The following is a 57,671-nucleotide window of genomic DNA, read 5'->3' as shown; positions in this document are numbered from 1 at the left end:
CCGATTCGTTGTTGAATGAGTTGCTGGAAGAGGCTTTCCGTGCGCCCACAATGGGGAACATGCAGCTCTATAGTGTCATTGTAACCCGTGATTCGGCACGCAAGGAACGGATTGCTCCGTTTCATTTCAACCAGCCGATGGTGACTTCGGCGCCGGTCGTGCTTACCTTCTGCGCCGATTTCAACCGCTTCTGCCAGTGGTGTCGCCAGCGGAACGCCAATCCCGGATACGATAATTTCCTTTCGTTCCTGAACGCGGCAAGCGATACGCTTCTGGTTACCCAGAATTTCTGTACACTGGCCGAGGCAGCCGGATTGGGCACCTGCTACCTGGGTACCACCCTATATTCTGCCGGCGGTCTGATCGAGGCTTTGGAATTGCCGAAGCTGGTTGTACCGATTGCGACCATTACCGTAGGTTATCCCGATGAATGTCCGGCCCAACCGGAGAGACTTCCCATCGAGGGCTTGATTCACCAGGAGACTTATCGGGCATACGGAGAACAGGATATCGACCGGATTTATGCGGAGAAGGAGGCCATGCCCGAGAACCGGCATTTCGTGGAGGTGAATCGTACGGAGAATCTGGCTCAGGTATTCACCGACTACCGCTATACGAAGGCCGCAAACGAAGAGATTTCGAAGGTCTTGCTGGAGACTTTGCGCCAACAGGGATTCCTGGACTGAGGCCGGAACAATAGTAAAAAGCCCGGACTGAACAACGCGTGTTTCAGTCCGGGCTTTTTGCTTACGGAACATTTCCGTTATTTGGTCCGAAGGGTCGCTTCGATTTCTTCGATTTCGTTCTTGAAGGCCTTGTCTACCTCTACCTGGTCTTTCACCATCTTGCAGGCATGGAGTACGGTAGCATGGTCTTTGTTTCCGATGAGCTGGCCGATTTTCGACGAAGAAGTATCGGTATGCTTCTTGGCCAGATACATGGCTACCTGTCTTACCTGTACCACTTCGCGCTTGCGGGTCTTGGTGTGGATGGCGGACGTATCGATCTTGTAGTGGCTGCATACCTTTTCGATGATGTCGTTTACGGTAATCGGTTTGACTTCCGCGCATTTCACCGCTTTCTTCACGATGCGTTGAGCCAGTTCCAGGTCGATTTCGCGCTTGAACAGAATGGATTGAGCCAACAGGGAGTTCACGATACCTTCCAATTCACGCACGCTTTCGTTCACGTTCTCGGCAATGTAGCAGATAACCGATTCCGGAATGACCAGTCCGTCCTTCTTGATCTTGTTCCGCAGGATATTCTTTCTCAGTTCGATATCCGGCTTTTCCAGCTCGGCCACCAGTCCCCATTTGAAACGGGTGAGCAGACGTTCCTCCATACCCTGTAGCATGACCGGAGCGCGGTCGGAGGTCAGGATGAGCTGCTTGCCGTTCTGATGCAGGTGGTTGAAGATGTGGAAGAAAGTATTCTGGGTCTTCGTCACCCCGGCAAATTCCTGAATATCATCGATAATCAGTACATCGATGGTCTGGTAGAAGCTGATGAAGTCGTTGAAATGGTTGGTACGCACGGAGTCTGTGTACTGCACCTGGAAAAGGTGTGCAGATACGTACAATACACGTTTCTCCGGATAAAGTTCCTTGATACGTGTACCGATGGCATTGATCAGGTGGGTTTTCCCCACGCCTGAAGGGCCGTATAGAAACAACGGGTTAAACGTACGGGCCGGGTTCTGTGCGACCGTTTCGGCTACCGTGCGTGAAAATTCGTTGCTGTTTCCCTTGATGAAGTTCTCGAAGTTGTAGTTCGGATTCAGATGCGGGTCCAAATCCTGAGGTACGGCTGCTTGTAGCGGGTTAGGTGCCTTGTTGGCATTATGTATAGGCTGCTGGGGCAAAGCGGTCGACCGTTTTGTCCCTTCAATATTCATGGTGATATGGTTTGTCTTATCCGTCAGGATGGAGTACATCAGCTCTGTCCCTTCACCGATTTCTTTATACAAGGCCGCACGAAGCAATCCCACGTACTTTTCTTCCAGGTATTCATAGAAGAAAGGACTTGGGACCCCAATCGTAAGTGCCTTGTTCTCGTACTTGAGTGGTACGATAGGCTCAAACCATGTATTGTATGCTGTCGTGTTCACGTTGTCTTTAATGAACGAGAGACAACGATTCCACACTGCTACAGCCTGGTTGTTTTCAATCATACGTGCGTTGTTATTTTTAACTGCAAAAACTTCTACTTTGCAAATTTCGTAAGGATATTTTAGAAAAACAAATCTGTTTTTGCTTGCTTTTTTTACCTTTTGTTTAAGATATTGATAATTAACTGTTTACAAAATAGTGTAGTTGGACCTTCAAACAGGATATCTTGCACTTTTCAACGTATTGTACATCAATATTTTAATCGTTGGTTTTCTTGCCTTTTATCCGTGTGCGCTTTTAGTTTTATCTATTGATTATCAAGCGTTTGTTTTTAAGCTATCCGGAAGTCCGGATAGCTTTTGTTATTTAGACTATTTCTATATAGCGCTTATTTGTCTTTCTTTCCGAAGAGTGAGAAGTGTACGTAACGTTTCGGATGTGCCTGCAGGTCTTCCAGCAGACTGGCGGCATTGCCGGCCGTAGCGCTCAGGTTGTTATACAATGACGAGTCGTTGAGCAGCAGACCCAGCGAGTTGTCTTTCCGGTTGAGCTTGTCGGTAAGCAGGCGTACGTTCTGAAGGGTAGAATCCACTTTGATGAATGTAGATGCGTAATCAATATTCTTCAGGTTGCCGCTGATTTGTTTCAAGTCTTCGGTGATGGTGGTGATGTTGCCGGTCAGTGCCGGAACGTCTTTCGACATCAGGGTGTTCAGCTGCTTGCTGGTCGCGTTCAGCGAGGCGGTCAGCTGTTCGGCGTTATGCAGGGTATTCTTCAGAGCCGGGTCGGCCAGCAGCTGGTTGAGTGAGCTCAGGATGGAGTCCAGTTTCGGCATCATCTGTTCCACTTTCGGCAGGAGTTCCTTTTCGGCTACTCCCATGATACCCGGATTGGCGCGTCCCTGGATGGTATCGCCTGCGGCATAATAGGTCGTACTGTTGAAATCCAGTACCAGGTTGATTTTTACGGTACCCAGCATTTCGGTCACCAGGTCTGCGTAACTTCCTTTCGGAATACGCATCTTTTCGTCCATGTCGATGCCTACCACCACATGGCCGGGTTTCTGGTAATTGTATTGGATGTCTCTTACCAGACCGACCTTCAGTCCGTTGGCAAAAACCGGACTTGAGTTGGCCAGTCCGTTGATGTCTGTAAACTCTACGTAGTAGTAACTTTCAGGCTTTAACATGTTTACGCCTTTCAGGTAGTTGATACCGAAGAAAAGTACCAGCAATGCACCGATACCGGCCAAACCTATTTTTACTTCTTTTCTCATTTTGTTATTTGTAGTTTCTATTTATTTTCTTCTGTTCCGTTTGAATTCGCGGATGGCTTCGTTGATGTTCATCTTCTGTCCGTCCTTGAAGGCGATGATGAACGCGTCCTTGAATTTGGCATCCACTTTGGTACGTTTCAGGCGGAGAATCCGGTTGTAGTCGGTATCTTCGCCGTAGGTGTATTTCACCAGCCCGTTCTCCTTATAATAAGATACCGGAGTCAGCCCTTTCAGTTGCCTGCTTCCTTTCGGAAGTACCCGCGACGAGGTGGTAATCTGAATCTTGAATACCGGGCGCGAAGCTTCCTGTTTCGACGCGTGTCTGGCCGGTTGCACCTCGGAGCCGTTTGCTTGCGGGGCGCGTGTGTCGGCTGGGGCGGCCGGTGCTTCGGGTATCGCTTCCCGCGAAGCGGAGTCTGTTTCGTCTGCCGGAATGTTGGTCACCGGCGTCGTTTCCCGGTTGCCGCCGGAGCGGACGTTCCTTTGCTGGTTCCGGTAGTTGGCGATAGCCGTATAGATGCTCCGTGCCATGGTGGCGCTTCCGTTTTCCGAAATCAGGAAAGAGGCTTCGGTCGGATTGGTGATGTATCCCAGTTCCACCAGGATGCTGGGCATCGAGGTTTCGCGCAATACCAGGAATCCGGCCTGGTGTACCCCCTTGTCCTGCCGGCCGTTGTTCCGGAACTGGCGTTGTACCAGTTGGGCCAGGCTGACACTCTGGGCCATGTACTTGTCCTGCAGGAATTCGAAGATGATGTAGCTTTCGGCCGAGTTCGGGTTGAATCCGGCGTATTGCTGCTTGTAGTCATCTTCAATCAGAATCACTGAGTTTTCCTTTTGGGCGACTTCCAGGTTCTCTTGTGTACGGTGCAGACCGAGGGTGTAGGTTTCCGCGCCGCTTACCCGGCTGTTCCGTGAAGCCAGCGAGTTGGTATGGATGGATACGAACAGGTCGGCTTTGACGTTGTTGGCTATTTCAGCTCTCCGGTGTAACGGGATGAATACATCGCGGTCGCGCGTATAGACCACCCGCACATCCGGCAGGTTCTGTTCTACCAGCCTGCCCAGTTTCAGGGCTACTTTCAGGTTGATGTTCTTCTCCTTGACGTTTCTGCCGATGGCACCCGGGTCATGACCTCCGTGTCCGGCGTCGATGACCAGCGTAAAACGGTTGTCGTTCCCGGCAGATGCGGGAGCCTGGAAGAACAAGGCCAGAAGAAAGGCCCCGATGATAGGATATAGTATGTTGAATCTTGTAGTCTTCATAACCAAACTTCCTGCAAAGGTAATAGAATTTTTTGTTTCTCTCCTTCCTTCCCGTCCAAAAGATGCAGATTATTCGATATAAAACCCATAAAAACAGGGGAATTTCCTATCTTTCGCCGAATCTGTCCGCGTGGAAGCCGGTGTTTTGCCGGCTTCGGAATCCCTCCGGCGGGAACGGACGGACATGCGGCGAAAAACGAACGGACGTTTTCACGAAGACCTGCGGACGTTTACAGGAAAACGAACGGACGTTTACAGGAAAACGAACGGACGTTTACAGGAAAACGAACGGACGTTTACAGGAAAACGAACGGACGTTTACAGGAGAACGAACGGACGTTTGGGAGGAAGGTACTTCGCCCGAAGCTCTGTTAATTTAGCTTAAACCTGTAAGGAAGAAACCTGACGGGCCGCAGAATCTCTTATCTTTGTTACACTCATAAAAAATCAGAAGATATGACATTGATAGATGGAAAGGCTATTTCCGAACAGGTGAAGCAGGAAATAGCGGCCGAAGTGGCTGAGATTGTAGCGAAAGGAGGCAAGCGTCCTCATCTGGCGGCGATTCTGGTCGGACACGATGGAGGAAGCGAGACCTATGTGGCCAATAAGGTGAAGGCTTGCGAGGTTTGCGGTTTCAAGTCGACGCTCATCCGTTACGAGGCGGATGTGACGGAAGAGGAACTGCTGGCCAAGGTGCGTGAACTGAATCAGGATGACGATGTAGACGGATTCATCGTCCAGCTGCCGCTCCCGAAGCACATTTCCGAGCAGAAGGTCATCGAGACCATCGATTACCGCAAGGATGTGGACGGTTTCCATCCCATCAACGTAGGTCGGATGGCCATCGGCTTGCCTTGTTATGTGTCGGCTACTCCGAACGGAATTCTGGAATTGCTGAAGCGTTATCAGATTGAGACCCAGGGAAAGAAATGTGTCGTGCTGGGACGTAGCAACATCGTGGGCAAACCCATGGCGATGCTCATGATGCAGAAGGCTTATCCGGGCGACGCTACCGTGACGGTCTGCCATAGCCGGAGCAAGAACCTGGTGGAGGAATGCCGTGAGGCCGACATCATCATCGCGGCGCTGGGACAACCGAACTTTGTGAAGGCCGATATGGTGAAGGAAGGGGCCGTCGTGATTGACGTAGGTACGACCCGTGTACCGGATGCTACCCGTAAGTCCGGCTTCAAGCTGACCGGCGATGTGAAGTTCGACGAAGTGGCTCCGAAATGTTCCTTCATAACCCCGGTACCGGGTGGAGTAGGCCCGATGACGATTGTATCCTTGATGAAGAATACTTTACTGGCCGGTAAGAAGGCCATTTACGGATAAAGGATGAATGCTTTTTCCCTGAAACGGATAGGGTTGCTGATGGCCTGTTGGCTTTCGGCAACCCTTTTTCGTGCCCAGACGGCCGATTCCATCCGACTCCTGTTCGTGGGCGACCTGATGCAGCATCAGGCTCAGATGGACGCGGCGAAGCGTCCGGACGGCACTTACGACTATACCTCTTATTTCAGGCAGGTACGTCCGGAGTTCGACCGGGCGGACTTGCTGGTGGGGAATCTGGAGGTGACGCTCGGCGGGAAGCCTTACCGGGGGTATCCGGCGTTCAGCGCGCCCGACGAGTTCCTGTACGAATTGAAGCGGGTGGGTTTTGATGTGCTGCTTACGGCCAACAACCATTGCCTCGACAGGGGACGTAAGGGGCTGGAGCGGACCGTCCGGATGCTGGATTCGCTGGAGATTCCTCATGCCGGCACATACAGGGAGGTGGAGGAACGTTCCCGGCGTTATCCGTTGCTGGTTACGGTGAAGGGCTTCCGGATTGTCCTGCTGAACTATACGTACGGCACGAACGGGATTCCGGTCACGCCGCCCAACTACGTGAACGGGATTGACCGCGCCCAGATTCGGGAGGATATTCTGAAAGCCCGGAGGATGAAACCCGATGTCATCATCGCCTGTATGCATTGGGGAATTGAATACCAGTCGCTCCCCCGCCGGCAGGAGCGGGAGTTGGCCCGGTGGATGATAGGGCTGGGGGTGGACCACGTCATCGGTTCGCATCCCCATGTGGTGCAACCGCTCGAAGTCCTGACCGATTCGGTGACTCCGGGGCGTCACCTGGTGGCCTATTCGTTGGGGAATTTCGTGTCGAACATGCACCCTACCGGTACGGACGGAGGGATGATGGTTTCGCTCACTCTCCGGCGGGTGGAGGGGAGGACCCGTCTGGCCGATTGCGGCTATGCGTTCGTGTGGACTTCCCGGCCGGTTCTGTCCCGGAAACCCGGTTACGAGCTGTATCCGTTGAATATAGCTGATAATCTGCTGAATGTGAACGAGAAAGAACGGATGTCCCGCTTCGCCCGGCAGGTACGTTCGTTGATGGAGCGGGAGACGAAAGGAATAAAAGAATACTTTTTTTGAAGTTTTTTCGGCGAAAGTCTTGTAGATTCAGAAAAAAGTCCTACCTTTGCAACGCTTTTGAAAGGAAAGCCAACATGGTGACTATAGTTCAGTTGGTTAGAGCGTCAGATTGTGGTTCTGAATGTCGTGGGTTCGAGTCCCACTAGTCACCCTCTCTTTTCTTGATGAAGTATTTTTTAGATTACCAACATGGTGACTATAGTTCAGTTGGTTAGAGCGTCAGATTGTGGTTCTGAATGTCGTGGGTTCGAGTCCCACTAGTCACCCTATCAAACTCCTGATTCTTCAGGAGTTTTTTTGTGTCCTTCCGCTTTTATTCTTCGGTTTTATTTGTACTTTTTAAAAGATTTTTAATATCTTTGTAGAAAAGGAATAGGAGGGAGCATGAAACTACGTACCGTCGCCAAATTTGCCGTAATTCTTTCTACCTTGTTGTTTTGTGTAGGAGTAGGCGTATATAGCTTTGTCCAATTGAAGTTGGCCGACAAGACCCAGACCGTGGACCTGCTGGAGTTGGTTCCTGCCGACTCACGTGGCCTGCTGGAGACGGACAATGTGGATTTCTTCATCAGTGAGCTTCCGCGGATGGCCTACGCGGCCCAATTCGATACCTTGCATCAGTCTAACCTGATAGAGACCATCTTTTATGAACTTACCCAATATACTTCTCATGCGGCACACGGGTTGAGCAACCAGGTCAACCAGCTGATGCTCAGTTTCCATTTTCCGGGCAATCCGCGCGACATGGTCGCTTATTTCCGGATGAGCAAGGAGGGGAAGGACCTGTTCAAGGAAGTGCTCCGCGAGAAATACGGTGACCGGTTCACCCCGAAGAAGGAAATCTACCGGGGAAAGGAAATCCAGGTATATCCGTTGGATGCCGAGGATTTCCTGTCGCTATACGGAGGGAAAGGTTTTCTGGTAGCCAGCCATGAGAAGCGGCTGATAGAGCAGGTCATCGACGCGCAACTGGACAAGCGTTCCCTGAGCCGGGATACGGTATTGGCGTCGTTGCGTCACAACAAGTCTTCCCGTTTCATGACCTTCTACGGACGGACGGCCTCGGTGCCCTTGTTGACGGGCAAACGGGATTATTGCTGGAGCGAGTTCGACCTCCACATGAACAGCGAAGTCATCTACCTGAATGGTTCCATGGCCGCTCCCGAAGCCTGTATGCCTGTCATGGCCGAACGTCTGGGCGGTATACCGCAGGTAGCGAAGGACAGCCTGCTCATCCTTTCGGGAACCGCACGTATCGATTCCTGCATCAACCGGGCTTCGGTGGCTCAGGGAGACACCCTCTTCAATCAGTGTATCGCCAATCTCTCGCCTTCGGCCTCGTACATCATGGTGGCCGACATGCAGGAGGTGGTCCGCAACAAAGAATTCTTCAAGCCTTATCTGCCGCCGTTCATCAATGAATGGGCCGAGATGTTCGACCCCTTCATCCTTTCCGTGCAGGTGACGGAAGTGGACGGACGTTTCTCTCACATCTTTGTCCTGACCTACCGGGAGTGACGGGTCATCTCAACTTGTACTTGTTGTAGTCCGGACCGGCCTTGAACTGGAAGTAGAACAGGGAAATGACGGTCAGCGCCGCGCCGAACAGGTAGGAGATGCGGAACGAGGCGATCTCGGCGATGTAGCCTCCGGTGAGCATCCCGATTCCGATACCCAGGTCCCACGAGGTCAGGTACGTGCTGGTAGCTGTTCCGCGCTGGTTGTTCGGTGCCAGATTGACGAAGAGCGTGTTGTAGGCCGGAAACATGGTACCGAACCCGATTCCCAATAGCAGGGAGATGGCAAAGAACAGCACGGTGGTGAAAGTCACGTTCCAGTCTACCAGCCATCCGCACGCGGTAAGGCTGAAATAGCAGAGGCACACCAGGTACAGACCGGCCTGAATCACTCCGGTCACCATTCCCTTATCTACCAGTTTACCGCTGAACAACCGGCTGATGGCCATTCCTATGGCCATGAGGGTGAAGAAGAAGCCGGTTTCGGCCGTCAGTCCGATCTGCTTGGCGTACATGGCCACGTAGTTGGTGGTCATCCCGTAGGGGATGGACATAAGCAGCAGGCAGATGCCGGCCGGAATCCCTTTCAGCAGGATGAAGCGGTCCAGCGAGATGGGTTCCCGCTTTACGGGCGGGCGATAGCTGGTCTTCACCAGGCAGGCAGCCAGGAATCCCAGGATACACGAAGCCAGTGAGTAAGAGAAGATGGTGATGTAGGATACCCCGGCGCTATGCAGGAACAGGCCGAACATCGGTCCGATGGACATGGCGATGTTGTTCGACAATCCGTAATATCCCAGTCCTTCGCCGCGTCGGGAAGAAGGCATGATGTCGATGGCTACCGTGTTTCCTCCCACCGTCACCATTCCGAACGAAATGCCGTGGACGATGCGGAGCAGGATGAACAGGGTAAGCAGTCCGGCCACCATGTAGCCGGCAAAGACCAGGGTGAAGATGAAATAGGCGAACAGGTACAAAGGCTTGCGGGAGAACGTGTCCAGCAGGTAGCCCGAGAACGGACGGATACAGAGGGCCGCGATGGTATAGCAGCTCAGTACCACGCCGATGGTGGTGTTCGATACCTGGAATTCTTCAAGTAGATAGAACGGAAGTACGGGGGTGAGCAGCCAGAATCCGAAATAGAGCAGGAAGTTGGCCGCCAGGATAAAGCAATAGCTGGGAGTAACAAGTTTGTCCTTCTTCATAGCCTGATAAAAAATGAATCATCCCGACCTCGCTCGGCCGGAATGATTCTCTTAGCGTATTTTATTAAGTGCATATAAATGCCGAATATGTTGGGGTTTCCTAGTTGGCCGCTTCGAACTCTTCCAGGAAACGGGTATCATTCTCTGAGAACATACGCAGGTCTTTCACCTTGTATTTCAGGTTGGTGATACGTTCTACACCCATACCGAAGGCATATCCGGTATAGATTTTGCTGTCGATGCCGTTGGCTTCCAGTACGGCAGGGTCTACCATACCGCAACCCAGGATTTCCACCCATCCGGTGTATTTGCAGAACGGGCAACCTTCGCCGCCGCAGATGTCGCAGCTGATGTCCATTTCGGCGCTCGGCTCGGTGAACGGGAAATAAGACGGACGCAGACGGATCTTGGTCTCCGGACCGAACATTTCCTGAGCGAACTGGAGCAGCACCTGTTTCAGGTCGGTGAACGATACGTTCTTGTCGACATACAGGCCTTCCACCTGGTGGAAGAAGCAGTGCGCGCGGTAGCTGATGGCTTCGTTACGGTATACACGTCCCGGGCAGATGACGCGGATAGGAGGCTGTGACACTTCCATCACACGGCTCTGTACCGATGAAGTATGTGTACGGAGCAGGATGTCCGGGTGGCTTTCGATGAAGAAGGTATCCTGCATGTCGCGTGCCGGATGGTCTTCGGGGAAGTTCATGGACGAGAACACGTGCCAGTCGTCTTCCACTTCCGGTCCTTCGGCGATGGTGAATCCCAGACGGCTGAAGATGTCGATGATTTCGTTGCGGACGATAGACAACGGATGACGGGTACCCAGTTCGATGGGGTATGCAGTACGGGTCAGGTCCAGTTCGGCCGCTCCGTTATCCTGGTTCTCGAACGTTTCCTTCAGGGCGTTGATACGTTCCTGCGCAAGGTTCTTCAGTTCGTTCAGTTTCATACCCACTTCCTTCTTCTGTTCGGCGGGTACGTTGCGGAAATCCGCCATCAACGCGTTGATAGCTCCTTTTTTACTCAGGTACTTGATGCGGAGGGCTTCCAGCTCTTCCGCGTTGGCGGCCGTCATGGCTCCCACTTCCTGAAGTAATTCTTCTATTTTTGCTAACATATTTCTTCGGTTATTATTTTTCGTGAGGGCAAAGTTAAGGATTTTCACCGAAATAATCCTGTTTTTTCGTCCAATAAATGAGATTTCTCTTGCTAAAAGTGAGAAGGGATTGAAAAAAAGGATAATTTTGCATCCGATTTTTCGATGAATGCAATGAAAAAACTAATCTTTGGATGTTGTCTGTTGTTGCTCATGATTTCCTGTAAAGGAGGAAAAAAGCAGATAGACCCCTTCGAGACATTGACTGGACAGATTGATTCCCTGAAATCGGATTCGGTGCAGGCCGATACTTCGTTGGTGATAGAGGATGTGATTCCTCCTTCGGCCGATGAAAGCTTTGCCGATTTCTTCTATAATTTTGCTTCCGATGCCAAGTTCCAGCTTTCCCGCATCCTTTTCCCTGTATCTACGTATAAGGGCGACAAGATTGTGCGTGTGCCGAAAGACGAATGGACCCACGACTATCTGTTCAGCCGTGAACCGGCCTATACGGTGCTGTTCGATAAGGAAGAAGACATGGAACTGGAGAAAGATACCAGTATGCAGAGTGTGCAGGTAGATATGATTGACCTGAGGAAAAGCCTGATACGGAGGTATTATTTCCAGCGCAAGGGACAGTCCTGGTTCCTCGAGGCCATCAACCTGCAAAAGCTGGCGCACGAGACGGACGGGGAAGAGGATTTCATGCAGTTCTACGAACGCTTCTCTTCCGATTCCATCTTCCAGGGCGAACGTCTGGCCGAGCCGCTGGGATTTGTGACCGCCGACCCGGAAGATGAGTTCCAGATTCTGGAGACCACCCTCGAACCGGGACAATGGTTCGCTTTCCGTCCGCCGATGATGCCCGGAAAACTCACGAACGTACATTACGGGCAGAAGGAAGAACTCAACATCGATACGAAAGTGGTCGAGTTCAAGGGATTCGGCAACGGGTTCAGCAACACGCTCTATTTCGAGCGCCGGAACGGTATCTGGAAACTGATGAAATTTGAAGATTTGAGCGATTGATATTCCTTTTATGAAGACATATACCCATTATCCCCTGTTGGCGCACAATACCTTCGGAATGGACGTGAAGGCGGCCCGTTTCGTGGAATACGCTTCGGAAGAAGAGTTGTGCGGCTTTCTGAATGACACGAAGGAGGCGTTGCATCCTTTCCTCCATATCGGCGGCGGAAGCAACCTCTTGTTTAAAGGTGATTACGACGGACTCATCCTGCACTCCGGCATCCGGGGCATGGAGACCGTGGACGAGACGGACGACTCGGTGGAAATCCGTGTGGGAGCCGGCGAGGTGTGGGACGATTTTGTGGCCTATACCGTGGCGCACGGCTGGTACGGGGCCGAGAACCTGTCGCTCATTCCGGGCGAAGTGGGGGCTTCGGCGGTGCAGAACATCGGTGCCTACGGCGTAGAGGTGAAGGACCTGATTGTGGACGTAGAGACCATCGAGGTCGCTACCGGACAGAAGCGGTGCTTCACGAATGCCGAATGCCGGTATGCTTACCGCTCCAGCGTTTTCAAGCAGGAGCTGAAAGGGAAATACATCGTTACTTACGTGACTTATCGGCTGGGCAAGTGCCCTGTTTTCCACCTGGATTACGGGAATATCCGTGCCGAACTGGAGCGCCGCGGGTGCGGAGTGACGCTGGCGTCGGTGCGCGAGGTGGTGACCGCCATCCGCGAATCGAAGCTTCCCGACCCGAAGGTGCTGGGCAATGCCGGAAGCTTCTTTATGAACCCCATCGTGCCGCGTGCCCAGTTCGAACGCTTGCTGGCGGAATATCCCGACATGCCTCATTATCCGGTGGATGAAGACCGGGTGAAGATTCCGGCAGGCTGGATGATAGACCGTTGCGGCTGGAAAGGTAAGGCGCTTGGACGTGCCGCCGTGCACGAGAAACAGGCGTTGGTTCTGGTCAATCTGGGGGGCGCCACCGGCGAGGAAGTCATGCGTCTGGCCGCCGAGGTGGTACGTTCGGTGCGCGAGACGTTCGGTATCGACATCCATCCCGAAGTGAATTACATCTAACACGAAGGAGATATTCATCATGAAGATTACGATATTAGGTAGCGGAACCTCCACCGGAGTCCCTCAGGTGGGATGTACCTGTCCGGTCTGTACGAGCAGGGATCCGCGCGACAACCGTCTGCGTTGTTCGGGGCTGGTCGAAGTGGACGGGGTGCGGATTCTGATTGATTGCGGTCCGGATTTCCGCGAGCAGATGATTCGTCTGAACGATTTCAAGCCCATCGATGCCGTACTGGTCTCACACGAGCATTACGACCACGTAGGCGGTCTGGACGATTTGCGTCCGTATTGCCAGTTCCGCGATGTCCCCGTGTATGCCGAAGGGTATACGGCCGATCGCCTGCGTACACGCATCCCTTATTGCTTTACCGAACACCTGTATCCGGGTGTCCCTCATATTCCGTTGGAAACCGTTCAGGACGGTGTGCCGTTTACAGTAAGCAGCCTGGGCGGGAATACCGTCGAGGTGGTGCCGTTCCGGGTGATGCACGGCAAGCTGCCCATCCTGGGCTTCCGTATCGGCCGGATGGCGTGGATAACGGATATGCTCACCATGCCGGAGTCATCCTACGAGGTGTTGAAGGGGCTGGATTGTCTGGTGATGAATGCTTTGCGTATCGAACCTCACTGGACGCATCAGAGCCTTTCCGAAGCCTTGGAGCAGGCCGCCCGTATCGGCGCGCGGCAGACCTGGTTCATTCACATGAGCCATCAGATGGGGCTTCATGCCGAGGTGGACGCCATGCTTCCCGAAGGAATCCATCTGGCTTACGACGGCCTCTGCGTCACTCTCTGATTGTCGCGGTCTTCCGGTTCTCAGGGTGGTATTGAATTTACAGATAATCCTTACAAATATGTAGGGACGCACGGTCTGTGCGTCCGCTTCCTTTTCCGACTCTCCTAATCGGTGACGTTTTAATCCGGTTGGTCGTTTAAGAGCCGTCTGATTTATGTAGATAAACGGTTTTCCGGACGCACGAGCCGTGCGTCCCTACTTGGGACAGGCGGTATTTTATGGGCAGGAAGGGCTTGTGTATCGCTACATTTTTCCCGGTACGGCCTTGAGCGATTCCTTGCACAAGCCGTTCAGTCCGCATTGCGCGCATTTCGGGTTCCGGGCGGTGCAGACGTAGCGTCCGTGCAGGATGAGCCAGTGGTGGGCGGTAGGCACGATTTCCTTGGGTAAATACTTCATCAGGTACTTTTCGGTGGCGAGCGGTGTGGTGCAGCTCATCGGTACCAGTCCGATGCGGTGGCTCACCCGGAAGACGTGGGTGTCTACGGCCATGGCCGCCTTGTTGAACACCACGCTCTGGATGACGTTGGCGGTTTTCCGTCCCACCCCCGGCAGCTTCACCAGTTCCTCCAGCGTATCGGGCACCTCGCTGTGGAAATCCCTCACCAGCATCTGCGCCATCCCCACCAGGTGTTTCGCCTTATTGTTCGGGTAGCTCACGCTACGGATGTATTCGAAAATCACTTCCGGCGTACTGGCCGCCAGCGCTTCGGGAGTAGGGAAATCGCGGAACAGGGGAGGGGTGATCAGATTCACCCGCTTGTCCGTACACTGGGCGCTCAGGATGACGGCTATCAGCAGTTCGAAGGGGTTGCTATAGTGTAGTTCGGTTTCGGCTACCGGCATTGCCTGGCCGAAGTAGGCGATGACTTTCTCGTACAGTTCTTTCTTTCTCATAACGGGCAGAGGTTTTTAATACCATTTCTTGTGCTTGAAGTAATAATAGATACCGACGGCCAGCGCAATCATCAGTATCCAGGCGCAAAGATAACCATATTTCCAATTCAGTTCGGGCATGAAGCTGAAATTCATTCCCCAGATGCCGGCCAGGAAGGTAAGCGGGATGAAGATGGTAGACACCACGGTGAGCTGTTTCATGATGCTGTTCATGCGCCGGTCGTTGCTGGAGATGTAGAGGTCTATCAGGGCGCTGATGGTGTCGCGGCAACCTTCCAGCGCCTGCAGGGCGAATTGCAGGTGGTCGTTCACATCGTTGAAGAACGGGCGGTTGTTCTTGTGCAGGAGTGTGTTCTCGGTATGGAAGAGCTTGTTTATCTGTTCCTTCAGGGGCAGGATACATTTCCGGATGAGGCGGTGGTTCCGTCGGTGGGCCTGTATCTCCTCGATGCCCGGGGCGTCATAGGAGTCCGGCGAGAGAAACCGTTCTTCCAGGTCTTCCAGCTCGTCCTCCATCGTGGTGAGGATGGACATGAAGCCGGCCATGGCGCTGTTCAGGATGACGCTCAGCAGGTAGTCCGTCTGCCGGTTCCGTATCTTCAGTACATTCTTGTCAAGGGCCGATAGGATTTCGTTGAAGAAATCGGTTTCGCGTTCGGTGAAGGTTATCAGGAAACTGTCTCCCTGTACGATGCCCAGTTGCTGGGGCGTATACGCTCCGTCTTTCTCCCGCGAAAGCAGTTTGAGGATGATCACGTTGTAACGGTCATGCTCTTCTATCTTGGTCAGGTGGTTGGCATTCAGGATGTCCTGTGTGGTCAGGAAATCGATGTCGAAATGCTCGCATACCTGCCGGATGGTGGCGGCGTTCTGTAGTCCGTACACTTGCACCCAGTTTACGCGGTCGCCCACCAGCGATTGTTTCAGTTCGTCGAAGGAGTCCGTCGTGCTCTTCTCCACCAGCGCCGCGTTGTAGCTGCACAGATGCAGGTGGGTAGGTGTCTCGCTCGCTCCGTTGTAGTTCAGCTGTTCGCTCAGCAGATTGTTCTTTGCCATAGTTTCATACCCTTTGTGGCACAAATATAGCCGATTCTCCGATAACGGACAAACGGCCGCCCCGTTTTCGTTTGTCCTGCAGGTTCCAGACCTTCTGCCCCGGAATGTTTTTTGAACCTGACGCGGATTTTTTTTAATCCCTTCCCAAGGATTTTTCTACCGCAAATGTACAGCGGTTCTTTCAGACAGTATATCGGTTATTGTAAGTACTGATTGTATTCCTTGTTTGGAGGGAGATTTTATTGCTGTTTTTTCACCGTTCCGGCAACTGAAATACTGCTGTCAATCTGAAACGATGGCTTCATGATTTGTCAGAAATGCATGGATTCAGTATGGTTTTCAGAAGGTAGAAAAATGCGTTTTTCGGGAAGAATCCGTGTATTTTTATGGGGATTTTCAGTCGAAAATAACCGTATATACGGTGTTTTTCGGTCGTGAAGTGGGGTGTTTGGGGGAGTTTTGTAAGGGAATTGTGTCTTTCGGCTTATCACATATTTCCTTCACTTTTTTTGTGAAGGACCGGAATTATTTGTATTTTTATGTGATAGATTTGTCAAATCATTATAAATAATTGGTTATGGTAGAATTACCGGGAGTTGACCCTAAGATGATCGCGAATAATATTGAACCGACATTTGCCACGCATCCCGGTTCGATACTGAAGGATGAAATCGAATACAGAGGTATCACGCAACAGAAGCTTGCCCAACAGATGGGGGTATCTTACTCGGCTTTGAACGAAATCCTGAACGGACATCGTCCGCTTACGGAAAAGACAGCCCTGTTGTTCGAGGCAGTTCTAGGCATTGATGCGGAGCCGCTTTTGGCGCTTCAGACGGAATATAATCTGAGGAGTATCCGCAAAGACAAGACCTTTATGGACAGGTTGTCGGAATTGCGTAAAATTGCCGCCGCGCTTTGATAGCGGTGGGAAGTTCGGTCAATCAGTTTCCTTTAGATTCTGTATTCCCCCCTCTGTGAACCATCGTATTATGTATTCGGGTGGCAAACAACGCCCCTACAGGAGGATGGAAAATCCGTTCGTCTGCTTTTCTGTTTGCTTTTGATTTCGGTAATCTGAAATTTATTCGTATCTTTGCGCCCGATTTCAAGAGAACATTCACATGCGATGCCGTGAATAGCGGCCGTGTATTCTAGAACACCACGTAAAAAACAGGAGCGATGAAGAAAGAAAACCTCGTATCGGTACCTTTCATGGTCTTGGGTATCGTGTTTTGCGTCTGCCTGGTGGCAGCCAATCTGTTAGAGACCAAAGTGGTCCAACTCGGCCCGATAGCCGTGACCGCCGGACTGATTGTTTTCCCCGTATCTTACATTATCAACGATTGCATTGCCGAAGTGTGGGGCTTCCGCAAGGCCCGACTCATCATCTGGATGGGCTTCCTGATGAATTTCTTCGTGGTGGCCCTCGGACAGATAGCCATCGCGATACCTGCCGCGCCGTTCTGGGAAGGCGAGGAGGCGTTCGACTTCGTGTTCGGCATGGCACCCCGTATCGCCGCCGCCAGTCTGACGGCTTTCCTGGTGGGGTCGTTCATCAACGCATACGTGATGAGCCGCATGAAGGTGGCTTCGCAAGGACGCCATTTCTCGGCCCGTGCCATCCTTTCTACCGTGGCGGGCGAGAGCGCCGATTCACTTATCTTTTTCCCGCTGGCTTTCGGCGGACTGATGCCCGTGAATGAGCTGATGAAGATGATGGTGGTGCAGGTGGTGCTGAAGACCGCCTACGAGATTGTCATCCTGCCGGTGACTATCCGGGTGGTGAACTACATCAAGCGCGTGGACGAGAGTGACGTGTACGACGAGCATATTTCTTACAATGTATTGAAAATAAAGGAGATTTGATGATGATGATGAACAATCAGGCGGCATTGGTCGTATTCAGTGGCGGACAGGATTCCACCACTTGCCTTTACTGGGCGAAAAAGCATTTCAAAGAGGTCTATGCCTTGAGTTTCGTGTATGGGCAGAAACACGTGAAGGAAGTGGAACTGGCCCGTGAAATCGCCCGCAAGGCGGAAGTACATTTCGATGTGATGGACGTTTCGTTCATCGGAAGACTGGGAAGCAACTCGTTGACGGACACTTCCATCCACATGGACGAGGAGAAGCCGGACGGTTCGTTCCCGAATACTTTCGTGCCGGGACGTAACCTTTTCTTCCTGAGCATCGCCGCGGTATATGCCCGCGAGCGGGGCATCGCGCACATGGTGACCGGGGTGTCGCAAACCGATTTCAGCGGTTATCCGGATTGCCGCGACTCGTTCATCAAGTCATTGAACGTGACCCTGAATCTGGCCATGGACGAGCAGTTCGTCATCCATACGCCGCTGATGTGGATTGACAAGGCGCAGACCTGGGCGTTGGCCGACGAGCTGGGGGTGCTGGACATCGTGCGTCGCGATACGCTGACCTGCTACAACGGAGTGCAGGGCGACGGATGCGGACATTGCCCGGCCTGCAAATTACGCCGTGAGGGACTGGAAAAGTATCTGGCATCGAAGGAAAAGACCCTGGAAAGCCTGAAGGAAGCCGACGTGGAATAAACACTTATTACCCTCGAATTGTATGGGGATTATCCGTAGGGGGCATCCGCCCGGAAACCACAAGCGAATCCGGTTCAGGTTTTGTACGTAAGTGAAACACTTGATTCCGTTAGATTGTATGGGTATAGTCTGTAGAGGCGGGGGCAGCCCGCCCGAAAACCGCAAGCGGACATACTCTCACCCTTTGGCTTCCCGAATAATTCCGGCCTTAGTTTTGAGGCGAAAAAGCGGAGAAACGGAGCCCGGCGACCAGAAGCGCAGGCTGTCTGAGCGAAGCGAGTTCCTGCGCTTCCGACGGGAAACGGTTCGTAGCCGCCTCCAAACGGAAGCCGGTGGTTTTTCTTTTTGTTATCTTTTTCTTTTTGCCATCAAAAAGAAAAAGTAAATACATTCAAAAATAAAAGTAAAAAGAAATATATGGAAAGAAAAGACGAATTGACGATACTGGGAAAGACCACCGCCTACAAGCAGGACTATGCCCCCGAAGTGCTGGAAGCTTTCGTAAACAAGCATCCGGAGAACGACTACTGGGTACGTTTCAACTGCCCGGAATTCACGAGCCTGTGCCCCATCACCGGCCAGCCCGATTTCGCGGAAATCCGCATCAGTTACCTGCCGGATGTGAAGATGGTAGAAAGCAAGAGTCTCAAGCTCTACCTGTTCAGCTTCCGTAACCACGGCGATTTCCACGAAGATTGCGTGAACATCATCATGAAGGACCTGATTAAGCTGATGGACCCGAAATACATCGAAGTGACGGGTATCTTCACGCCACGTGGAGGTATCTCCATCTATCCGTATTGCAACTACGGGCGTCCGGGTACCAAGTACGAGGAACTGGCCGAATACCGCCTGCGCAACCACGACTTGACTATCTGATTCCCCTTCCTGGAACGGGTTGGAACTGAAAGGAATGTCAGTTCAGTTCCAGCCCGAATGTCTCTTTCAGCTTCAGGAGCTTCGGATTCTTCTGGCTCATCATCTTGAAGCGTTCTACATGGCTATAGGCACGGACATTCTCGTTCTCCTGGCTCACGCGTACCGTCATGCGGATGGTACGGTTGTGTAGCTGCTGGCAGAGGTGGCCGACAATCTGAGGCGCCAGTTGCTCCATGTATTTCTGTACCATCTCGTTATCTACCACGACTTCGAACGTGCGCTGGTCTTTTAGCAGATGAGGCTGCATGTTCATCATACGTCCGGCATTCGCCGCTTCTTCCTTGGGCAGGCGGGCGGCAAACTCTCTCCAATAATAATTCAGGTCCTTTTCGTTGAAGATATGGTCTTCCCACGTCGTGCTGGCGGCCGTAGTCTGGGCTTGTTGCACGGGTTGTGGAGCCGTTTCCTGCTTCTGAGGACGACGGATGGATACGCTATAGGAGCCTGCTTTCACCACCGGAATCTTCTTTTCTCCCTGTGTCTGAGGCAGGGGATTGGCGTGTACCGCGGGGCGGTTTCCCGGAGCGGGAGCTGTCTGGGATGCCGAAGCCTGTGGAGCGGCCGGTTGCGGCTGGGGTGTATAGGCCGGAGCACTTTCCTGCACTTGAGTAGTGCCGGTAGTGGGAGCCGTCGGCTGGGCCGGAGCGGCCGGCTGGTTCGTGAAGGTGGGTTTTAACTGCTTGCTAGGGCCTTGCCCCCCCACGGGGTCATCGTCGGCGGTCAGTTGGGCCAGCTGAATCAGTGTCAGCTCGATGAGCAGGCGTTTGTTTTTGCTTACCCGGTAGTTCAGGTCGCAATCGTTACAGAGTTTCATGGCCTTGTAAAGGAAGGTCGGGGTACATTGTCGCGCCTGTGTCTGGTAGCGTTCGCGGATGGAGGCACCTACTTCCAGCAGGCAGAGGGTAGACGGGTCCCGACTTACCAGCAGGTCGCGGAAGTGCGAACTGAGTCCGGTGATGAAATGGTTGCCGTCGAATCCCTTGTGCAGGACTTCGTTGAAGATAAGGAGGCAGTCCTGAACCTTGTTCTGCAGGAAACAATCGGTCAGGCGGAAATAATATTCGTAATCCAGTACATTCAGGTTATTGATGACGCCCTGGTAGGTGATGTGTCCGTTGGTGAAGCTCACTACCTGGTCGAAGATGGAGAGGGCGTCACGCATACCTCCGTCGGCCTTCTGAGCGATGACGTTCAGGGCTTCGGGTTCGGCTTCGATGCCTTCCTGCGCCGCCACGTGTTCCAGGTGCTCCACCATGTCATTGATGCTGATGCGGCTGAAGTCGTATATCTGGCAACGGCTCAGGATGGTGGGCAGAATCTTGTGTTTCTCGGTGGTAGCCAGGATGAAGATGGCATGCTGGGGCGGCTCTTCGAGGGTTTTCAGGAACGCGTTGAAGGCCGATGTGGAAAGCATGTGCACCTCGTCGATGATGTACACCTTGTACTTGCCTATCTGGGGCGGTATACGTACCTGTTCGATAAGCTGGCGGATATCTTCTACCGAGTTGTTGGAAGCCGCGTCCAGTTCGTGGATGTTGTAGGAGCGTTGTTCGTTGAACGCCTGGCAGGATTCGCATTCGTTGCAGGCCTCTCCGTTTTCTTTCGGGTGCAGGCAATTGATGGTCTTGGCGAAGATACGGGCACAGGTAGTCTTTCCCACACCGCGTGGACCGCAGAACAGGTAGGCGTGAGCCAGCTTGTTGGTAGCGATGGCATTCTTCAGGGTGGTGGTCAAGGCACGTTGGCCCACTACCGTATCAAACGTTGCCGGGCGGTATTTCCGCGCCGATACGATGTAATTCTCCATAAACGGCTTTCTGATTTTAGGATTCCATGCAAATGTACATAAAATCTGCCTTACCTCGGGGGACTTGAGGGGAAATTTTGTTTTTCTTGTCCGGGGGAGTGGTTGAATTTGATGACCTGATGGAGAAGAAAAGATAAGGGAAAAGTATTGAACCGATAGAATTGTAGTACCTTTGCGACAGGACATAAAAAAACCCGGATTCATCACCAGTAACTGAAAGCTGGGAGAGGAACGCTCGGGACTGTAATGCAAAAATATGAAAAATATGGGATATGACAAATCTTTCTTCGAAAAAGTTTTCTCCTTTATGCCCAAAAAAGATCGGCAAAGGAAAAATGTTTCAGCTCCTTTGAATACGTTCCGTACATTCCGAAACAGGGTGTTTCATAATGAATCCATTTGTTGGAATCTGAATCGTGTAGAGGAAATTCATAAAGAGATGATTGTGGTTATGGGATGGATGAATAAAGATGTTCCTGAATGGCTTCGTCTGACTGATCGGTTTGAAACGGTAAGTAACAACATACGAGACAGATTGGGTTGGAAATGATAAGATAGGATGCGGTTCGGCAATAAAAAAATAAACAAGCTTCTTTTTTGTATTGCACTCACCTTTCACTATCTTTGCCCCGATAAAATGCTGCTGGTGTTATGAGAAAAATTGCGAAAGTGTGGCTGTATATCCGCCGCCATAAATACCTGGTTACTCTTGGTGTGTTTCTGCTTGTTATCGGTGTGATAGACGATAACAGCCTGATTCATCGTTTCCAGAACCGTCGTGAGATTCATGAACTGAACAAGGAGATTGAACGCTACCGGAAACAGTATGAGGAAGATAGCAAGACGCTGAAGGAAATTACCTCCAACCCGAAAGAGCTGGAGAAGGTGGCCCGCGAGAAATATCTGATGAAGCAGGAGAATGAAGATATCTATATTTTTGAAGAAGATTTGAAGAAATGAGTACAAAGACCGTGAATGTACTGGCGATGGCCGGTGCCGTCCTCTTGTTTGTGGGACTGGTTCTCCAGTTCGGAAAGCTGGTGTATGCTCCGTATATCTACCTGGTGGGGGCGGTGATGTTTGCCTATACGCAGGTGGTGTCGGGTTATAAGGGGTCCAGTTTCGTCATCCGGCGTCTGCGCCGCCAGCAGCTGATGGGTGCCTTGATACTGGTACTTACGGGGGTAGCCATGCTGGTGTGGCACCGTAACGAATGGATTGTGGGGTTGACCATCGCCGCCGTGCTGGAACTTTATACGGCTTTCCGCATACCTCAGGAAGAGGCGAAGGAGCAGAAGCGATAGTATAGCGGACGGTTCATTGTATAGGATATATCCGAAAAAAAGAGGGTGTGTCAAAACTCATTTTTTGAAAATGTGAACTTATAATTTGAAATTTGAGCATCCTAAAAGACTAAAGAAAGGGCCGTATCATTACTCTATACAGAGTTTGATACGACCCTTTTAAATATTATAGTTACAATCTGTAACTTTGAGGAGTAGTCATTTTAGTTTTGACACACCCTCTTGTTGTTTTTATCCGGTAATCGGAGGTTTAGCGGATGATTGTCATTTCGTCAATCAGGTGCTTGGCTCCCGCGTACTTGTCGATGACGAAGAGGATGTAACGGATATCTACACAGGCCGCACGTTGCAACTGGGGATTGTAGGCGATGTCGCCGGTCAGCCCTTCGTAGTTGCGGTCGAATCCGGTACCGATGAGCTCGCCTTTGCCGTTGAAGACCGGTGAGCCGGAATTACCGCCGGTGTTGTCGGTTCCGGTAGCGAAGCAGACCGGCATCCGTCCGTCGGGCATGGCATACGGTCCGAAATCCTTTTTCTCATACAATTCCTTCAGCTTGGCAGGTACTACGAACTCCGGATTTTCCGGGTCTTCCTTTTCCATGACCCCTTTCAGGGTGGTGTAATACAAGTATTCCTTGCCGTCCACCGGTTCGTAGGAACCGATTTTCCCGTAGGTGAGGCGCAGGGTAGAGTTGGCGTCCGGATAGATGGGTTCACCGTTCTTCTGCTTCAAGGCCAACATGCCGGCTACCCAGGTCTTGTGTGCCAGGTTGTAGGCATCGGTTTCGGCTTTCATGGCGTCGCCGGTAGCCTTGTAACCTTCTTCTACGGATTTCGCATATTGCACCATCAAGTCTTTTTCCAGTGCTTCGGCGGTCGGATTGTTCAGGAAGGCTTCCAGCGCCTCGGCGTTGCGGAAGATGGAGCGGTCGAAACAAGCGTCGATGAAGGCGTCGGTATCTCCACCGAATTCCCGGTCGATGGTCTGGAAAATACGGATGCGTTGGGCCGATGGAATCAGACGGGCATAAACGGCCAGCAGGGCTTTCGAAACCTTCCGGTCGACGGCCGAGCTATAGTCCTTGTTGAAATACTTCGTTCCGGCTTCCTTCAGCCCGGTAACCGCTTCTGCTACCTCCTTTTTCTTGCCGCTCTTCAGAGCTTCGAGCAAGCTCTCGGTATCCGGAATTTTCGAGAACTCGGTACCCAGCATCAGGGCTTCGTAGATAGCCTGCTGGTGGTAGACGGCATCCCGGCGTTTGGCCACGATGGAGCGGATGGTTTCGTAAGCCTGCTGATAGGCATTGTTACCGGTTTCCTTGCCGTAGGCCAGCAAGGCTTCCTGCTGTGCCTTCTTCTTGTCGAGTACTTTCAGACGGACAAGTCCCTCGTTCATGCCGATGGCGTTCTTCCAGTAGTTGGCCGATGAGGCGTATTTGGCGGCATACTGGATGCGGGTCTTGGCGTCCTTGGCCATTTCTTCGCCCATCACTTTCAGGCGGACACCGCGCACGGTATCGCGCATGAAGTTGGTGGTCTGCATCCGTTCTTCCACTTCGTCACTGATCATGTACCGCCAGTTGCGTCCGGGGAATCCCATGACGAACGTGAAATCGCCTTCCTTCACCCCGTTCAGGTTGATGGGGATGTGGCGTTTCACCTTCAACGGTGTGTTGAGCGCGCTATAGTTGGCCGGTTTCCCGTCGGGAGCGGCATAGATACGGAACATCGAGAAGTCGCCGCAATGACGGGGCCACATCCAGTTGTCGGTATCGGCGCCGAACTTGCCGATGGATGAAGGAGGTGCTCCTACCATGCGGATGTCCTTGTAGACGGTCTTCACGAAGAGGTAATATTTGTTGGCTCCGTAGAAAGGTTTCAGTTCGAGTACATGGAACTCGTCGGTCTTGATTTTCTCTTTCTTGGCGAAGCTGGCGGCCACTTTCTCCAGGTAGGAAGGAGAGAGGTAGTTCAGGCCTTCGGGGTCCTTGTCTTTCTTGAGCTGTTCCTGCACGTAGTCGGTCACGTCCAGAATCCGGTCGATGTAGGTGATGGTCAGGCCTTCGCACGGGAGTTCCTCGTCGCGGGTCATGGCCCAGAAACCGTCGGTCAGGTAATCGTGTTCCACCGAGCTGTGCTGCTGGATATAGCCGTAGCCGCAATGGTGGTTGGTCAGCACCAGCCCTTCGGCCGAGATGACCTCGCCGGTACATCCGCCTCCGAAGTGTACCACCGCGTCCTTCAGGCTGATGCCTTCGGGGCTATACACATCGTCTATGCTCAGGTCGAGGCCCATGTCCTGCATGACCGCGGCGTTCTGCTTCTTCAGGTCGGTCAGCATCCACATGCCTTCGTCGGCGAATCCGGTGAGGGCGCATGTGGCAAATAGGGTTGTCAAAAGGGTTTTCTTCATCATATACTTAGGTTTTTGGATTGATTTCTTGCCTGATGTCTGCAAAATTAGCAAAAAAACGGACGGAAACAAACAGGCCCCTGCCGGAATCCCGACAGAGGCCTGTAAGATGCGTTTACGGAAAAGCGGATTTCCAATTATTCGATGATGTTCATTTCGTCGATAAGGTTCTTGCAACCGCCGAATTTCTCGACGATGAACAGGACGTAGCGGATATCTACGGCGATACAACGTTGCAGGTTGTTGTCGAAGTTGATGTCGCCGCTCAATGATTCCCAGTTACCGTCGAAGGCACAACCGATGAGCTCGCCGTTGCCGTTCATTACCGGAGAACCGGAGTTACCGCCTGTGATGTCGTTGGTAGTCAGGAAGCAGGTCGGCATTTCACCGTTCGGCAGGGCGTAACGGCCGTAGTTCTTGGCCTGGTACAATTCCTTCAGCTTGGCCGGAACCACAAATTCCGGGTTGTTCGGGTCTTCTTTTTCCATGACACCTTTCAGTGTGGTATAATATTTATAATGTACACCGTCTTTCGGGTCGTATGACTTCACGTTACCGTAGGTCAGACGGATGGTGAAGTTGGCATCCGGAGCCTTGGGAGTCGGCGCATACATTTCGCACAATCCGCGTACGTAAGTCTTGTGCAGCAGGTTGATGTCACCTCTTGCTTCGTCCAGCTTGTCGGCTAAAGCCTTGGCGGTCTTTGCCTTGGCGGCAGAGTACTGTACCATCAGGTCGTTGTCGATGGCTTCTACGGTCGGGTTGGCAATGAAGTCGTTGAAGTTCTTTTCGTTGGCGAAGATGGTATTTTCATACAAGGCCTTGATGTAGGCGTTGTAGTCGCCGTTGAATTTTTCCTTGATGGTCTGGTAGAAGTCAGGCAAGGCTTCGGCAGGAACCTTTTCGGCATACAGCGGCAGGAGGACAGTAGCTACCTTGCGGTCCACTTCGTGGTCGTAATCCTTGTTGTGTACTTCGGCAAAGCGTTCCTTCAAGGTCTCGATGGCTTTTTCGATGTCTTTCTTCTTGTTTTTCTGGAGAGCTTCCTTCAGGTCGGCGAATGCCTTGTGGGCCGATTCGAACTCGATGCCACGGAATACTTCGCTGAAGTAAGTAGACTGAGTCTGCAACGGCATGACGCGGGCTACATAGTCATTGATCTGCTGGACTACACCCTGATAGTCGGCATGTTGTTTCGCTTTCGCGAAGTTCAGGAAACGTTCTTCCTGTTCGGCCTTGGTTTCCAATACCTTGTTGTCGACGATAGCCTTGTTCATACCGATGGAGTTCTTCCAGTAGTTGGAAGAGCTGGCATACTTGCTGGCATACTGGATACGTACCTTGTCGCTGGCAGCCATTTCCTTGCTCAGCACACCCTGGCGGGCTTCACGCACTTCGATACGCGGGGTGTTGACGGCATCCATGCGGAGTTTCACTTCGCTTTCAGTCAGGTATCGGCTGGTGCTTCCCGGGAATCCCATAATCATGGCGTAATCGCCTTCCTGGAGTCCTTTCAATGAGATAGGCAGGAACTTCTTCACCTGGAGAGGTACATTGTCCTTGCTATAGTCGGCCGGATTTCCGTCCTTGTCGGCGTAGATACGGAACATGGAGAAGTCGCAGGTATGACGCGGCCACATCCAGTTGTCGGTTTCGCCACCGAACTTACCCAGTGATGAAGGGGGAGCGGCTACCATACGCACGTCGGTATAGGTCTTGATGAAGAACACATAGAAACGGTTTCCTTCGTAGAACGGCAGGGCCATGGCGCTGATGCCCGGTGCCTTCTTCAGGTCACTCTTCTTCAATGTTTCGTCGGCCACCTTTTTTATATAAGGAGCGCCGAAAGAAGCGGCCTCTTCAATCTTACCCTTGCGGATATCTTCGTTCACACGGTCGGTTACATCGATGATGCGTTCTACAAAGCGGAACTTCAATCCCGGAGTCGGGAGTTCTTCTTCGTAGTTTTTAGCCCAGAAACCGTCGGTTAGGTAATCGTGTTCTACCGAGCTGTGTTGCTGGATGGCATCGTAACCGCAATGGTGGTTGGTCAGAATTAGTCCGTTCGGCGAGATGATTTCTCCGGTACATCCGCCTCCGAAGATACCTACGGCATCTTTCAGGGTCAGTTTTTCCGGATTATAGATGTCTGCGATGTCCATTTTCAGACCCTGTGCCTTCATCCGGTCGGCCAGGTTCTGTTCCTGCATGAGCTGGAGCAGCCACATTCCTTCATCGGCCTTGGAGGGCGAGAAGACGGCACACATGAGTGCCAGTGCGAGTACTTTCAGTTTTTTCATTGTCGTTATGATTGGTTTTTAGAAATAATTGTTTTCTGTTTTTTCTGTAAGTCATTTGCTTGCGAAGCGACAAAGATAGTGAAAGGCGAGTGGAGAGGCAAACGAAAAACAAAGTTTTTCAAGTTTGACTCTTCCGAGCCTCATTCTGGTTTTGGAGAGATAGTGAAAGGTTTCAGGGTAGTTATTTCCTGAGAATCTTGCAATTTTCTTTTTTTCGGGTCAGTTATAGGATTTTTTTTATCGGATATAAAATTTTTTTTGCCGTCATGTGGTAAAATTTTTGTTTCTATTCCGTTTGCTATTAAAAAAAAGACTATATTTGATGCGCTTATTGGTAGTTTTACGCTTTGTATTCTAAAGAATAAGCCATAAAGCCTAAAAATAGACCTTGGCTGTTTGAAAAATAAGGCCTTATTTTGCGGCTGATAGCTAATGCGTATAACTAAACATTTCTAGATTTATGAAGAAAAGATTATTATTCTGCCTGATGGCAGGTTTGGCTTGCGGAGGTTTCTTTACCTCTTGTAGCGATGACGACGACCCCACTACGGATGAAGTCGTAATATGTCCGATAGCTCAGACTACCTACACAGATGCCAGTGGACTGGTATTGACTTATAGCGGTCAGCCGGTTTTGGGAAAACAGGTAGTGTTTGCTCCCGATGCCAATGACGGTTCGAAGGCTACGCTGACCATTTCTGGTGTGCTGGACCTTTCTTCCTTTACTGGTCTGATGAACAGCCGGGAAAATGCTTCGGCTACTTTGGCTGCTCCGGGTGTGATTCCGGGTCAGACGACCACCAATCTGACGGTTGACCTCACCGTTTCGGGTGATGAAGTTTCTTTCGAAGGAACTACGGAACAGGACGGTTGTACGATTGCTTACGATGGTTCTGCCAGCGAAGGAGGCTTGACTCTGAATCTGAATGTAACAATGCCGGCCAATGATTTGACCAATACAACCTGGACGGTGGTTCCTTTCGATGATGTTACTTATCAGAGTATTCCTATTCATTTTGTTTGGGAATCTTCGAAGGATATTACTATTATGCCGGGATATGCTTTGCCTGTCTCTACCATTGTAGAAATGGCATTGCGTTTGCCTTTGCTGGGCGATCAGAGTGTAAACGGCGCCTTGACTCAGGTGTTCCATTCGGTAACTTTCAATGCCGACGGTAACATTACGGCCGAGTACAAGAAGAACATGACCGATGCCGAGTGGGCAACATCTCCGTTGAACATGGCTCAATATACCGCCAATGCCGGGAGTTTGCAGCTTTACCTGAATCCGTCTCAGATTATGGCCAATATCCAGAACTCACGTTTGAGCCGTTCTACTACCAGTGATATTCTGGCAAACCTGATGCCTGTTGTTCTTCCGATGCTTTCACAGGGAGTTCCGATGAAGTATGTCATCGAAGACAATAACATGAAGGTTTATCTGGGAACAGATGTTTTGCTTCCGTTGCTGGAGGCATTGGCTCCGATGTTCCAGGATGAGGCTTTCCTCCAGCAGATAATGGATATGGTAGCCAACGATCCTACGATGGGAGCGATGGCTGGCATGGTAGGTCCGGTTCTGGAACAGTTGCCTGATGTCATTGCAGGTACAACCAACATGGAAGTGGGAGTGAACTTCCAGAAGTAAAAGCCTATATATTCCTTGAAGAAAGCCTTTCGGAGGATGTGATATTTTCCGGAGGCTGATATGCAAACCCAGGCGCCACTTACGGATAGTGTTCCGTAGTGGCGCTATTGTTTTTTAGATAAGTTAGTCTTGGAAGGGGGGGGGAAGTTTCAGAATGTATAGCCGAATCCCAGATTCAGATAGATGGGATACATGGCGAAGGTTATGGTCTGGAAATCTTTTTCGAACAGGTCGTTCAATCCCCAGGTGAGATGGGTATATACCTTCAGGTGGCTGAATGCTTTCCAGTCGGCTCCTACCTGTATTCCCCATTGGAACTTACGTTCATGTTCGCTGAAGTCGTAGGTTGCCACAGCTCCGTTGGTAAAGTTGATTTTATCGCCGGTCGGGTTTCCTTCGCGGAGGTATCCGTCATAGACATCTCCGGAGAAAGTTCCGTCCAGCAGGTACGAGAAGTATGGACCGGCATGCAGACTCCAGCGTGGTGATGCTTTCCAGCTGGCCAGTACCGGTAGGGTCAGGTAAGTGTTCTGTACCTTGGTGCGTACTCCTCCCGTCCAGTTTCCTTTCATCCGGTTGCCGTCTCCGCCAATGATTTCCATGCCATAGTTCTTGACGGTGGCCCGTGTGGTCATGTTCTTGTTCTCGAAGCGTAATCCGGTGCTGACTCCCCACGTCCGTGAGCTGTCTATCCATTTGGTGATATCTACTCCCAGTTGTACGGCCAGTGTCGGGTTATAGCTGTCTATGCTCCGGATTTCTACCGGAAGCGGCAGGGGAGAGAATCCGCCGATGTTGATACCGGCTTTCAAGTCGAATTCCCAACCGTTCTCTCGGGTCTGTCTCAGTATTTCTTTGGGGTTCTGTGCCTGTACGCCTGCGGCGGCCATAGCCAGCAGCATACAGGTTATCCATTTCTTTTTCATAGGCATTCGTCGGGGTTATTCATAAATGATGCTCATTTCGTCTATCCAAAGTGTACTTCCGGGTGCTCCCTCGAAGGTGGCCCCGTCTTTACTGGAGGAGATGACGATGGAAATGTTATAGTCTCCGGCATTCAACCGGTCCAAGTCTACGCTTTTCCCGTAGCGGTCATAATCGAAGGTCATTTCGAAAGGTTGCCAGGAGTTGAGTACCTGCGTATCTTTGTATTGGGCCAGTGCTACCAGGTTGGGGTGTACGAAGTTTGCCAGCGGCAAAGTGCCATCCAGCATGACCGATTGGCCGTTCTCGTCCTTGTTCTCGTAAAAGATGGCGTAGATGTCGAACTGGTCTTTCCGGTTGGTATACCCTCCGTTTTCATAGAACTGGTTCCCCGGGGTATATTTATAATACCCTTTCAGCTTCAGCGGCTTGTGGTAGAATTCCACACCTAGTTGCGTTGCTTTCAATGAGTTGCTGAGCGCGTTGCTGAGGTTGAATTTCCCGATGAAAAGGTTTCCGGCGGCGATAGGCATGCCTACCATGGCTCCCAGGCTTCCGGTGGTCCGGGTTACCAGTTTGGCACATTTCCCCGAGAAGCCTTTTTCTTCCAGTGTCGTAGGGTATTCGGACGGTTCGGCATCGTTTATTGCCAGGCGGAACCCTCCGTTTCCGCTCGCCCAGGTCAGTTCCTGGGTTCCGCTCGTCTCATAGAACACATAATAGCCGTTCTCTGTCCGTGTGTCCTCGAAATGGAAGGTGGTAGGGATTTCCTTCACCTTTTCCTCTTCGATACTGATGGAATAGGTGCGGTGCCATTGTCCGTCTTCGGAAGTGACCGTGTAGCGTACGGGCGAAGTGAAGTCCTGTACACTTCCGCTCGCGGGCTCGATGGTGGCTCCCGGTGTGAGTGTAAATGTAGGAGCCAGTTGCGAGCAGTCTGTTCCTTTCTTTACCTGCACGTAGATGGGGTAGGCATTCAGGGACTCATCGTACGATACATCGACATCGATGGAGTCCTGTATCAGGACGTTGCCCGGCAAGGTGCAACCCGTAATGTCCGCTTCGGCATTGGGCGCCTCTTCGCGGATGCAGGAAACGGATGCGCTACCGAGCAGAAAAGCGTATAATAAAGGCTTGTAATTCATGTGTGTGTATCTGTTTAAGTGAATGACTCTAGCTGGGGTTATCCCTTGTTCCTGTATTCCAACGGACTCATTCCTACGTTCCGTTTGAAGTATTTGCCGAAGAACGACATGTTGGCGAAATTGAGTGAATCGGAAATCTCCTGGATGGAGAGGTTCGTCGACTTCAATTGCGATTTGGCATCCATGATGACCATCGACGCGATGATTTCCACGCACGTATGTCCGGTAATCTGCTTCACGATGGTGCAGAGGTGGGCGTGCGAGATACCGAGTTTTTCGGCGTACCAGGATACGTTGCGGTTGTTCTGGTAGTGCTGGATGACCAGCTGGCCGAAGTTCCGGCAAATCATTTCGCTTTTCGACAAGTTGGCCCGTTCGTTGCTGATGCTTTGATACAGCAGGGAAATCCCTTTGTGTATGTCAGAATAGAGGTTGAAGGCTACTTCCTTTTTGGCCTTATCGGGCAGGTTCTCGTAAAGGTCAATCATCAGCTTGAAATAACTTTCCGCTATTTGCACTCCTTTCTCGTTCAGCGAACAGACGGGTTTTCCCAAGGTATGGTACATGGTATCAAGCAAAAAGTGGGAATGCTGGTTCTCTTCGATGTATTGCGAGGAGAATCCGAGGATGTAAATCTTCAGCTCTCCTTCGATGCTGTTGACCTGGAAGATGCTTCCAGGTGGCAGCGTTACCAGACTATGCGGATATACCTGGATTTTGTTCAGGTTCAGTGTGGCTTCTACCGTCCCTTCGATACAAAGTACAAAAACTTCGCATTTCAACCTGACCGGAAAATTGGTATACAGTCCAAGCAGCTCTTTGTTGATGTCTGTTCCGGCCAACCAGTCTTCCGGCAAGTCTATTTTCGGCAGTTCTTTATCCATAGGTGAACTTCATTAAGAATTTGATTTTACAAAAATAAGAAAAATGAAATATAGACTAGTTTTTTTACCTGTTTTTATTTCATAATCCGTCATTTTTCGAGCGGTTCGAAATTCACTTGACGAGTGATGATGAAGAATAGACCAAAAATTAAGTATTTTGGACCGGAAGGTTCCGGGCTTTTGTCCGAGTGGCGGAGATAACGGAAAAAGCCCTCGTTCCATCGGTTTGTGTCAGGGATGGGACGAGGGCTTGTGGGAATATCGGTAGCCGGGGTTATTCGTTCCGGTCCGGTTCTTTCTTTACGGTAGTCAGGAAAGGTTGCAGAAGTTTTTCCGTATCGGTCCATACGCTTTCTTCCTGCGGATGGTTCAGGTACTTTTCCTTCAGCTTCCGTGGTTTGCCGCTTGCAAACATTTGTCCGGTCACTCCCTCCAGGTCGGGTTCCAGCAACAGGCGGATGGCCGTATCGGCTCCTTGCCGGGGGGTACGGATGAAGGGACGGAACAGGACATCGGTCAGGGGGTCGAACCACATGTCCATGCTGATGATGTTGGTCGACACGATGCCCGGATCGGCTGCGTTGACGGTGATTCCCTTGTCTTTCAGCTTTCTGGCCAGCCTGCACGTGAATAGCCAGAGGGCCAGTTTGGTGTTGCTATAGATGGGAATGCGCCAGAAACTTCCTTCCTTTCCGTGGGTGAAGAAGTGCGGACCGATTTTTCCGATGGCATAGGTGCACGATACCATGTTGACAATCCGTGTGCCGGCGTGCATGAGCGGAAGCAGGCGGTGGGTCAGCAGGAAAGGAGCCAGGTAGTTCACCGCTACGGTATATTCGAATCCGTCTTCGGTCTGGCTGAAGTGGGTGCGCATGGTACCGGCATTGTTCATCAGCAGGTCGACGCTGGTTTCCTTGGCGGATATCCGTTGGGCCACTTCCACGATGTTGTCCATCGAGGAGAGGTCTACCTGCATGACTTCGATGTCTTCGTTCTTCGTATCCAGTATCAGTTGGCTTCTTCGTTCTTCGCCGCGGAATGCCGTGTAGCACAACATGATGACATGGTAGCCGGCCATGGCGACGGCACGGGTGATTTCCGTACCCATGCCTCCGTCGGCACCGGTAATGATGGCGGTCTTTTTCATCGGTCGGCCTCCTTTTCCAGCTGGTCAATTTCTTTCTGTAGCGATGCCGGTAATGTCTCTTTCAGGTGCTGGTGGCAGGCCATATCCAGGGTATACATGCGGGCGATGCAATAGTTGCTATGCTTGCAATTGCACCGGGCCATGCCTTCCGCTTTCATCCGGTTGACGAAGCCCGGCTCGTTCAGCAGGGCACGTCCCATCTGCACAAACTCGAATCCGTCGTTCAATACTTCGTCTATCTTCTCGCGTGCCACCAGTCCGCCTACGTAAACCAGCGGGATTTGGGTAATCTCCTTGCGGAAGCGGAGGGCGTCTTCCAGGAAATAGGCTTCCTTGAAGGGGATGGTCGGTATCATCATTCTTCCGGCCATGCGTACGCCCCATTTCAGCCACCAGCAGGTCATGTAGTGGGTCATGGTCTTGATAGGCATGGTTCCCCGCATGACGTACATCGGGGCTTTGCTTACGAATCCTCCGCTGAGTACCAGGGCCTGGGCGCCGTCGTCCACCAACCGTTTGGCCACCTGGAGGCTTTCGTCGATGTCCATTCCTCCCTTGAATCCGTCGCGCATGTTCATCTTGACCAGTACGGCCATGTCGTTTCCGGCCGCTTTCATCACTTCGTCCATCACCATGTCCATGAACCGCATGCGGTTTTCCAGACTTCCGCCGAATTCGTCTTTCCGGTGATTGGTGTAAGGAGAGAGGAACTGGCTGATGAGGTAGCCGTGTCCGGCATGGATTTCTACGGCATCGAAACCGGCTTCGCGGGCCAGACGGACCGAATCGCCGTAGGCACGTGCCATCGGAGCGAGTTCATCCTTCCGCAATCCGCGGACGAAGGTGGGAGAGTAAAGGTTGAAGCCGGTGCTGGCTCCTACGGGAGTCTCACCGCAAATGGCCTTGTGCGACATGTTTCCGCAATGTCCCAACTGGATGCTGACGGCCGCTCCTTCGCGGTGGACGGCATCGGTCAGCTCGCGGAGTTCCGGTACGATTTCCGGACGCATCCAGAGCTGGCGGTCGAACGAAAGGCCGCTACGGGTTACGGCGGCGTAGGCTACGGTAGTCATGCCGATACCTCCGGCGGCTACGGAGTGGTGATAATCCAACAATTCTTTGGACGGTTTGTTGCCGGGACACATACTCTCGAAGGCGGCCGAACGGATAGTCCGGTTCCGGAGTGTCAGCGGACCGATTTTTCCGGGGGTGAACAGAATAGATTCTTTCATGATAATCGGGGTGTTAGAAAATATAGGGAATCAGGCATTTGCGGCTGCCTACGGCTTCTCTTCCGAATTCTTCGCGGTAGCGGTTCCGGATGGCATAAGCGCGCGGAGCCAGGTTGGCGAAGGTCCAGAGTACGAAAATCCAGGCGGCGGTAGACTGGGTAAGGAGGGCAAATCCTGTCCATTCCACCAGTTCGCCGAAATAGTTCCCTGAAGTGACATAGTGATAGATTCCTTTCTGGGGCAGGTAATGACGGGTGTCTCCTGCCGGACGGAGATTACGGATAATGTGGTCGGCATGCAGGTTGATACCCATGCCGCCGAAGAACAAGAGGCATCCGCCGATGAAGGAAGGAGTGGTGAACCACGCTTCCGTATATGTAGAGGCATGGAGGTAGAACAGGTCATACCCTATCAGGAAGGTATTGATGACGTTGAACAGCACTCCCATGGCGGTGATGGCTATCGGCATCCGGCTTTTTCCTTTCATCAGCATGGGGAAGATGAACGAACGCTGGAAGTAATGCAGTTCGAACAGGAGGAAGAAGCTCAGCAGCACCGAAGACGAGCGGGCGGGCGACTGGAGCCAGAAGAAGAGCATCATCAGAAATGCGGGACACTCCATGAGGACCCATCCCACTTTGTTGGGAAGACTGATTCCCCATTGTCGGCTCTGGAAGATGCCATATCCCGCTTTGACAAAGAAAAGTGCGATAAAGACTATGACCGCCAGAACCGGCATGGCATAAAGTAATGTATGGTACATCGTTTCCATCATAGCAATCTGTATTAAAGGTTGTTTTCCAGCCGGCAAAGGTACGGATTTAATTTGGTATTACGGTCTCCTTTTTTATGGAATCATTGTTCCGAATCGTCTGGAATTCTCTGTGTTGTGTTTTCCGGCCCGTAAAGTCGGAGCAAATATTCGCTTTACAGGCCGGATTCGTTAGCTTGTGGCTCAACTCGCTGGAGGGACGGGGGAGTCTTTATGGAGTTTCCGGACTTCTTCCTTCTCGACGAACTGGGACGGTGAAGTACCGAATTGTTCCGTGAAATGTTTTCGCAAAGTTCGTGTGTCGCTATAACCGACCATTTCCGCTATTTCCTGTATAGAATAGTTATGCTCCAGAATCAGGGTGGCGGCCTTACTCATACGGATACTACGAATCATGTCGATGGCACTCAGTGGAGTGACTTGCTTCAGTTTCCGGTAAAGGGTAGGCTGGCTCATGTGTAGTTCATCGGCCAATTTCTTTACATTGAAACTTTCGTCCGATAGGTTGGTTTCTATCACGTGGATGACTTGTCGGACAAACGTATCTGTTTCTGATGTTTCGTCTGACGAAGAGCGGTTGTTCAACATCAGTGATTTGGTGTAGATGCGTTTCAACCGTTCCCGTTGGGTAATCAGGTTTTTTACCTTCGTGGCCAGAATTTCCGGGTTGAAGGGTTTCATGACATAATCGTCTACGCCTGTTTGTGTAGCTTCCAGTATATCGGTATCTTCGGCCTTGGCGGTCAGGATGATGATGGGAATATGGGTGGTCTGCGGATTTTCCTTGATTTCACGGCTACAGGAGATACCGTCTTTGACAGGCATCATCAGGTCGCAGATGATGAGAGCCGGCATGTGTTCTTTGGCCAGCTGTATACCTTCTTCTCCGTTGCATGCTTCGAATATTTTGAAATCCTTTTCGAAGATGCTGGAGATGAAAGAGCGCATGTCTGTATTGTCTTCGATGATGAGCAGGCTTTGTTTGGCGGCAGGTTGGGCAACCTGAACTTTTCCGGATGTGTATTCCTGCCCCTGATTTTCCGGATACGATGTCCGGACAGGGGTTTCTTCCGGCAAATAAATGGATTTGTCGGCCTGGAAATGTGCCTTTCCTTCCGGAATGAGCAGGGTAAATGTAGAACCTTCTCCCGGTTTGCTTTGGAAGGTGACCGTACCGTGATGGAGTTCCATGGTGTGCTTGACAATGTGCAGGCCGATTCCTGTCTTGCTGGAGAATTGTGGGGTGTTCGGTCCGGTAATGAAGGAGTCGAAGATATGTTCCTGAAGTTCTTCGGGAATACCAACTCCGTTGTCGGTTACTTCGATACGGCAAAAAGGAGTATTGTCTATTTCTACTTGCCGGATATGCATACTTACTTTCCCTTGTTTCTCTATATATTTTAATGAGTTTGATACCAGATTCCGAAGGGCGGAAACTATCTTTTCCGTATCTATCCAGAGTATATACGGTTGCTGAGGTATATCCATGGTCAGCTGGATTTCTTTGCTGGCAGCCAATTCCTGGAAAGTCTGGCAGGTTTCTTTGGCCAATATGTTGATATCGGCTTTTGAGAGGCGAAGTTTTACCATTCCTGCTTCAATCTTCTGTACATATAATAGCTGGTCGACCAGGGTATGGAGGGATGTACCGTTCCGGTAAATCAGACTTAATTTCTGGTACAATTCATCTTGTGGATTGATTTTGCCGAGTATTTCCTGTAGAGGAGAAAGAATCAGAGTCAGAGGAGTACGGAGTTCATGGGCGGTATTTGTAAAGAAGTTTTCACGTTCCATACGAATCTGTTTTTCTTTGTCCCGTTCCAGATGGGCTGCAAGGACTTCGTGTTTCAGCTCCATGACGCGTTTGAAACGTGCCTGTCTCAACTTGAAATAGCGGACCATTCTGAAAATCAGTATCAGTATCATGGCTCCGATAATAAGCCGGAACCACCATGTTTCGCTCCAATGTGGTAATATGGTGATTTCCAGTTCTGTCAGAGGGCCTACCTGTTCGTTAGGATACATGTTCTGTATCTGAAAGGAATAAGTGTCCGGTTGCAGGTTGGTATATGAAACCTTCTGTTGGTTGTCGGTCACTATCCATTCGTGCTGATAAGGATAAAGGCGGTAACGTACTTTCTGATACTGGTTTGTATACGATAAGCTGTTGAATCCGAGTGAAAAGTTGCGGTTGTCGTGGTTGAGTCTGAGTGTACGTGTATGGTACAGGTTTTTCGTCAATATGGTTTGTCCGTTAATACGTTCGCCTATTTCTACCGCTTTATTCCCGATTTCCAAGGTGTGTATGGCAACCGGTTCGCCCGTTTGTATGTGGTCTATCTTTTCCGGACAGAAATAGGTCAGGTTTCGGTTATTTCCCCAGAACAGGTATTGGTTGTAGGCATAGACTGAGCTATTGCTTCCCGAGAGGAAATAATGATAGAACAGTTTCTGTTTCCGGCTATAACGTGATATGCAGGAATTAGAGCCTACCCAGATGTGTCCGTTCCGGTCCTGTAGCAAACATCCGATAAAATTATTGACCAGTCCGTTACGGGTGGTAAAGAAATCGGTTATGGTTTCGTTTTTGAGGTTCATGATGGCCAGTCCGGTGGTAGAACCGATGTATAATTCTCCATCGGAAGTGACCAGCAGGGAGCGTACGGAAGCATTCTGGAGCTTATAGGAAGTACCATAACCTAGCTGGATACGGTCTCCGGTTACTTTTCCCAATCCGTTATATTCTGTACCTAACCAGATATTTCCGTCGTAATCTTCTATCAGGCTTCTTACTACCAGGTTTTTTGACGGTTCATTGGCAACAGAAAGCCGGTGGCATTCCTGATTTTCCGGGTGGTAACACAACAGAGAACGGTCTGTCCCAATCCAGAAGTTTCCTTTCTTGTCTTTCAGAATACGCCAGATAGCTGCCTTGCTTTCCTTTCCATCCGGTAAGAGTATGATGTTCCGGCTTGGATGGCCGTTTAGTGGTTGAATGGTGATTTGTCCGTCCTGTCTGCCTACCCATATTTCCTGACGGGTAGTATCTTTATAAATGCAGAGTGCTGTGGTATGATTGTTTTCTACAGGGTTATCCAGATAGTCGAAGTCTGGTATTGAGGAAGAGATGGGAGCCTTGCTTTTCATCAATCCCTTGTGGTAAGTAGTCATCCAAAGGTATCCTTTGTTGTCTGTAGTGATTCCATTGATTTCATTGTGTCGGTTCTGGCGGAACTGATGGACGGCTTGCTGGCGTAGGTCCGAAACGAGTACTCCTCCTCCATAAGTACCCATCCATAAGATATTGTTTGCATCGCAATACGCACAGATCATACGTGGCTCTATGTGTTGGTTGGTCAGGCTCGCATTGTTGAAGATACTGATTTGAGGAGTGTCAAAGGTTCCGTCTTCAGAGGTGAGAAGGGTATAGCCGTTCCATGTAGGAAGCAATAGCCGCTGGTTACCGATGGGCACAATGGCATAGATATCCGTATGCGAAATATGCAGGTCTGGATTCGGAGTGTCGTAAGTGAAGTGTTCCAGTTGTTCTGCTTGTTCATTATAGCGTATCACTCCTTTCGAGATGGTACTTATCCACAGGTATTTTCCTTGTTTGAACAATTGGGTTACGCTTCCGGGCAGTTCTGGAATGGATATCTGTTTATCAATCCGGTCGGTTTGTAGGTTATACCGGATGAGATGAGCCTTGTTGTCTGTCAGGTACAGGGACGACAATTCTGGATAAAAGCTGTAGCAGGTTACGCTTCCTGTGGTAATGTCTTGTAGTTTTTTCCGTTTGAAAGTTTCGAACCGGAGTGACTTGATTTTTCCTTCGGCTGTTTTCTGGATATGAAGACGTCCGTGAAACAAGGCTTTATCGGTCAGTAACCAGCAGGTATTGTCATTGGTGGAATGAATCCCGCTTATCCGTGTATGCGGTTCGATATTCTCAATCGGTATAAACTCTTCCTGTTCCAGATTGAAGGCATAAAGTTCTTCTTCGGTCAGAATTCCGATGCATTGTGGAGTAAGCTGATGGATAGACTCGATGTGATTGTTGGAATCTGTGATTGTAAAATTCTTGAAACTGCTTCCATTATAGATGCTGAAGCCGAAATCTGTTCCGAACCACATGAAACCGTCCGCATCACGGAAAATGCAATTCACCTTGTTGTCGGCCAGTCCGTTCTGGATGGTCAGGATACGGAAGTCCTCGTTAAAAAAAGAGTAGGCTTGTAAAGGGATTATCCAGCAGAGTATACCTGCCAGGATATAATATAATGAAGTAATGTGTCTTTTCATAGAGAGGTTTGGATTTTATACAAAGCAACGACTATTTTTTCAAAAAAACAATAGAAAAAACCGTTTTCAACGGGGTTTGAGGCAGATTGAATTAAATATGCATGAAAACTGAAAAGAACATGTATGCCTTCTGTGAGTCAGATTCGGTACTTTTGGGTAACGAAAAAATCTACTTGTTTAACTTAAAAATCTAACTGATGAAAAGATTATTTTCAATTTTCTTTTTTTTGCTGTCGGTGAGTTTTGTCTTTGCCCAGCAATTCAAGGTCTCCGGAAGTGTGACCGACCATAAGTCGGGTGAGCCTATTATCGGAGCCAGTGTTGTAGTGCAGAATACATCGAATGGTGTGATTACTGATTTGGACGGCCGTTTTGTACTGGACCGTGTATCTAAGGGAGAAGTCATTTCTGTTTCTTATGTAGGATACAAATCTCAGGACATCGTTATGGACGGTGTGAAAAAGCAGTTCAATATAGTCCTGATGGAAGATAATGAAGTGCTGGATGAAGTGGTTGTAGTAGGTTATGGTACACAGAAGAAACAGGACATCACTGGTTCAGTAGTTTCTGTAGGCGAAGGTAAATTTACCGAAGGGGTCAACACCAACGCTTTTCAGATGATTAACGGTAAGGCAGCCGGTGTAAACGTCAGCCAGACCAGTTCGGCACCAGGTGCGTCTACCAAGATTCAGATTCGTGGTGCAGGTTCTATCAATAGTAGTAATGCGGCATTGGTAGTAGTCGATGGACTTCCGGGAGTAGACCCTTCGTCTATCAATCCGAGTGATATCAAATCCATTGAAGTACTGAAGGATGCTTCGGCAGCTGCCATTTATGGTACGCGTGCGGCAAACGGTGTCGTATTGATTACAACCAAGAGTGGTAAGAAAGGGGAAATTTCAGTACGTTTTGGCGCTGAAGTCGGTTTCCAGTCTGTAGCGAAACAAATAGAAATGCTGAACGGACAGGAATATATGGAAACACTGAATGCATTGCGCATAGCTTCCGGCAGCTCGGATGGTCCTATTTATACTGATGCTCAGATTGCGGCGGTAGGCGAAGGAACTAACTGGCAGGATGAAATTTTCCGCAAGGGCGCTCCGGTACAAACTTACCAGCTGGCTATCTCTGGTGGTGGTGAAAAGAGTGACTATTATTTGGGCTTGAATTATTTCGACCAGCAGGGAGTTGTGAAGACTTCTAATCTGAAGAAATACAATGTAAGAGCAAACATGAATTTCTCTCCGAAGTCTTTCCTGCGTTTCAAGGCAAACATGAACTTTACCCGCAAGGATGGAAATTCCATCTATGAAAACATGCAGGGTACCAATGAAAATGCAGGTCCTATCAACTCGGCTCTGCAATTCGACCCGACTCTTCCGGTAGGTAAGGATCCGGAAACAGGCCGTTATTACCAGAACAGCTACATTGCCTTGGATAATCCGTTGGCCTTGTTGTATGGAGTATCTCCTGAAGAACACCGTAACAATGCATACGGTACATTCACTACCGAAATTGAACCGTTGAAGGATTTGGTTGCCACTATCCGTTTGGGAGCTACCATTGATTCTTATTCTACCCAGACTTACCGTGGCCGCGATACCATGAATGGTCTGGCTACGGGTGGTACGGCCGAAAAGAAAAGCGGTGAAAGTACCCAATGGCTGGCCGAATTCCTGTTGTCGTACAAGAAGAATTTCAATGATACCCATAACCTGACCGTTCTGGCTGGTGCAACTTTCGAGCAATTCATGTCTGAATACATTAATGGTACGGCCAAGGGTTTCCTTTCTGACATTACCGGTGCCAACAACATGCACGGCGGTGATAACCTGAACGGTGATGATGTATACTCGTTCAAAGAACGTAATCGTCTGAACGGTTTTCTGGGACGTATCAACTATGACTACAAGAACCGCTACCTGCTTACCGCTTCGTTCCGTTACGATGGTACTTCCCGTTTCTCCGATGAACATAAATACGCATTCTTCCCTTCTGTTGCATTGGCATGGCGTATTTCAGAAGAGCCGTTCATGAAACGTTTTGATAAGGTGAGCGATCTGAAACTCCGTGTAGGTTATGGTCAGTTGGGTAATCAGGGTATCAGTAACTACCAGACTATCCAGACTTTGATTGCCGGTGGTTCTGCCGTATTCGGAAATTCGTTGTCGCAAGGTGTCGTTGAGGCTCGTCTGCCGAATGCCGACCTGAAGTGGGAGACTACTGCCGAAACCAACGTAGGTATCGATTTCGGTTTCTTCAATAACCGGATTACAGGATCGTTGGATTTCTATATGCGTGATACGAAAGACCAGCTGTTCGACAAGCCGTTGCCATCGGCTATCGGTTTCAGTAGTGTGAAGGTGAACGCCGGTAAGGTGCGTAACTCCGGTATTGATCTGACATTGAATACGGTGAACATCGATAACCGGAACTGGGGATGGGAATCTTCATTGAACCTTTCTCTGTTGAAGAATGAAGTAATGGAATTGCCGGACTTCATGCCGGAACTGATTACAGGTAGTATCGGTAGTTTTGTTTCCGGTTATGAAATCACACGTGTAGGCGACCCGATTTATTCTTTCTATGGATATGAGGTGGAAGGTATTTTCCAGAAGAATGATGATATCGCTCATTCAGCCCAGCCGAGTGCCAATCCGGGCGACTTGAAGTTCAAAGACCAGAACGGCGACAATGTCATCAGTTCGGACGACCGTGTCATCTTGGGTAAACCTTTTCCAAGCACAACATTCGGATTTACGAATACGCTTCGTTACAAACGCTTGTCACTGAGTGTGTTCCTGCAAGGTACATTCGGTATCAGTACGCTGGATGCCAATGTGTTGGAATCTCTTTATCCGACAAACGAATACCGTAACCGTATCGCCAAGTATTACTTGAACCGTTGGACAGAAACCAACCCGAGCAACCAGTATCCGAGTGGTGTCAATCCTTCCAACTACGGTGGACAGTATTCCATCAACTCGATGACCGTATGCGACGCATCGTTTGTCCGTATCAAGAACATCAACATCAATTACGATGTACCTATCAAGAAGAATAACGTTATCCAATCTTTACAGGTTTACGGCGCTATCGATAACGTAGCTACCTTTACCAGTTATGACGGATTTGACCCCGATGCAAGCGCACAGGGAAGTGAATCGGTATCTAAGGTGAACTATAACAGCTATCCGTTGGCACGTACCGTGAGAGTGGGAGTAAATATTACATTTTAAAAACAGAATATCATGAAATTTTCAAATTATATCCGTTTGTCGGCGCTGGCTTGTCTGATGGTCGGCTTTACAGGTTGCACAGACTTTTTGAAAGAAGAAATCTATACAGAATATGATCCTGACGGTATGTTGCAGGACCAGTCCGGGCTGGATGCTCTGTTGACAGGTGCTTATGCCCGTTCACGCATCATTGAATATAACAGTCGTAACTATACTTTTTTGATGAACGAGTTTCCTACCGATATTGCATTCGAAACCGGAGGTGGACTGGAACGCGACGCTTATCCGTTCATCAACTTCAGTTGGGCGGTAGACAATTCTTTCCTGAATTCTTTCTGGGGAAAGATGTATGAAGCGGTGGCAAGCGCCAATTCCGTATTGAATGTTACTGACGGATTGACCGGTATTTCGGAAGAGAATCTGAAATCGGCTCAGGGAGAGGCCCGTTTCATCCGTGCTGTCTCTTATTATTATCTGCTGAATCTGTTCGGACCGACTCCGATTATCGAGATCCCGAAGAATGCCACTCCCGATGAAATTGAGGAAATCGGTAAATCTACTCCCCGTGCTTCGCAGGAAGAGTTCGTAAAGTATCTGGTAGACGATTTGACCTTTGCGGCAGAGTATCTTCCTGTAGAAGAAAATCCTATCGGTAAGGCTACAAAGGGTGCTGCCCTGTCTGTTCTGACTAAACTTTACATGCATGAGAAGGATTGGGAAAAAGCGGCAGCTACAGCTCAGAAAGTGATTGACTTGAATTATTATTCGCTGTATGCGGATTATAAGAAGATGTTTTCTGTAGAAGGTGAGGACAATAAAGAGTACATTTACCGTGCTCCGTGTATTGCTCAGGCTGGATATCATAACAATTATATGCCTCATGCTTTCCCTCCCAACTACCCGATTCAAACAAATTGGATAAATTTTGGTGCTCAATTCCGTACTTATACCGCTTTTTATGATACCTTTGAAGCGGGAGACGCACGTACGGAAGTACTGATAACTCATTATACGGATCAGAACGGTGAGGAAGTGGAACTGCTTCGTGATGCAAACGGCAATGCACTGGACGACGTACGTAGCTTCAAGTACTGGCCGGACCCGAATGCTTCGGGTGAAAACAACGGAAACGATATTGTTTATATCCGTTATGCCGACATTCTTCTGTGCAGGGCAGAAGCCTTGAATGAACTGAACGGACCGAATGCTGAAAGTATCAGTCTGATTAACCAGGTGCGTCAGCGTGCCAAGGTGGCCGACATTGTATTAGGCGATTATCCGACAAAGGAGAGTCTGCGTGATTTTATCTTGGCTGAACGAGGACGTGAATTCTTCTCTGAAGGTTTGAGACGTGAAGATTTGATTCGTCATGGCAAATTCATCTCAAATGCCATTGAACGTGGAAAGAATGCCAAACCGTATCATGTGCTTTACCCGATTCCGCAGAGACAACGCGAAGCGAATCCGAATCTGGCTCAGAACCCTGGCTATGAAGGTGCTGAATGACAGATGAATTTTTATAAAATATGATAAACAGAAAGATTTTCAACTTTTTACTGGGATGGATGCTGTGCGTAACGGCCGGTTACGCACAGAGCCTTCCGGTTCCTGCTCCGCATCAGCTTAAATGGCATGAAGCCGAGATGGGGGCTGTTTTCCATTATGACCTGCATGTGTTCGATGGAGTCCGTTATGGACAAGGTAACAATCGGATTCAACCGATTGAAGATTACAACATATTCTCGCCCGATAGTCTGGATACCGACCAGTGGATTCGGGCTGCTAAATCTGCCGGATGTAAGTTCGCCGTATTGACCGCTACGCATGAAACGGGCTTCGGACTTTGGCAAAGTGATGTGAATCCTTATTGTCTGAAAGCAGTGAAATGGCGTGACGGAAAAGGTGACATAGTCCGTGATTTTGTGAATTCCTGCCGGAAATACGGAGTCCAACCGGGTATTTATGTCGGTATCCGTTGGAATTCTCTGTTGGGAATCCATAATTTCCAGGTTGCCGGTGGAGGAGAATTTGCCGCCAACCGCCAGCAATGGTATAAGCGTTATTGTGAAAAGATGGTGGAGGAACTTTGTTCGCGTTATGGAGACTTGTTCCTGATTTGGTTTGATGGGGGTGCCGATGACCCGAAAGGGCTGGGACCTGATGTGGAACCTATTGTGACAAAGTATCAGCCGGAATGTCTGTTCTATCACAATGTAGAGCGGGCCGATTTCCGTTGGGGAGGTTCGGAAAGTGGTACGGTAGGGTATCCTTGTTGGTCTACTTTTGCTACTCCGTTCAGCCATAGTAAGGATACGGAAGATGCGCAGGCTTATATAGAACGGTTGAAGCATGGTGATGTTACAGGAGCTTATTGGGTTCCGGCTATGGCTGATACACCGCTTCGGGGCGCAAACGGCCGGCATGAATGGTTTTGGGAACCGGACGACGAAAATAACATCTGTTCGTTGGAGACTCTGATGGATATGTACGAGAAATCAGTCGGGAGGAATGCTACCTTGATTGTCGGTCTGACTCCGGACCCCTCGGGACTGCTTCCGGCAGGCGATTGCAAACGGCTGGAAGAGTGGGGACAGGAGATTGACCGCCGTTGGGGGAATCCGTTGGCACAGACATCCGGAACGGCAAGACAACTTACTTTGTCGGTAAAGAATAATCCGGAAGTCACGTATTGCATATTGCAGGAGGATATTACAAAGGGAGAACGCATCCGGCATTATGAAATCGAGGCGAAGGTGGACGGACGATGGATTCAGGTAGCCAAAGGCGAATCGGTCGGACATAAACGGATTGAGAAGATAGGTCCTGTGAAAGCTTCGGCTTTCCGTCTGAAGGTTACGGAATCGGTTGGCCAACCGGAAATCTGTAATTTCAGTATTTATTGAAAATCATTAAATTGTAAAGATATGAACAAACCTGTATTATATTCTTTGACATTGGCTGCACTTGCCGGAACGGTGAGTCCTTTGTCTGCTCAACAGGCACCTGAAAGTACGGATAAGCGTCCGAATATTATTCTTTTCATGGTAGATGATATGGGATGGCAGGATACCTCCTTGCCATTCTGGACCGAAAAAACCTATTATAACAGTGTTTATGAGACTCCTAATATGGAGCGTCTGGCCAAACAAGGGATGATGTTTACTCAGGCGTATGCCTGTCCGTTGAGCTCGGCTACCCGGTGTAGTCTGATTACCGGAGCGAACAACGTACGTCATCGGGTTACCAACTGGACACTGGAAAAAAACAAGATGACCGACCGGACGAGCGAAACCGTGCAATTGCCGGACTGGAACTACAACGGGGTCTCGCAGGTGCCCGGTACGAACAATACCTATGTGGGGACTTCTTTCGTAGAATTGTTGCGCCGGAGCGGTTATCATACCATCCATTGCGGTAAAGCTCATTTCGGTGCTATCGATACTCCGGGAGAGAACCCTATACACTGGGGGTTTGAAGTTAACATAGCCGGACATGCTGCCGGAGGTTTGGCTTCTTACCTGAGTGAAGTGAATTACGGGCATACCAAGGATGGTAAACCTTACTCACTGATGTCGATTCCGGGTCTGGAGGACTATTGGGGAACCGGTACCTTCGTAACCGAAGCTTTGACTCAGGAAGCCATCAAGGCACTCGACAAGGCCAAGAAATACAACCAGCCGTTTTATCTTTATATGGCACACTATGCCATTCATATTCCGATAGACAAGGACATGCGTTTCTTCCCGAAATATGTCCGTAAGGGGTTGACTGACAAAGAAGCGGCTTACGCGTCTCTGATAGAGGGAATGGACAAGAGTCTGGGCGATTTGATGGACTGGCTCGAAAAGAACGGTGAGGCGGACAATACTATCGTGATTTTCATGAGTGACAACGGTGGTCTGGCGGCTGAACCCGGATGGCGTGACGGAACCCCTCATACTCAGAATGCGCCTTTGAGAAGTGGTAAGGGTTCGATGTACGAAGGAGGAATCCGTGAGCCGATGATTGTGAAATGGCCGGGTGAGGTACAGCCCGATACCCGTTGCGATAAGTATCTGATTATCGAAGATTTCTATCCGACGATTCTGGAAATGGCCGGAGTGAAGGATTATCAGACGGTTGCACCGATAGACGGTATCAGCTTCATGCCGATGCTGAAACAGACCGGAGATACCTCGAAGGGACGTGCCCTGGTATGGAACTTCCCGAATATCTGGGGGAATGACGGTCCGGGTATCAACCTGAACTGTGCTATCCGGAAGGATGACTGGAAGTTGGTCTATTATTATGAAACCGGAAAGAAAGAGCTGTTCAATATACCGGGGGACATCGGTGAAACGAATGATGTAGCGGCCCAACATCCGGATATCGTGAAAAAACTATCCAAGGAACTGGGAGAGTATCTGAGGAAGGCAGGCGGACAACGTCCGAGTTTCAAGGCTACCGGAAAGGCTTGCCCCTGGCCGGACGAGATATAAGAAGTTTTCAAGTTAGGGATAATGATATGGAAAGGCGTGTATCTTTGGAGGGTACATGCCTTTTTTCTTCGTATGTGGAAAACGTCCGGACGTATGGGACAATACGTCCGTTTGTTTTCCTTAAAACGACCGGATGTTTTCATGGAAACGCGAGCATGTTTCTATCAGGACGAACGTTCGTTTTGGGGGCACTGTACCGGATGTCTGACAAAGAAAAAGCCTGATTCTGTTTCACAACGGAATCAGGCTTACGTTTGTTAGACAAACGTACCTATAATAGGGGTGAAATTTATCAGATAATACCCTGAGCCATCATGGCATTGGCTACTTTCATGAAGCCGGCCACGTTGGCACCCTTCACGTAGTTGATGTAACCGTCTGGTTCTGTACCGTATTTTACACAAGACTCGTGGATGTTCTTCATGATGCTCTTCAGCTTTTCGTCCACTTCTTCCTGGCTCCAGCTCAGTTTGATAGAGTTCTGGGTCATTTCCAGACCAGATACTGATACACCACCTGCATTGGCAGCCTTACCCGGAGCATACAGAATCTTAGCTTCCTGGAATACGCGGATAGCTTCTGGAGTAGAAGGCATGTTCGCACCTTCTGATACAGCGAATACACCGTTGGCAATCAAAGCCTTGGCATCGTCACCGTTGATTTCGTTCTGAGTTGCTGACGGCAGAGCGATATCGGCCTTTTCGTTCCAAGGACGAGCTCCTGCTACATACTTGCAACCATATTTTTCAGCATATTCGCGGATACGTCCACGGTACAGGTTTTTCAGTTCCATGATGTAATCCAGTTTTTCGCGGTCGATACCGTCCGGATCGTAGATGTAACCGTCAGAGTCGGACATAGTTACAACCTTGGCGCCCAACTGAATCAGTTTTTCTACGGTATACTGAGCCACGTTACCTGAACCGGATACCAGACAAGTCTTTCCGGTGATGTCGATGTTACGGGTCTTCAGCATTTCCTGCAGGAAGTAGATGTTACCGTAACCGGTAGCTTCCGGACGAATCAGTGAACCACCGAATTCGCGTCCTTTACCTGTCAATACACCAGAGAATTCGCGGGTCAGCTTCTTGTACATACCGAACATGAAACCTACTTCACGGCCACCTACACCTATATCGCCGGCAGGTACATCTGTTTCAGGACCGATGTGGCGCCACAATTCCAGCATGAAGGCCTGGCAGAAACGCATGACTTCAGCGTTTGACTTGCCACGTGGAGAGAAGTCTGATCCACCTTTACCACCACCCATCGGAAGCGTAGTCAGCGCGTTCTTGAATGTCTGTTCGAAAGCCAGGAACTTCAGGATACCCAGGTTTACTGAGCTGTGGAAACGGATACCGCCTTTGTACGGGCCGATAGCGTTGTTATGTTGTACACGGTAACCCATGTTGGTCTGTACGTTGCCTTTGTCGTCTACCCAAGTCACACGGAACTGGTATACACGTTCCGGAATGCAAAGACGTTCAATCAGGTTTACTTTGTCGAATTCAGGGTGTTTGTTGTATTCTTCTTCGATTGTACCCAACACTTCTTCTACTGCCTGATGGTATTCAGGTTCATTCGGAAATCTTCTTTTCAGATCTTCCAGTACTTTAGCTGCATTCATTTTAGTATCTCTTTTATTGATTAATGTTTTTCATTTTCTTTACGATGGCAAATGTATGTATTATATCTTAAACATCCAACAAAAAAATAGAAAAAATGAATAAAGCATGTCTTTTTTTTATGTAAAGCGCTTTTTTATTGGAAAAAGTTTATCTGTTTTTCCAGGATTTGACAGAACGTATTACCGGAATGAACACCAGGGCACCGGAAATCAGGATGGAAACAATCAGCGGGCCGTCTATGCGTGCGGCGGTGGTGAACACCAGGGCACAGATGCTGGCCCACAGGAGTGTAAGGACGACACATTGGGAACGGGAAAGCGGTTTTTTCATAGGTTTCATGGGGTTTGAAAACGGTTATAAAAAAGCAGAGATCCGGAATCGGGCCGTACTGGCCTTGTTTCCGAATCTCTGCTGAGTTATATTATTCCATAAAAAGTGGATTACTGATGGTTTATCTTCTTGGCTACAATGGCATCGATACAAGCGATGGCGGTAATGTTCACGATGTCACGTACAGAGCTTTCGATGTCGGTGAAATGAATCGGTTTGTTCAATCCCATCTGAATCGGGCCGATGACTTCCGTTTCACTCATGTTCTGGATGAGCTGGTAAGTAGCATTGGCAGAGCTCAGGTTCGGGAATACCAAGGTGTTTACTTCTTTTCCTTTCAGACGTGTAAACGGATATTTTTCATCACGTAACTGATTGTTCAATGCGAATTTCACTTGCATTTCTCCATCGATGGCCAAATCCGGATATTCTTCCTGCAAGGTTGCAATGGCTTCGTGCACCTTGGCCGGACTTCCTTCAGTATCTGAACCGAAGTTCGAGTAAGAAAGCATGGCCATAACCGGTTCCTGATTAAAGAAGCGTACAGCTTTGGCCGAGAGTTTGGCAATGTCAATCAGAGTCTCGGTGTCCGGATGGCGGTTTATCAGTGTATCGGCAATGAAGAAGGTTCCATGTTTGGAATTCAAGATATGCATGGTTCCGAAATGCTTGTATCCCGGCTGGATACCGATGACTTCCTTGGCTACCTTGATGGTGTTGGAATATTTGGTGTACAGACCAGTTACGAAAGCATCTGCTTCGCCGGTCTCTACCATCATCATACCGAAATAGTTGCGTTCGAACATCTTATCGTTGGCTTCCTGGAAGTTGGCTCCCTGGCGGGCACGTTTCTCGCACAGGATGCGTGCGTAACGTTCGCGGCGGTCGGCTTCACGGTCGTGACGCAGGTTGACGATTTCGATACCTTCCAGGTTCAGGTCAAGTTCCTTCGCCAGTTTCGTGATACGTTCTTCGTTGCCCAGCAGAATCGGGTGACAGATGCCTTCCGATTTGGCTTCTACGGCTGCCTTCAGCATGTTGGGGTGGATGCCTTCGGCAAAGACTACCCGTTGCGGGTCGCGGCGTGCGGTTTCGTACAGTTGGCGGGTCAGTTTGTTTTCCTGTCCCATCAGCTCGCGCAGGTGGTTCTTGTAACCTTCCCAGTCGCTGATCTGTTTACGTGCCACTCCTGAATCCATGGCCGCTTTGGCTACTGCCATAGATACTTCGGTAATCAGACGCGGGTCTACCGGTTTCGGGATGAAGTATTCCGGACCGAAAGTCAGGTTGTTGACGTGGTAAGCTTCGTTCACGATGTCGGGTACTGGTTTCTTGGCCAGTCCGGCAATGGCGCGTACGGCAGCCAGTTTCATGTCTTCGTTGATGGCTGTGGCACGGGTATCGAGAGCTCCACGGAAGATGTAAGGGAATCCGATGACATTGTTTATCTGGTTCGGATAGTCGGAACGTCCGGTTGCCATCAGTACGTCGGGGCGGGAAGCCATGGCGTCTTCGTAAGAGATTTCCGGAGTCGGGTTGGCCAGGGCGAATACAATCGGATGGTCGGCCATGCTGCGGATCATATCCTGTGACAGGACGTTACCTTTGGAAAGTCCCAGGAATACGTCGGCACCCTTGATGGCTTCTGCCAGGGTGTGGATGTCTGTGCGGTCGGTAGCAAAGAAGCGTTTCTGTTCGTTCAGGTCGGTACGTTCTTTCGAGATGACACCCTTGCTGTCCAGCATGACGATGTTTTCCAGGCGGGCGCCCAGTGAGACGTACAGTTTCGTACATGATACGGCAGAAGCACCGGCACCGTTGACAACAATTTTCACGTCTTCAATCTTCTTTCCGGCTACTTCGAGAGCATTCAGCAGTCCGGCGCTCGAAATGATGGCCGTACCGTGCTGGTCGTCGTGCATGACCGGAATATCCAGTTCCTCTTTCAGGCGCTGTTCTATCTTGAAACATTCGGGTGCCTTGATGTCTTCCAGGTTGATACCTCCGAAAGTAGGTGCGATGGCTTTTACGGCTTCGATGAACTTGTCCGGGTCTTTTTCGTTGACTTCGATGTCGAATACATCGATACCGGCATAAATCTTGAACAGCAGTCCTTTACCTTCCATGACAGGCTTTCCGCTCATGGCGCCGATGTCGCCTAATCCCAATACGGCGGTACCGTTGGAGATAACGGCTACCAGGTTGCCTTTGGCTGTATAGTCATAGGCTGTTTCAGGGCTTTTCTGTATTTCCAGACATGGTTCGGCTACTCCCGGAGAGTAGGCCAACGACAGATCCCGTTGGGTCTGGTAAGGTTTGGTGGGAACGACTTCTATCTTTCCCGGTTTGCCTTGCGAATGATATAGTAAGGCAGCTTCTTTCGTAATTTTTGCCATTTCCTATTCTATTTTAAATTGTTCATTAAGAAGTGTTGCGCAAATGTAGAAATAAAATGCTAATTGCAAGCTTTTTTGTATGAAAAACTATAGATTATCGTAGAAACCGGCTGCCGGGCTATCGGCTGATAGCCGATTGTTCGGATAAACTGGGATATTTTTATACAACACTTGGGGGAGGGTTATTGTTCGTTAAAACAGTCTGTTGCTAAGTTATTTTTACTATATTTGCAACCGGTTTAAAAACTATACTACCTTAAAAAGTTTTCATTCATGCAGATGGCGTTCTTGCGGGTTGGAGACTATAGAATGTGAGAAGATGTGAAAAGAAACAACTATTTAATTGATATGAACATGAATGTGAAAAAAAACAGAAGATTCTCTTCTAGCCGGGTAGCCTTTTGTGCGTTAGGCCTTTCGGTATTGACTGCTTGTGGTGGAGGCCAGAGCGGTGCTAAGATGGGTGATGACCAGTTCGCCGTACAGGAAGTGACGGTGACATCAAGCAATCAGAATGAGCATTATCCTGCTACAATCAAGGGTTTACAGGATATCGAAATCCGTCCTCAGGTATCCGGATTTATCGTAAAGCTTTGTGTAGACGAAGGTGCTACAGTCCGTAAAGGTCAGGCTCTGTTCCAAATTGATCCGACTCAATATAAGGCTGCATACGATCAGGCTAAGGCTTCTGTAGCTTCCGCCAAGGCTAATCTGGAAACCGTTACATCTACCGAGGCGAACAAGAAGATGTTGCACGAACAGAAGATTATCAGTGATTTCGAATATCAGACAGCTCAGAACAACCTGTTGTCTGCCAAGGCTAGTCTGGCACAGGCCGAGGCCGCTTATGCTGCCGCTAAGCAGAACCTGGGCTTCTGTACGGTAACCAGTCCGTCGGACGGTGTAATCGGTACGTTCCCGTACCGTGTAGGTGCATTGGTCAGCGCTTCCAGCGCAGAACCTTTGACTACTGTTTCTGAAATCGGCGACATGTATGTTTATTTCTCTATGACCGAAAAGCAGTTGCTGGATTTGACAAGAGCCGGCGGTTCGCTGAAGGAACAGTTGGAGAAGATGCCTCCTGTACAGTTGCAGCTGGCAGACGGTACGATGTATAGCGAAACCGGTAAGATTGATGCCGTGAGTGGTGTCATCGACCAGACTACCGGTTCTGTATCCATGCGTGCTATCTTCCCGAACAAGCAGAACATTCTTCGTAGTGGTGGTATGGCTAATGTGGTATTCCCTTATACCATGGAAGGTATCATGCTGGTTCCTCAGTCGGCTACCCAGGAAATCCAGGACAAAAAGTTCGTTTATGTACTTCAGGCAGACAATACCTTGAAGCATACGGAAATCCAGATTTCAAACCTGAACGACGGTAAGAACTATATCGTGACAGGCGGATTGAAAGCTGGCGACAAGATTGTTGTGGAAGGTGTACAGACCTTGAAGGACGGACAGAAGATTACCCCGATTACTACAGCTGAGAAGGAAGCCAAGTATCAGCAGGCATTGAAGGACCAGAAGGAAGGTAATTTTGCTACGGCTTTCAATTAATGAGCAATCGTGAGGAATCATTATCGTTATATATAATATAAAGGTATAGAATGAAACTAGATAAATTTATTAACCGTCCGGTACTCTCCACAGTAATTTCCATCCTGTTGGTGATACTGGGTGTAATCGGTCTGGCTACCCTGCCTGTTACACAGTACCCGGACATTGCGCCTCCTACCGTATCGGTAAGAGCCACTTATACGGGTGCGAATGCGCAGACCGTATTGAATTCCGTTATCGCACCGCTGGAAGACCAGATTAACGGTGTAGAAAACATGATGTATATTACTTCTACCGCTTCGAACAACGGTTCCGGTGATATCAGTATTTACTTCAACCAGGGTACTGACCCGGATATGGCGGCGGTGAACGTGCAGAACCGTGTGTCAATGGCTCAGGGTCTGTTGCCTGCCGAAGTAACCAAGGTCGGTGTGACTACCCAGAAACGTCAGAACTCCATGCTGTTGATTTTCTCTCTGTACGATGAAGAAGACAAATACAACATCGAGTTCATTGAAAACTACGCGAAAATCAACCTGATTCCTGAAATCCAGCGTGTAAAGGGTGTGGGTGATGCCAGTGTGATGGGTCAGGACTACTCTATGCGTATCTGGTTGAAGCCGGATGTAATGGCGCAGTACAAGTTGATTCCGAGCGACATTTCCGGAGTATTGGCCGAACAGAACCTGGAAGCCGCTCCCGGACAGTTCGGTGAACGTGGAAACCAGACATATCAGTATACCATCCGTTACAAGGGACGTCTGCAGCAGATTGAAGAATTCGAGAACATCGTAGTCAAGGCGTTGCCGAACGGTGAAGTACTCCGCTTGGGAGATGTGGCAAACATCGAGTTGGGTCGTCTGGCCTATACCTTCAACAATACGGTAAACGGTCACAAGGCGGTAACCTGTATCGTTTATCAGATGGCCGGTACCAATGCGACTGAAACCATCAATAACCTGCAGGCAGTACTTGACAAGGCTCAGGAAACACTTCCTACCGGTTTGCGTATCAATGTGGCACAGAATGCCAACGACTTCTTGTATGCTTCTATCCACGAAGTTATCAAGACTTTAATTGAGGCCTTTATCCTGGTGTTCATCGTAGTATATATCTTCTTGCAGGATATGCGTTCTACCTTGATTCCGGCTATTGCTATCCCGGTAGCCTTGATCGCTACTTTCTTCGTCTTGAAGCTCATCGGCTTCAGCGTGAACCTGTTGACACTTTCGGCTATGGTGCTTGCCATTGCCATTGTGGTGGACGATGCCATTGTGGTCGTCGAGGGTGTCCATGCGAAGTTGGACCAGGGATATAAATCTTCACGTGAAGCTTCTATCGATGCCATGAGTGAATTGGGCGGTGCCATCGTTTCCATTACATTGGTTATGATGTCCGTGTTTATTCCGGTAAGTTTCATGGGTGGTACAGCCGGTACCTTCTATCGTCAGTTCGGTTTGACCATGGCTATTTCTATCGGTTTCTCTGCATTGAACGCGTTGACTTTGTCTCCGGCTTTGTGTGCAATTTTCTTGAAACCTCATTCATTGGGAGAACATGCCAGCAAGAAGATGTCATTGGTTGATCGTTTCCATACGTCATTCAATGCGGCATATGACAGCTTGCTGAAGAGCTATAAGAAACGTGTAGTATTCTTCATACATAAGAAATGGTTGTCCATGGGACTGGTAGCCGGTTCTATTGCTTTGCTGGTATTCTTCATGAATGTCACTCCGACCGGTATGGTGCCTAATGAAGATACAGGTACCATTATGGGTGCGGTTACACTTCCTCCCGGTACTTCACAGGAACGTGCCATGGAAGTCCTCAATAAGGTTGACAGTCTGGTGGCTGCTGATCCGGCTGTAGAGTCACGTACCATTATTTCCGGATTCGGTTTCATCGGTGGTCAGGGACCTTCTTACGGTTCTGTCATCATTAAGTTGAAAGACTGGGAAGAACGTTCTATGACTCAGAATTCGGACATGGTCGTTGCGACGTTGTTTATGCGTGCGCAGAAAGTCATCAAAGATGCACAGGTACTGTTCTTTGCTCCTCCGATGATTCCGGGTTATTCTATATCAAGTGATATCGAATTGAACATGCAGGATAAGACTGGTGGTGATTTGAACCATTTCTTCGATGTGGTGAATGCGTATACGGCAGAATTGGAGAAACGTCCGGAAATCAGCCGTGCACAGACAACCTTCAACCCGAGCTTCCCGCAGTATCAGTTGGATATCGATGCGGCTGCTTGTAAGAAGGCAGGTATCAGTCCGAGTGACATCCTGACAACCATGCAGGGTTATTTCGGAGGTCTGTATGCTTCTAACTTTAACCGTTTCGGTAAGATGTACCGTGTAATGGTTCAGGCTGAACCGGATGCTACCAAGAACATGGAGGCATTGAACAGCATCAAGATCCGTAACGGTAATGAAATGGCGCCGATTACCCAGTTCGTTACCTTGAAGAAGGTATACGGTCCGGATATCATCAGCCGTTTCAACCTGTATACTTCCATGAAGGTGATGGTGGCTCCTGCTTCCGGTTACACTTCCGGTCAGGCATTGCAGGCTATTGCTGAAGTTGCAAAATCAAATTTGCCTACCGGTTTTGGTTATGAATTGGGAGGTATGGCTCGTGAAGAGGCTTCTACCAGTGGTAGTTCTACAGGTATTATCTTTATCCTGTGTTTCGTATTCGTATACTTGCTGTTGAGTGCACAGTATGAAAGTTACATTCTGCCGCTGGCGGTATTGTTATCCGTTCCGTTCGGTTTGATGGGTAGTTTCGTATTTGTCAACGGGTTTGCGGCTTTGGGAAGCATTCCGGCCTTGAAGATGATTCTGGGTTCTATGTCAAACGACATCTATATGCAGATTGCCTTGATTATGTTGATGGGTCTGTTGGCTAAGAATGCCATTTTGATTGTTGAGTTTGCGCTTGACCGTCGTAAGCAAGGTATGAGTATCTCATGGGCAGCTGTCTTGGGTGCTGCAGCCCGTCTGCGACCTATTTTGATGACTTCTTTGGCAATGATTGTCGGTTTGATTCCGTTGATGCTGGCTATGGGTGTAGGTGCTCACGGTAACCGTACCCTGGGTGCTTCGGCCATCGGTGGTATGTTAATCGGTATGATTTTCCAGATCCTCATTGTTCCGGTTCTGTTCGTTGTCTTCCAGTGGTTACAGGAGAAGATCAAACCGATGGAATGGGATAGCATGGATGAAAGTGAAGTGGAATCCGAAATTGAACAGTATTCACTGAAAAACAATAAGAAGTAATGAAGAAACAACTGATTGTCATGATGTGTGCAGCTGCTACCTTGAGTAGCTGCCACATCTACAAAGCATACGATCGTCCGGATGAGATTACCGCTGAGGGTATCTATCGTGATCCGGCTTCGGCAACCGATACGTTGGCTGCCGATACAACGAATATGGGCAACCTGCCATGGCGGGAAATTTTCCGTGATGCGAAGTTGCAGGCCTTGATTGAGGAGGGTTTGGCCAATAATGTAGATGTTCAGGCTGCTGCTCTTCGTGTAGAAGAAGCTAAAGTAATGTTGACTTCTGCCAAACTTTCTTATCTGCCTTCCATTAATTTGTCTCCGCAGGGGACTACTACTTCGATGGATGGTGGAAATTATGTAAAAGCTTATCAGCTTCCTGTGGTAGCAAGTTGGGAAATTGATCTGTTTGGCAAAATCTTGAATTCCAAGCGCGGTCAGAAAACAGCTTATCAACAGAGCCAGTATGCTCAGCAGGCTGTACGTTCACAGATTATTTGTGGTATAGCCAATACTTATTATTCTTTATTGATGCTTGACCGTCAGGTAGAAATTACTACCGAGACAGCAGCTATCTATAAAGAAAATGTACGCGCTATGGAAGCCATGAAGATTGCGGGTATGACCAATGAAGCTGGAGTTGCTCAGATGCGTGCTGCCAGCCATCAGGTAGAGGCTTCTCTGATGGATTTGAAACGTCAGGTGCGTGAAACAGAAAATGCTTTGGCTGTCTTGTTGGCAAAAGCTCCTCAGACCATTGAACGTGGAACATTGGCAGAACAGGTAATGCCGGAAGAACTGGCTGCAGGTGTACCGATGCAGTTGCTTTCCAACCGTCCGGATGTGAAAGTTGCAGAAATGACTCTTGCCAGTGCTTATTATACTACGAATCAGGCTCGTGCAGCTTTCTATCCAGGATTGAATATTACTGGTATGGCTGGATGGACCAACGGATCGGGAATTTCTGTAGCGAATCCGGGAGAGTTCATGTTACAGGCATTGGCTTCGTTGGCACAGCCGATTTTCAACAATGGTAAATTGGTTGCTAATCTGAAAGTGTCGAAAGCTGAAGAGAAGATTGCACAGATGAATTATCAGCAGACTATTCTGGAAGCCGGAAAGGAAGTCAGTGATGCACTGTATCTGTTCGATACCCAGAACAGAAAACTGATAGAGGACCGTGGACAGGTAGAACAGTTGGATAAGGCTGTAACCTATACCAAGGCTTTGTTTCAAAGCGGTGAAGCTACTTATCTGGAAATCTTGACTGCCCAACAGAATCTGTTGAGTGCTCAGCTGACGGAAGTTTCCGATAATTTCCAACGCATTCAGGCTGTGGTGAGTCTGTACAGTGCTTTAGGAGGTGGCAGAGAGTAATAACCTTAAATTTAAATACAAGAAAGCTTATGATTAGTCCTTTGGCTTATGTTGACCCCTCTGCAAAGATCGGTAACAATGTAACAATCCATCCGTTTGCCTATATCGACAAGAACGTCGAGATAGGCGACGATAATGTCATCATGCCTTATGCCAGCCTGATGAGCGGTACACGCATGGGTAATGGAAATACAGTGTATCAAGGAGCCGTGGTGGCTGCTACTCCGCAGGATTTCAACTATACGGGTGACGATACTATTGCCCGTATAGGAAAC

At 49.6% G+C, this 57,671-nt stretch carries 44 protein-coding genes and 2 tRNA genes (2 of these 46 only partly in view); 25 read left to right on the top strand and 21 right to left on the bottom strand.

The genetic code is table 11. From position 1 onward, the window contains the following. On the top strand, positions 1–686 hold the 3' portion of the coding sequence (locus C510_RS0101575) for a nitroreductase family protein (RefSeq protein WP_018709583.1). 55 nt of this gene lie to the left of the window's left edge; 686 of the gene's 741 nt are visible here — the last part of the coding sequence; its start codon lies beyond the left edge, outside the window; the stop codon is at positions 684–686. 77 nt (positions 687–763) lie between these two features. Here the strand turns inward: C510_RS0101575 and dnaA are convergent, their stop codons facing one another. The 3 genes from dnaA to C510_RS0101560 form a co-directional block, all read right to left on the bottom strand. Continuing rightward, positions 764–2,170: a chromosomal replication initiator protein DnaA gene (dnaA, locus tag C510_RS0101570; RefSeq protein WP_018709582.1), complete on the bottom strand. Its 1,407-nt coding sequence runs from the start codon at positions 2,168–2,170 to the stop codon at positions 764–766. Between the two features lie 326 nt (positions 2,171–2,496). Continuing rightward, positions 2,497–3,384, bottom strand: a complete 888-nt coding sequence (locus tag C510_RS0101565; RefSeq protein ID WP_018709581.1) for an MlaD family protein — start codon at positions 3,382–3,384, stop codon at positions 2,497–2,499. A 21-nt stretch (positions 3,385–3,405) separates the two neighbouring features. Next, positions 3,406–4,650, bottom strand: coding sequence for an N-acetylmuramoyl-L-alanine amidase family protein (locus C510_RS0101560; protein WP_018709580.1), 1,245 nt, complete (start codon positions 4,648–4,650; stop codon positions 3,406–3,408). A gap of 456 nt (positions 4,651–5,106) precedes the next feature. On the opposite strand from C510_RS0101560, the gene folD reads away from it, so the two are divergent. From folD to C510_RS0101525, 5 genes are all read left to right on the top strand, one after another. Beyond that, positions 5,107–5,988: a bifunctional methylenetetrahydrofolate dehydrogenase/methenyltetrahydrofolate cyclohydrolase FolD gene (gene folD / locus C510_RS0101545; protein ID WP_018709577.1), complete on the top strand. Its 882-nt coding sequence runs from the start codon at positions 5,107–5,109 to the stop codon at positions 5,986–5,988. An 18-nt stretch (positions 5,989–6,006) separates the two neighbouring features. Continuing rightward, positions 6,007–7,089 carry a CapA family protein gene (locus C510_RS0101540; RefSeq protein WP_025892110.1) on the top strand — a complete coding sequence of 361 codons (1,083 nt, stop codon included), beginning with the start codon at positions 6,007–6,009 and terminating at the stop codon, positions 7,087–7,089. 77 nt (positions 7,090–7,166) lie between these two features. Then, positions 7,167–7,240 (top strand) — tRNA-His (locus C510_RS0101535). 41 nt (positions 7,241–7,281) lie between these two features. Beyond that, a tRNA-His gene (locus C510_RS0101530) sits at positions 7,282–7,355 on the top strand. Between the two features lie 118 nt (positions 7,356–7,473). After that, positions 7,474–8,607, top strand: a complete 1,134-nt coding sequence (locus C510_RS0101525; protein WP_018709575.1) for a hypothetical protein — start codon at positions 7,474–7,476, stop codon at positions 8,605–8,607. 4 nt (positions 8,608–8,611) lie between these two features. Here C510_RS0101525 and C510_RS0101520 read toward each other — a convergent pair whose 3' ends face one another. Next, the gene (locus tag C510_RS0101520) at positions 8,612–9,811 is read right to left on the bottom strand and encodes an MFS transporter (RefSeq protein ID WP_018709574.1); all 1,200 of its coding nucleotides are present in this window, start codon (positions 9,809–9,811) and stop codon (positions 8,612–8,614) included. Between the two features lie 100 nt (positions 9,812–9,911). After that, the gene (pheS, locus tag C510_RS0101515; RefSeq protein WP_018709573.1) at positions 9,912–10,931 is read right to left on the bottom strand and encodes a phenylalanine--tRNA ligase subunit alpha; all 1,020 of its coding nucleotides are present in this window, start codon (positions 10,929–10,931) and stop codon (positions 9,912–9,914) included. A gap of 153 nt (positions 10,932–11,084) precedes the next feature. Between pheS and C510_RS0101510 the strand changes: the two genes are divergently transcribed. The 3 genes from C510_RS0101510 to C510_RS0101500 are packed head-to-tail and all read left to right on the top strand — an operon-like array spanning position 11,085 to position 13,759. Continuing rightward, the gene (locus C510_RS0101510) at positions 11,085–11,939 is read left to right on the top strand and encodes a DUF4348 domain-containing protein (RefSeq protein WP_025892111.1); all 855 of its coding nucleotides are present in this window, start codon (positions 11,085–11,087) and stop codon (positions 11,937–11,939) included. Positions 11,940–11,949: 10 nt separating this feature from the next. Continuing rightward, positions 11,950–12,963 (top strand): UDP-N-acetylmuramate dehydrogenase, encoded by a 1,014-nt coding sequence (gene murB / locus C510_RS0101505; protein WP_018709571.1) that lies wholly within the window; start codon positions 11,950–11,952, stop codon positions 12,961–12,963. Between the two features lie 19 nt (positions 12,964–12,982). Continuing rightward, positions 12,983–13,759 carry an MBL fold metallo-hydrolase gene (locus C510_RS0101500; protein ID WP_018709570.1) on the top strand — a complete coding sequence of 259 codons (777 nt, stop codon included), beginning with the start codon at positions 12,983–12,985 and terminating at the stop codon, positions 13,757–13,759. 243 nt (positions 13,760–14,002) lie between these two features. On the opposite strand, the gene nth is transcribed toward C510_RS0101500, so the two are convergent. Then, the gene (nth, locus tag C510_RS0101495; RefSeq protein WP_018709569.1) at positions 14,003–14,656 is read right to left on the bottom strand and encodes an endonuclease III; all 654 of its coding nucleotides are present in this window, start codon (positions 14,654–14,656) and stop codon (positions 14,003–14,005) included. Between the two features lie 15 nt (positions 14,657–14,671). Beyond that, positions 14,672–15,712 (bottom strand): magnesium/cobalt transporter CorA, encoded by a 1,041-nt coding sequence (corA, locus tag C510_RS0101490; RefSeq protein ID WP_018709568.1) that lies wholly within the window; start codon positions 15,710–15,712, stop codon positions 14,672–14,674. Positions 15,713–16,289: 577 nt separating this feature from the next. Between corA and C510_RS0101485 the strand changes: the two genes are divergently transcribed. The 3 genes from C510_RS0101485 (at position 16,290) to queC (ending at position 18,282) form a co-directional block, all read left to right on the top strand. Beyond that, positions 16,290–16,634, top strand: coding sequence for a HigA family addiction module antitoxin (locus C510_RS0101485; RefSeq protein WP_018709567.1), 345 nt, complete (start codon positions 16,290–16,292; stop codon positions 16,632–16,634). Between the two features lie 260 nt (positions 16,635–16,894). Then, the gene (locus C510_RS0101475; RefSeq protein WP_018709565.1) at positions 16,895–17,581 is read left to right on the top strand and encodes a queuosine precursor transporter; all 687 of its coding nucleotides are present in this window, start codon (positions 16,895–16,897) and stop codon (positions 17,579–17,581) included. An 8-nt stretch (positions 17,582–17,589) separates the two neighbouring features. Beyond that, complete coding sequence (gene queC, locus C510_RS15955) at positions 17,590–18,282, top strand: 7-cyano-7-deazaguanine synthase QueC (RefSeq protein WP_025892112.1); 693 nt, start codon at positions 17,590–17,592, stop codon at positions 18,280–18,282. 208 nt (positions 18,283–18,490) lie between these two features. Here the strand turns inward: queC and C510_RS17465 are convergent, their stop codons facing one another. Next, positions 18,491–18,673, bottom strand: coding sequence for a hypothetical protein (locus tag C510_RS17465; protein ID WP_040365866.1), 183 nt, complete (start codon positions 18,671–18,673; stop codon positions 18,491–18,493). Positions 18,674–18,699: 26 nt separating this feature from the next. On the opposite strand from C510_RS17465, the gene queF reads away from it, so the two are divergent. Next, positions 18,700–19,161 carry a preQ(1) synthase gene (queF, locus tag C510_RS0101460; RefSeq protein WP_018709562.1) on the top strand — a complete coding sequence of 154 codons (462 nt, stop codon included), beginning with the start codon at positions 18,700–18,702 and terminating at the stop codon, positions 19,159–19,161. A gap of 37 nt (positions 19,162–19,198) precedes the next feature. On the opposite strand, the gene C510_RS0101455 is transcribed toward queF, so the two are convergent. Beyond that, positions 19,199–21,028 carry a DNA polymerase III subunit gamma/tau gene (locus C510_RS0101455; RefSeq protein ID WP_018709561.1) on the bottom strand — a complete coding sequence of 610 codons (1,830 nt, stop codon included), beginning with the start codon at positions 21,026–21,028 and terminating at the stop codon, positions 19,199–19,201. A gap of 265 nt (positions 21,029–21,293) precedes the next feature. On the opposite strand from C510_RS0101455, the gene C510_RS15945 reads away from it, so the two are divergent. From C510_RS15945 to C510_RS0101440, 3 genes are all read left to right on the top strand, one after another. Continuing rightward, positions 21,294–21,578: a hypothetical protein gene (locus tag C510_RS15945; RefSeq protein WP_018709560.1), complete on the top strand. Its 285-nt coding sequence runs from the start codon at positions 21,294–21,296 to the stop codon at positions 21,576–21,578. Between the two features lie 101 nt (positions 21,579–21,679). Further along, positions 21,680–21,988, top strand: coding sequence for an FtsB family cell division protein (locus C510_RS0101445; RefSeq protein WP_022340529.1), 309 nt, complete (start codon positions 21,680–21,682; stop codon positions 21,986–21,988). Continuing rightward, positions 21,985–22,332: a hypothetical protein gene (locus tag C510_RS0101440; protein WP_018709558.1), complete on the top strand. Its 348-nt coding sequence runs from the start codon at positions 21,985–21,987 to the stop codon at positions 22,330–22,332. The genes C510_RS0101445 and C510_RS0101440 overlap by 4 nt, the downstream gene beginning before the upstream one ends. A gap of 250 nt (positions 22,333–22,582) precedes the next feature. On the opposite strand, the gene C510_RS0101435 is transcribed toward C510_RS0101440, so the two are convergent. Both C510_RS0101435 and C510_RS0101430 read right to left on the bottom strand, forming a co-directional pair. Next, positions 22,583–24,745, bottom strand: coding sequence for a S46 family peptidase (locus tag C510_RS0101435; protein WP_026320056.1), 2,163 nt, complete (start codon positions 24,743–24,745; stop codon positions 22,583–22,585). 137 nt (positions 24,746–24,882) lie between these two features. Next, entirely contained in the window at positions 24,883–27,045 is a 2,163-nt protein-coding gene (locus tag C510_RS0101430; RefSeq protein ID WP_018709556.1) for a S46 family peptidase, read from the bottom strand. 460 nt (positions 27,046–27,505) lie between these two features. Between C510_RS0101430 and C510_RS0101425 the strand changes: the two genes are divergently transcribed. Beyond that, positions 27,506–28,693 carry a DUF4925 domain-containing protein gene (locus tag C510_RS0101425; RefSeq protein ID WP_026320055.1) on the top strand — a complete coding sequence of 396 codons (1,188 nt, stop codon included), beginning with the start codon at positions 27,506–27,508 and terminating at the stop codon, positions 28,691–28,693. A 149-nt stretch (positions 28,694–28,842) separates the two neighbouring features. Here C510_RS0101425 and C510_RS0101420 read toward each other — a convergent pair whose 3' ends face one another. The 7 genes from C510_RS0101420 to C510_RS15935 form a co-directional block, all read right to left on the bottom strand. Continuing rightward, complete coding sequence (locus tag C510_RS0101420; protein WP_026320054.1) at positions 28,843–29,619, bottom strand: porin family protein; 777 nt, start codon at positions 29,617–29,619, stop codon at positions 28,843–28,845. Between the two features lie 15 nt (positions 29,620–29,634). Further along, positions 29,635–30,762, bottom strand: coding sequence for a PCMD domain-containing protein (locus tag C510_RS0101415; RefSeq protein ID WP_018709553.1), 1,128 nt, complete (start codon positions 30,760–30,762; stop codon positions 29,635–29,637). Positions 30,763–30,800: 38 nt separating this feature from the next. Beyond that, entirely contained in the window at positions 30,801–31,646 is an 846-nt protein-coding gene (locus C510_RS0101410) for a helix-turn-helix domain-containing protein (protein WP_018709552.1), read from the bottom strand. Between the two features lie 274 nt (positions 31,647–31,920). Beyond that, positions 31,921–32,793 carry an SDR family oxidoreductase gene (locus tag C510_RS15940; RefSeq protein WP_018709551.1) on the bottom strand — a complete coding sequence of 291 codons (873 nt, stop codon included), beginning with the start codon at positions 32,791–32,793 and terminating at the stop codon, positions 31,921–31,923. Next, positions 32,790–34,025, bottom strand: coding sequence for an NADH:flavin oxidoreductase (locus tag C510_RS0101400; RefSeq protein WP_018709550.1), 1,236 nt, complete (start codon positions 34,023–34,025; stop codon positions 32,790–32,792). The genes C510_RS15940 and C510_RS0101400 overlap by 4 nt, the downstream gene beginning before the upstream one ends. A gap of 13 nt (positions 34,026–34,038) precedes the next feature. Continuing rightward, positions 34,039–34,800 carry a DUF1295 domain-containing protein gene (locus tag C510_RS0101395; protein WP_018709549.1) on the bottom strand — a complete coding sequence of 254 codons (762 nt, stop codon included), beginning with the start codon at positions 34,798–34,800 and terminating at the stop codon, positions 34,039–34,041. Positions 34,801–34,980: 180 nt separating this feature from the next. Then, positions 34,981–39,099 (bottom strand): two-component regulator propeller domain-containing protein, encoded by a 4,119-nt coding sequence (locus tag C510_RS15935; protein WP_018709548.1) that lies wholly within the window; start codon positions 39,097–39,099, stop codon positions 34,981–34,983. A gap of 197 nt (positions 39,100–39,296) precedes the next feature. On the opposite strand from C510_RS15935, the gene C510_RS0101385 reads away from it, so the two are divergent. From C510_RS0101385 to C510_RS0101370, 4 genes are read left to right on the top strand one after another with little or no spacing between them, the layout of a single operon-like run. Further along, positions 39,297–42,338 carry a SusC/RagA family TonB-linked outer membrane protein gene (locus tag C510_RS0101385; RefSeq protein ID WP_018709547.1) on the top strand — a complete coding sequence of 1,014 codons (3,042 nt, stop codon included), beginning with the start codon at positions 39,297–39,299 and terminating at the stop codon, positions 42,336–42,338. A 12-nt stretch (positions 42,339–42,350) separates the two neighbouring features. Beyond that, positions 42,351–43,844, top strand: a complete 1,494-nt coding sequence (locus tag C510_RS0101380; protein ID WP_018709546.1) for a RagB/SusD family nutrient uptake outer membrane protein — start codon at positions 42,351–42,353, stop codon at positions 43,842–43,844. Between the two features lie 59 nt (positions 43,845–43,903). Beyond that, positions 43,904–45,241 carry an alpha-L-fucosidase gene (locus C510_RS0101375; protein ID WP_018709545.1) on the top strand — a complete coding sequence of 446 codons (1,338 nt, stop codon included), beginning with the start codon at positions 43,904–43,906 and terminating at the stop codon, positions 45,239–45,241. A gap of 21 nt (positions 45,242–45,262) precedes the next feature. After that, the gene (locus tag C510_RS0101370) at positions 45,263–46,816 is read left to right on the top strand and encodes a sulfatase (protein WP_018709544.1); all 1,554 of its coding nucleotides are present in this window, start codon (positions 45,263–45,265) and stop codon (positions 46,814–46,816) included. A 292-nt stretch (positions 46,817–47,108) separates the two neighbouring features. Here C510_RS0101370 and C510_RS0101365 read toward each other — a convergent pair whose 3' ends face one another. From C510_RS0101365 to C510_RS0101355, 3 genes are all read right to left on the bottom strand, one after another. Then, positions 47,109–48,443 carry an NADP-specific glutamate dehydrogenase gene (locus tag C510_RS0101365; protein ID WP_018709543.1) on the bottom strand — a complete coding sequence of 445 codons (1,335 nt, stop codon included), beginning with the start codon at positions 48,441–48,443 and terminating at the stop codon, positions 47,109–47,111. Between the two features lie 148 nt (positions 48,444–48,591). Continuing rightward, positions 48,592–48,774 (bottom strand): hypothetical protein, encoded by a 183-nt coding sequence (locus C510_RS16985; RefSeq protein ID WP_081621809.1) that lies wholly within the window; start codon positions 48,772–48,774, stop codon positions 48,592–48,594. Between the two features lie 110 nt (positions 48,775–48,884). Further along, a complete protein-coding gene (locus tag C510_RS0101355; protein WP_018709541.1) occupies positions 48,885–51,170 on the bottom strand; it encodes an NADP-dependent malic enzyme in 2,286 nt (761 codons plus the stop codon). 348 nt (positions 51,171–51,518) lie between these two features. Here C510_RS0101355 and C510_RS0101350 point away from each other — a divergent pair, with 348 nt between their 5' ends. The 4 genes in view from C510_RS0101350 to lpxA are tightly spaced (at most 50 nt apart) and all read left to right on the top strand, a layout consistent with a single transcriptional unit that may run on beyond the window. Then, positions 51,519–52,730, top strand: coding sequence for an efflux RND transporter periplasmic adaptor subunit (locus C510_RS0101350; RefSeq protein ID WP_018709540.1), 1,212 nt, complete (start codon positions 51,519–51,521; stop codon positions 52,728–52,730). Between the two features lie 50 nt (positions 52,731–52,780). Next, complete coding sequence (locus tag C510_RS0101345) at positions 52,781–56,014, top strand: efflux RND transporter permease subunit (RefSeq protein WP_018709539.1); 3,234 nt, start codon at positions 52,781–52,783, stop codon at positions 56,012–56,014. Next, positions 56,014–57,396, top strand: a complete 1,383-nt coding sequence (locus C510_RS0101340; RefSeq protein ID WP_018709538.1) for an efflux transporter outer membrane subunit — start codon at positions 56,014–56,016, stop codon at positions 57,394–57,396. The genes C510_RS0101345 and C510_RS0101340 overlap by 1 nt, the downstream gene beginning before the upstream one ends. Positions 57,397–57,425: 29 nt before the next feature. Next, on the top strand, positions 57,426–57,671 hold the beginning of the coding sequence (lpxA, locus tag C510_RS0101335) for an acyl-ACP--UDP-N-acetylglucosamine O-acyltransferase (protein ID WP_018709537.1). Its footprint extends 522 nt past the window's final position; only the first 246 of its 768 coding nucleotides appear in the window; its start codon is at positions 57,426–57,428; its stop codon lies off the right edge, out of view.

It is taken from the genome of Phocaeicola barnesiae DSM 18169 = JCM 13652 (assembly GCF_000374585.1).
GTDB classification, from domain to species: Bacteria; Bacteroidota; Bacteroidia; order Bacteroidales; family Bacteroidaceae; genus Phocaeicola; species Phocaeicola barnesiae.
The sequence above is the reverse complement of the archived record's forward strand: the minus strand, read 5'-3'. Positions and strand labels throughout refer to the sequence as shown.

Bases quoted from the DNA above. Each gene is read 5' to 3' on its own strand.
- dnaA (WP_018709582.1), bottom strand. From the start codon at position 2,170: ATGATTGAAAACAACCAGGCTGTAGCAGTGTGGAATCGTTGTCTCTCG.
- C510_RS0101565 (WP_018709581.1), bottom strand. From the start codon at position 3,384: ATGAGAAAAGAAGTAAAAATAGGTTTGGCCGGTATCGGTGCATTGCTG.
- C510_RS0101560 (WP_018709580.1), bottom strand. From the start codon at position 4,650: ATGAAGACTACAAGATTCAACATACTATATCCTATCATCGGGGCCTTT.
- folD (WP_018709577.1), top strand. From the start codon at position 5,107: ATGACATTGATAGATGGAAAGGCTATTTCCGAACAGGTGAAGCAGGAA.
- C510_RS0101525 (WP_018709575.1), top strand. From the start codon at position 7,474: ATGAAACTACGTACCGTCGCCAAATTTGCCGTAATTCTTTCTACCTTG.
- C510_RS0101520 (WP_018709574.1), bottom strand. From the start codon at position 9,811: ATGAAGAAGGACAAACTTGTTACTCCCAGCTATTGCTTTATCCTGGCG.
- pheS (WP_018709573.1), bottom strand. From the start codon at position 10,931: ATGTTAGCAAAAATAGAAGAATTACTTCAGGAAGTGGGAGCCATGACG.
- C510_RS0101510 (WP_025892111.1), top strand. From the start codon at position 11,085: ATGAAAAAACTAATCTTTGGATGTTGTCTGTTGTTGCTCATGATTTCC.
- murB (WP_018709571.1), top strand. From the start codon at position 11,950: ATGAAGACATATACCCATTATCCCCTGTTGGCGCACAATACCTTCGGA.
- C510_RS0101500 (WP_018709570.1), top strand. From the start codon at position 12,983: ATGAAGATTACGATATTAGGTAGCGGAACCTCCACCGGAGTCCCTCAG.
- nth (WP_018709569.1), bottom strand. From the start codon at position 14,656: ATGAGAAAGAAAGAACTGTACGAGAAAGTCATCGCCTACTTCGGCCAG.
- corA (WP_018709568.1), bottom strand. From the start codon at position 15,712: ATGGCAAAGAACAATCTGCTGAGCGAACAGCTGAACTACAACGGAGCG.
- C510_RS0101485 (WP_018709567.1), top strand. From the start codon at position 16,290: ATGGTAGAATTACCGGGAGTTGACCCTAAGATGATCGCGAATAATATT.
- C510_RS0101475 (WP_018709565.1), top strand. From the start codon at position 16,895: ATGAAGAAAGAAAACCTCGTATCGGTACCTTTCATGGTCTTGGGTATC.
- queC (WP_025892112.1), top strand. From the start codon at position 17,590: ATGAACAATCAGGCGGCATTGGTCGTATTCAGTGGCGGACAGGATTCC.
- C510_RS17465 (WP_040365866.1), bottom strand. From the start codon at position 18,673: ATGTATTTACTTTTTCTTTTTGATGGCAAAAAGAAAAAGATAACAAAA.
- queF (WP_018709562.1), top strand. From the start codon at position 18,700: ATGGAAAGAAAAGACGAATTGACGATACTGGGAAAGACCACCGCCTAC.
- C510_RS0101455 (WP_018709561.1), bottom strand. From the start codon at position 21,028: ATGGAGAATTACATCGTATCGGCGCGGAAATACCGCCCGGCAACGTTT.
- C510_RS15945 (WP_018709560.1), top strand. From the start codon at position 21,294: ATGGGATATGACAAATCTTTCTTCGAAAAAGTTTTCTCCTTTATGCCC.
- C510_RS0101445 (WP_022340529.1), top strand. From the start codon at position 21,680: ATGAGAAAAATTGCGAAAGTGTGGCTGTATATCCGCCGCCATAAATAC.
- C510_RS0101440 (WP_018709558.1), top strand. From the start codon at position 21,985: ATGAGTACAAAGACCGTGAATGTACTGGCGATGGCCGGTGCCGTCCTC.
- C510_RS0101435 (WP_026320056.1), bottom strand. From the start codon at position 24,745: ATGAAGAAAACCCTTTTGACAACCCTATTTGCCACATGCGCCCTCACC.
- C510_RS0101430 (WP_018709556.1), bottom strand. From the start codon at position 27,045: ATGAAAAAACTGAAAGTACTCGCACTGGCACTCATGTGTGCCGTCTTC.
- C510_RS0101425 (WP_026320055.1), top strand. From the start codon at position 27,506: ATGAAGAAAAGATTATTATTCTGCCTGATGGCAGGTTTGGCTTGCGGA.
- C510_RS0101420 (WP_026320054.1), bottom strand. From the start codon at position 29,619: ATGAAAAAGAAATGGATAACCTGTATGCTGCTGGCTATGGCCGCCGCA.
- C510_RS0101415 (WP_018709553.1), bottom strand. From the start codon at position 30,762: ATGAATTACAAGCCTTTATTATACGCTTTTCTGCTCGGTAGCGCATCC.
- C510_RS0101410 (WP_018709552.1), bottom strand. From the start codon at position 31,646: ATGGATAAAGAACTGCCGAAAATAGACTTGCCGGAAGACTGGTTGGCC.
- C510_RS15940 (WP_018709551.1), bottom strand. From the start codon at position 32,793: ATGAAAAAGACCGCCATCATTACCGGTGCCGACGGAGGCATGGGTACG.
- C510_RS0101400 (WP_018709550.1), bottom strand. From the start codon at position 34,025: ATGAAAGAATCTATTCTGTTCACCCCCGGAAAAATCGGTCCGCTGACA.
- C510_RS0101395 (WP_018709549.1), bottom strand. From the start codon at position 34,800: ATGATGGAAACGATGTACCATACATTACTTTATGCCATGCCGGTTCTG.
- C510_RS15935 (WP_018709548.1), bottom strand. From the start codon at position 39,099: ATGAAAAGACACATTACTTCATTATATTATATCCTGGCAGGTATACTC.
- C510_RS0101385 (WP_018709547.1), top strand. From the start codon at position 39,297: ATGAAAAGATTATTTTCAATTTTCTTTTTTTTGCTGTCGGTGAGTTTT.
- C510_RS0101380 (WP_018709546.1), top strand. From the start codon at position 42,351: ATGAAATTTTCAAATTATATCCGTTTGTCGGCGCTGGCTTGTCTGATG.
- C510_RS0101375 (WP_018709545.1), top strand. From the start codon at position 43,904: ATGCTGTGCGTAACGGCCGGTTACGCACAGAGCCTTCCGGTTCCTGCT.
- C510_RS0101370 (WP_018709544.1), top strand. From the start codon at position 45,263: ATGAACAAACCTGTATTATATTCTTTGACATTGGCTGCACTTGCCGGA.
- C510_RS0101365 (WP_018709543.1), bottom strand. From the start codon at position 48,443: ATGAATGCAGCTAAAGTACTGGAAGATCTGAAAAGAAGATTTCCGAAT.
- C510_RS16985 (WP_081621809.1), bottom strand. From the start codon at position 48,774: ATGAAAAAACCGCTTTCCCGTTCCCAATGTGTCGTCCTTACACTCCTG.
- C510_RS0101355 (WP_018709541.1), bottom strand. From the start codon at position 51,170: ATGGCAAAAATTACGAAAGAAGCTGCCTTACTATATCATTCGCAAGGC.
- C510_RS0101350 (WP_018709540.1), top strand. From the start codon at position 51,519: ATGAACATGAATGTGAAAAAAAACAGAAGATTCTCTTCTAGCCGGGTA.
- C510_RS0101345 (WP_018709539.1), top strand. From the start codon at position 52,781: ATGAAACTAGATAAATTTATTAACCGTCCGGTACTCTCCACAGTAATT.
- C510_RS0101340 (WP_018709538.1), top strand. From the start codon at position 56,014: ATGAAGAAACAACTGATTGTCATGATGTGTGCAGCTGCTACCTTGAGT.